55 protein-coding genes (2 of these 55 cut by a window edge) are annotated in these 57,671 nt (G+C 38.9%); 27 read left to right on the top strand and 28 right to left on the bottom strand.

From position 1 onward, the window contains the following. From chrA to CDW55_RS12000, 11 genes are all read left to right on the top strand, one after another. A protein-coding gene (gene chrA, locus CDW55_RS12055; RefSeq protein ID WP_088470017.1) for a chromate efflux transporter crosses the window boundary here: on the top strand, window positions 1–342 show its 3' portion. The gene continues 789 nt to the left of window position 1, outside the view; 342 of the gene's 1,131 nt are visible here — the last part of the coding sequence; its start codon lies beyond the left edge, outside the window; the stop codon is at window positions 340–342. Between the two features lie 198 nt (window positions 343–540). Further along, window positions 541–1,242, top strand: coding sequence for an SIMPL domain-containing protein (locus CDW55_RS12045; protein ID WP_088470015.1), 702 nt, complete (start codon window positions 541–543; stop codon window positions 1,240–1,242). Between the two features lie 223 nt (window positions 1,243–1,465). Then, complete coding sequence (locus tag CDW55_RS12040; protein ID WP_088470014.1) at window positions 1,466–2,380, top strand: glutaminase; 915 nt, start codon at window positions 1,466–1,468, stop codon at window positions 2,378–2,380. 305 nt (window positions 2,381–2,685) lie between these two features. Continuing rightward, a complete protein-coding gene (locus CDW55_RS12035) occupies window positions 2,686–2,943 on the top strand; it encodes a helix-turn-helix domain-containing protein (protein ID WP_228399653.1) in 258 nt (85 codons plus the stop codon). A 357-nt stretch (window positions 2,944–3,300) separates the two neighbouring features. Further along, window positions 3,301–3,579 carry an integrase core domain-containing protein gene (locus CDW55_RS12030; protein ID WP_088470013.1) on the top strand — a complete coding sequence of 93 codons (279 nt, stop codon included), beginning with the start codon at window positions 3,301–3,303 and terminating at the stop codon, window positions 3,577–3,579. A 131-nt stretch (window positions 3,580–3,710) separates the two neighbouring features. Continuing rightward, window positions 3,711–4,628: an NAD(P)-dependent alcohol dehydrogenase gene (locus CDW55_RS12025; RefSeq protein WP_088470033.1), complete on the top strand. Its 918-nt coding sequence runs from the start codon at window positions 3,711–3,713 to the stop codon at window positions 4,626–4,628. A gap of 196 nt (window positions 4,629–4,824) precedes the next feature. Next, a complete protein-coding gene (locus CDW55_RS12020) occupies window positions 4,825–5,643 on the top strand; it encodes an alpha/beta hydrolase (RefSeq protein WP_088470012.1) in 819 nt (272 codons plus the stop codon). 200 nt (window positions 5,644–5,843) lie between these two features. Next, window positions 5,844–7,202: an orotidine-5'-phosphate decarboxylase gene (gene pyrF / locus CDW55_RS12015; RefSeq protein ID WP_088470011.1), complete on the top strand. Its 1,359-nt coding sequence runs from the start codon at window positions 5,844–5,846 to the stop codon at window positions 7,200–7,202. 15 nt (window positions 7,203–7,217) lie between these two features. Beyond that, entirely contained in the window at window positions 7,218–8,132 is a 915-nt protein-coding gene (locus tag CDW55_RS12010) for an AEC family transporter (protein ID WP_088470010.1), read from the top strand. Between the two features lie 82 nt (window positions 8,133–8,214). Further along, on the top strand, window positions 8,215–8,919 hold the full coding sequence (locus CDW55_RS12005; protein ID WP_088470009.1) for a DsbA family protein: 705 nt from the start codon (window positions 8,215–8,217) through the stop codon (window positions 8,917–8,919). A gap of 77 nt (window positions 8,920–8,996) precedes the next feature. Continuing rightward, entirely contained in the window at window positions 8,997–9,569 is a 573-nt protein-coding gene (locus CDW55_RS12000; protein ID WP_088470008.1) for a YceI family protein, read from the top strand. 62 nt (window positions 9,570–9,631) lie between these two features. Here CDW55_RS12000 and CDW55_RS11995 read toward each other — a convergent pair whose 3' ends face one another. Beyond that, window positions 9,632–10,486: a DUF4846 domain-containing protein gene (locus tag CDW55_RS11995; RefSeq protein ID WP_228399652.1), complete on the bottom strand. Its 855-nt coding sequence runs from the start codon at window positions 10,484–10,486 to the stop codon at window positions 9,632–9,634. A gap of 96 nt (window positions 10,487–10,582) precedes the next feature. On the opposite strand from CDW55_RS11995, the gene CDW55_RS11990 reads away from it, so the two are divergent. Beyond that, entirely contained in the window at window positions 10,583–13,399 is a 2,817-nt protein-coding gene (locus CDW55_RS11990; RefSeq protein ID WP_088470006.1) for an aminopeptidase, read from the top strand. Between the two features lie 101 nt (window positions 13,400–13,500). Here the strand turns inward: CDW55_RS11990 and CDW55_RS11985 are convergent, their stop codons facing one another. Together CDW55_RS11985 and CDW55_RS11980 are read right to left on the bottom strand one after the other, a co-directional pair. Then, complete coding sequence (locus CDW55_RS11985) at window positions 13,501–14,232, bottom strand: T9SS type A sorting domain-containing protein (protein ID WP_179285948.1); 732 nt, start codon at window positions 14,230–14,232, stop codon at window positions 13,501–13,503. A 171-nt stretch (window positions 14,233–14,403) separates the two neighbouring features. Beyond that, on the bottom strand, window positions 14,404–15,153 hold the full coding sequence (locus CDW55_RS11980; RefSeq protein ID WP_143756234.1) for a T9SS type A sorting domain-containing protein: 750 nt from the start codon (window positions 15,151–15,153) through the stop codon (window positions 14,404–14,406). A 154-nt stretch (window positions 15,154–15,307) separates the two neighbouring features. Here CDW55_RS11980 and CDW55_RS11975 point away from each other — a divergent pair, with 154 nt between their 5' ends. After that, window positions 15,308–18,541 (top strand): hypothetical protein, encoded by a 3,234-nt coding sequence (locus CDW55_RS11975; protein WP_410492781.1) that lies wholly within the window; start codon window positions 15,308–15,310, stop codon window positions 18,539–18,541. A gap of 63 nt (window positions 18,542–18,604) precedes the next feature. Here CDW55_RS11975 and CDW55_RS11970 read toward each other — a convergent pair whose 3' ends face one another. Continuing rightward, the gene (locus CDW55_RS11970) at window positions 18,605–19,801 is read right to left on the bottom strand and encodes an exo-beta-N-acetylmuramidase NamZ domain-containing protein (protein WP_088470030.1); all 1,197 of its coding nucleotides are present in this window, start codon (window positions 19,799–19,801) and stop codon (window positions 18,605–18,607) included. 4 nt (window positions 19,802–19,805) lie between these two features. Here CDW55_RS11970 and CDW55_RS11965 point away from each other — a divergent pair, with 4 nt between their 5' ends. Both CDW55_RS11965 and CDW55_RS11960 read left to right on the top strand, forming a co-directional pair. After that, window positions 19,806–21,035, top strand: a complete 1,230-nt coding sequence (locus tag CDW55_RS11965; protein WP_088470004.1) for an ABC transporter permease — start codon at window positions 19,806–19,808, stop codon at window positions 21,033–21,035. 17 nt (window positions 21,036–21,052) lie between these two features. Beyond that, window positions 21,053–22,033 (top strand): PLP-dependent cysteine synthase family protein, encoded by a 981-nt coding sequence (locus CDW55_RS11960; protein WP_088470003.1) that lies wholly within the window; start codon window positions 21,053–21,055, stop codon window positions 22,031–22,033. 81 nt (window positions 22,034–22,114) lie between these two features. Here the strand turns inward: CDW55_RS11960 and CDW55_RS11955 are convergent, their stop codons facing one another. From CDW55_RS11955 to CDW55_RS11930, 6 genes are all read right to left on the bottom strand, one after another. Further along, window positions 22,115–23,401, bottom strand: coding sequence for a glycosyl transferase family 1 (locus CDW55_RS11955; RefSeq protein ID WP_179285947.1), 1,287 nt, complete (start codon window positions 23,399–23,401; stop codon window positions 22,115–22,117). A 91-nt stretch (window positions 23,402–23,492) separates the two neighbouring features. Then, window positions 23,493–23,900, bottom strand: a complete 408-nt coding sequence (locus tag CDW55_RS11950; RefSeq protein ID WP_088470002.1) for a GxxExxY protein — start codon at window positions 23,898–23,900, stop codon at window positions 23,493–23,495. A gap of 21 nt (window positions 23,901–23,921) precedes the next feature. After that, on the bottom strand, window positions 23,922–26,486 hold the full coding sequence (locus CDW55_RS11945) for a YfhO family protein (RefSeq protein ID WP_088470001.1): 2,565 nt from the start codon (window positions 26,484–26,486) through the stop codon (window positions 23,922–23,924). Window positions 26,487–26,542: 56 nt separating this feature from the next. After that, window positions 26,543–26,767, bottom strand: coding sequence for a hypothetical protein (locus CDW55_RS11940; RefSeq protein WP_088470000.1), 225 nt, complete (start codon window positions 26,765–26,767; stop codon window positions 26,543–26,545). A gap of 38 nt (window positions 26,768–26,805) precedes the next feature. After that, window positions 26,806–27,861, bottom strand: a complete 1,056-nt coding sequence (locus CDW55_RS11935) for a DUF6263 family protein (RefSeq protein ID WP_088469999.1) — start codon at window positions 27,859–27,861, stop codon at window positions 26,806–26,808. A gap of 193 nt (window positions 27,862–28,054) precedes the next feature. After that, a complete protein-coding gene (locus CDW55_RS11930; protein ID WP_088469998.1) occupies window positions 28,055–28,573 on the bottom strand; it encodes an SRPBCC family protein in 519 nt (172 codons plus the stop codon). Window positions 28,574–28,692: 119 nt separating this feature from the next. On the opposite strand from CDW55_RS11930, the gene CDW55_RS11925 reads away from it, so the two are divergent. Further along, window positions 28,693–30,711 carry a M3 family metallopeptidase gene (locus CDW55_RS11925; RefSeq protein WP_088469997.1) on the top strand — a complete coding sequence of 673 codons (2,019 nt, stop codon included), beginning with the start codon at window positions 28,693–28,695 and terminating at the stop codon, window positions 30,709–30,711. A 96-nt stretch (window positions 30,712–30,807) separates the two neighbouring features. On the opposite strand, the gene CDW55_RS11920 is transcribed toward CDW55_RS11925, so the two are convergent. From CDW55_RS11920 to panD, 3 genes are all read right to left on the bottom strand, one after another. Continuing rightward, complete coding sequence (locus CDW55_RS11920) at window positions 30,808–31,530, bottom strand: hypothetical protein (RefSeq protein WP_143756233.1); 723 nt, start codon at window positions 31,528–31,530, stop codon at window positions 30,808–30,810. 140 nt (window positions 31,531–31,670) lie between these two features. Next, window positions 31,671–32,630, bottom strand: coding sequence for a lysylphosphatidylglycerol synthase transmembrane domain-containing protein (locus tag CDW55_RS11915; protein WP_410492784.1), 960 nt, complete (start codon window positions 32,628–32,630; stop codon window positions 31,671–31,673). A 108-nt stretch (window positions 32,631–32,738) separates the two neighbouring features. Beyond that, entirely contained in the window at window positions 32,739–33,089 is a 351-nt protein-coding gene (gene panD, locus CDW55_RS11910; RefSeq protein ID WP_088469994.1) for an aspartate 1-decarboxylase, read from the bottom strand. Window positions 33,090–33,488: 399 nt separating this feature from the next. Here panD and CDW55_RS11905 point away from each other — a divergent pair, with 399 nt between their 5' ends. After that, a complete protein-coding gene (locus CDW55_RS11905) occupies window positions 33,489–33,779 on the top strand; it encodes an HU family DNA-binding protein (RefSeq protein WP_088469993.1) in 291 nt (96 codons plus the stop codon). Between the two features lie 70 nt (window positions 33,780–33,849). Here the strand turns inward: CDW55_RS11905 and pdxH are convergent, their stop codons facing one another. Next, a complete protein-coding gene (pdxH, locus tag CDW55_RS11900) occupies window positions 33,850–34,494 on the bottom strand; it encodes a pyridoxamine 5'-phosphate oxidase (protein ID WP_088469992.1) in 645 nt (214 codons plus the stop codon). Between the two features lie 52 nt (window positions 34,495–34,546). On the opposite strand from pdxH, the gene CDW55_RS11895 reads away from it, so the two are divergent. After that, window positions 34,547–35,095, top strand: coding sequence for a YqgE/AlgH family protein (locus CDW55_RS11895; RefSeq protein ID WP_088469991.1), 549 nt, complete (start codon window positions 34,547–34,549; stop codon window positions 35,093–35,095). A gap of 148 nt (window positions 35,096–35,243) precedes the next feature. Here the strand turns inward: CDW55_RS11895 and CDW55_RS11890 are convergent, their stop codons facing one another. The 9 genes from CDW55_RS11890 to CDW55_RS11850 all read right to left on the bottom strand — a co-directional run bounded on the left by CDW55_RS11890 (window position 35,244) and on the right by CDW55_RS11850 (window position 46,178). Beyond that, window positions 35,244–36,050 carry an aminotransferase class IV gene (locus CDW55_RS11890; RefSeq protein ID WP_228399651.1) on the bottom strand — a complete coding sequence of 269 codons (807 nt, stop codon included), beginning with the start codon at window positions 36,048–36,050 and terminating at the stop codon, window positions 35,244–35,246. 71 nt (window positions 36,051–36,121) lie between these two features. Next, complete coding sequence (locus tag CDW55_RS11885; RefSeq protein WP_088469990.1) at window positions 36,122–36,508, bottom strand: START-like domain-containing protein; 387 nt, start codon at window positions 36,506–36,508, stop codon at window positions 36,122–36,124. A 248-nt stretch (window positions 36,509–36,756) separates the two neighbouring features. Next, entirely contained in the window at window positions 36,757–37,932 is a 1,176-nt protein-coding gene (locus CDW55_RS11880) for an aspartate aminotransferase family protein (protein ID WP_088469989.1), read from the bottom strand. A 274-nt stretch (window positions 37,933–38,206) separates the two neighbouring features. Then, entirely contained in the window at window positions 38,207–39,943 is a 1,737-nt protein-coding gene (locus tag CDW55_RS11875) for an OstA-like protein (protein WP_088469988.1), read from the bottom strand. Then, window positions 39,943–40,416: a Fur family transcriptional regulator gene (locus CDW55_RS11870; protein WP_088469987.1), complete on the bottom strand. Its 474-nt coding sequence runs from the start codon at window positions 40,414–40,416 to the stop codon at window positions 39,943–39,945. The genes CDW55_RS11875 and CDW55_RS11870 overlap by 1 nt, the downstream gene beginning before the upstream one ends. Before the next feature lie 89 nt (window positions 40,417–40,505). After that, a complete protein-coding gene (locus CDW55_RS11865) occupies window positions 40,506–42,497 on the bottom strand; it encodes a KUP/HAK/KT family potassium transporter (protein ID WP_088469986.1) in 1,992 nt (663 codons plus the stop codon). Between the two features lie 110 nt (window positions 42,498–42,607). Further along, window positions 42,608–43,591 (bottom strand): pyruvate dehydrogenase complex E1 component subunit beta, encoded by a 984-nt coding sequence (locus CDW55_RS11860; RefSeq protein WP_088470027.1) that lies wholly within the window; start codon window positions 43,589–43,591, stop codon window positions 42,608–42,610. A 114-nt stretch (window positions 43,592–43,705) separates the two neighbouring features. Next, the gene (locus CDW55_RS11855; protein WP_088469985.1) at window positions 43,706–44,125 is read right to left on the bottom strand and encodes a DUF2147 domain-containing protein; all 420 of its coding nucleotides are present in this window, start codon (window positions 44,123–44,125) and stop codon (window positions 43,706–43,708) included. A gap of 130 nt (window positions 44,126–44,255) precedes the next feature. Then, window positions 44,256–46,178 (bottom strand): LTA synthase family protein, encoded by a 1,923-nt coding sequence (locus CDW55_RS11850; protein ID WP_088469984.1) that lies wholly within the window; start codon window positions 46,176–46,178, stop codon window positions 44,256–44,258. 114 nt (window positions 46,179–46,292) lie between these two features. Between CDW55_RS11850 and CDW55_RS11845 the strand changes: the two genes are divergently transcribed. The 4 genes from CDW55_RS11845 to CDW55_RS11830 are packed head-to-tail and all read left to right on the top strand — an operon-like array spanning window position 46,293 to window position 48,964. After that, window positions 46,293–47,006 (top strand): CDP-alcohol phosphatidyltransferase family protein, encoded by a 714-nt coding sequence (locus CDW55_RS11845; RefSeq protein ID WP_088469983.1) that lies wholly within the window; start codon window positions 46,293–46,295, stop codon window positions 47,004–47,006. Window positions 47,007–47,057: 51 nt separating this feature from the next. Next, window positions 47,058–47,822, top strand: coding sequence for a 3'-5' exonuclease (locus CDW55_RS11840; RefSeq protein WP_088469982.1), 765 nt, complete (start codon window positions 47,058–47,060; stop codon window positions 47,820–47,822). Between the two features lie 43 nt (window positions 47,823–47,865). Further along, window positions 47,866–48,474: a fumarylacetoacetate hydrolase family protein gene (locus tag CDW55_RS11835; protein WP_088469981.1), complete on the top strand. Its 609-nt coding sequence runs from the start codon at window positions 47,866–47,868 to the stop codon at window positions 48,472–48,474. Window positions 48,475–48,529: 55 nt separating this feature from the next. Beyond that, a complete protein-coding gene (locus tag CDW55_RS11830) occupies window positions 48,530–48,964 on the top strand; it encodes a universal stress protein (RefSeq protein WP_088469980.1) in 435 nt (144 codons plus the stop codon). A gap of 78 nt (window positions 48,965–49,042) precedes the next feature. Here the strand turns inward: CDW55_RS11830 and CDW55_RS11825 are convergent, their stop codons facing one another. After that, window positions 49,043–49,273, bottom strand: a complete 231-nt coding sequence (locus CDW55_RS11825; protein ID WP_088469979.1) for a hypothetical protein — start codon at window positions 49,271–49,273, stop codon at window positions 49,043–49,045. Between the two features lie 42 nt (window positions 49,274–49,315). Between CDW55_RS11825 and CDW55_RS11820 the strand changes: the two genes are divergently transcribed. From CDW55_RS11820 to CDW55_RS11810, 3 genes are read left to right on the top strand one after another with little or no spacing between them, the layout of a single operon-like run. Beyond that, window positions 49,316–50,224, top strand: coding sequence for a DUF6427 family protein (locus tag CDW55_RS11820; protein WP_088469978.1), 909 nt, complete (start codon window positions 49,316–49,318; stop codon window positions 50,222–50,224). Between the two features lie 5 nt (window positions 50,225–50,229). Further along, on the top strand, window positions 50,230–50,814 hold the full coding sequence (locus CDW55_RS11815; RefSeq protein WP_088469977.1) for a DUF3109 family protein: 585 nt from the start codon (window positions 50,230–50,232) through the stop codon (window positions 50,812–50,814). Window positions 50,815–50,838: 24 nt separating this feature from the next. Continuing rightward, window positions 50,839–51,483, top strand: a complete 645-nt coding sequence (locus CDW55_RS11810) for an MgtC/SapB family protein (RefSeq protein ID WP_088469976.1) — start codon at window positions 50,839–50,841, stop codon at window positions 51,481–51,483. 73 nt (window positions 51,484–51,556) lie between these two features. Here CDW55_RS11810 and CDW55_RS11805 read toward each other — a convergent pair whose 3' ends face one another. From CDW55_RS11805 to CDW55_RS11790, 4 genes are all read right to left on the bottom strand, one after another. Continuing rightward, window positions 51,557–52,891 (bottom strand): trigger factor, encoded by a 1,335-nt coding sequence (locus tag CDW55_RS11805; protein WP_088469975.1) that lies wholly within the window; start codon window positions 52,889–52,891, stop codon window positions 51,557–51,559. A gap of 85 nt (window positions 52,892–52,976) precedes the next feature. Further along, the gene (locus CDW55_RS11800) at window positions 52,977–53,534 is read right to left on the bottom strand and encodes a hypothetical protein (protein ID WP_088469974.1); all 558 of its coding nucleotides are present in this window, start codon (window positions 53,532–53,534) and stop codon (window positions 52,977–52,979) included. A gap of 10 nt (window positions 53,535–53,544) precedes the next feature. Further along, window positions 53,545–55,929 carry a TonB-dependent receptor gene (locus tag CDW55_RS11795; RefSeq protein WP_088469973.1) on the bottom strand — a complete coding sequence of 795 codons (2,385 nt, stop codon included), beginning with the start codon at window positions 55,927–55,929 and terminating at the stop codon, window positions 53,545–53,547. Between the two features lie 90 nt (window positions 55,930–56,019). Then, window positions 56,020–56,376 (bottom strand): hypothetical protein, encoded by a 357-nt coding sequence (locus tag CDW55_RS11790; RefSeq protein ID WP_088469972.1) that lies wholly within the window; start codon window positions 56,374–56,376, stop codon window positions 56,020–56,022. Window positions 56,377–56,535: 159 nt separating this feature from the next. Between CDW55_RS11790 and pfkA the strand changes: the two genes are divergently transcribed. Then, window positions 56,536–57,522 (top strand): 6-phosphofructokinase, encoded by a 987-nt coding sequence (gene pfkA / locus CDW55_RS11785; RefSeq protein WP_088469971.1) that lies wholly within the window; start codon window positions 56,536–56,538, stop codon window positions 57,520–57,522. Between the two features lie 56 nt (window positions 57,523–57,578). Next, window positions 57,579–57,671, top strand: partial view of a type I glyceraldehyde-3-phosphate dehydrogenase gene (gene gap / locus CDW55_RS11780; RefSeq protein WP_088469970.1) — the start only. Its footprint extends 912 nt past the window's final position; the window shows 93 of its 1,005 coding nt (coding positions 1–93); the start codon lies at window positions 57,579–57,581; the stop codon falls past the right edge of the window.

Here is a 57,671-nt window from a genome sequence, read left to right as displayed (position 1 = left end):
GTTACTTTTATTGGTTATCAAATCAACGGATTGACAGGTGCAATCGTTTCGACAATCGCTATATTTTTGCCATCGTTTGTTTTTGTTGCATTGCTCAACCCAATCGTGAAGAAGATGCGAAATTCAAAACTATTTTCAGCATTTTTAGACGCTGTAAATGTTGCATCAGTCGCAATAATTGTAGCCGTTTGTTTTGAAATGGGCAAGGACACCATTACCGATTGGCGGACAATTTTAATTGCAGTTTTAAGTATTTCAATCGCATTTGGATACAAGAAATTAAATAGTGCATTTGTAGTTTTAGGCGGTTCGTTAATCGGTTATTTATTAACACTTATATGACAATAAACACGACAGAAAAGAAGGGCGAACCCACAACAGCAGTTTGGCAAAATGGCGGGTTTAGTGCTAAATCAACGGTAGTTCTTCGATTGAACTTTTGTGCAAAACTGAACATTTGAGCTTCGATTTCCGCCACTTCGCCAAGCTGCAAACCGTTATGCGTAATGTTTTCAAAACTCACGTCAAAAGAAAAAAACTATGAAAAAAACACTATTTCTATTATTTTGTATTCTATCTGCAAATCATATTTTTGCTCAAAAAAATTTTATCGATCAACCTTTTATAGAAACTAGTGCTAAACTTGATTCTCTTGTTGTACCTGACAAAATTTATACTTCCATAAATCTGAATGAAGCTGATTCAAAAAATAAAAAATCGGTTGAAGAACAGGAAAGATTATTAGAATCAACATTAAAAAAGCTAAATATCAATACCGAAAAAGATCTGTCACTACTAGACTTTTCAAGTAATTTCAAGCAATATTTTATGAAAGGACAAAACGTAATTAAAGCTAAAATGTACTCACTTTTAGTAAGTGATGCTGTAACTGCTGGAAAAGTTTTAGCTGAACTTGAAAATGTAGGTATTTCTAATGTTAATATAGAACGAACAGAATATTCAAAAGCCGAAGAATTATTACTTGAATTAAAATCAAAAGCAGTTTTGAAATCTAAATTAACAGCAGAAAAATTAGCTAAACCTTTGAATCAAAAAATTGGTAAGGCAATCTATATTTCTGATGTTAATTCAATATCAAATGCTCTCCAAGGCCAAGCTCCTGGAGTTAAAATTCGTGGAATGTCAAGTATTTATGGATCAAAATCTGAAAGTCCAATTTATACTGAATTTCAAAAAGTAAAGTTCGAAGTAGAAGTTAATATAAAATATATATTAGAATAAGCAACACTACGCATAACATTGTATTGGCAAAATGCGGGGTGAAGTAAAAAATTGAACTACTCTACTTTTTTATCCGCCGCTGCTTTTCATATTGTTTTTTTCCTTAATTTAGACAATCCGAAAAAAGCATCGGCTACGTTTAGTCTAAATTGAACTTTTCGTCCAATTTAGCCCGCACTTCGCCAATACTTTTCCCGTTGTGTACAATTAAATTAAAAAAGAGGTGAATTTAGAAGAAATAGTTAGGGCAACCTATGAAGAGGTTAAAAATACAGATGACAAAGGACGATTGGCATCTTATATTCCTGAGTTGGTTAACGTTGATTCGGAAAGTTTTGGAGTATTTATATCAACAATTGACCACACTAATTTTGGTATTGGCAATTTTAACGAAAAATTTTCGATTCAGAGTATTGCAAAAGTACTTTCACTAAGCTTAGCATATAGTATTCTTGGCGAGAAAATTTGGACAAGACTTGGAGTAGAACCTTCAGGAACAGCATTTAATTCTCTAGTTCAACTTGAAGCAGATAAAGGCATACCTCGAAATCCTTTTATAAATGCTGGAGCAATTGTTATTTCAGATATTCTACTTAGCAATCTGAAAAACCCAAAAGAAGAATTTTTATCTTTTATTAGAAACATTTCCAATAATTCAGAATTAAACTATTCACGCAAAATAGCTGCTTCAGAAAAAAGTGTAGGATTTCGAAATGTGGCATTATGTAATTTCATTAAATCCTTTGGAAATATTGAAAATGAACCCTCAGATGTTCTTGACTTCTATTTTGATCTTTGCTCTCTTGAAATGAATTGCAAAGAGCTTTCAGAATTATTTTTGTTTTTAGCAAACAATGGCTGTAACACATTTGCTAACAATTCGATACTTACCAAAAGCCAATGCAAAAGAATAAATGCACTAATGCAAACTTGTGGCTTATATGACGAATCTGGAGAATTTGCCTTTAAAGTTGGACTTCCTGGAAAGAGTGGTGTTGGAGGAGGGATTGTTGCAATCCATCCAAATCATTATGCGATTGCAGTTTGGAGTCCGAAATTGAATGAAAAAGGAAATTCATATAAAGGGATAAAATTTCTTGAAGAGTTTACAACAAAATCTCAGTTATCGATATTTTGAGATGAAATAGCCATGATTGGAACAAATCACCAACCGAAGATGATATTATAACCAATCTGGCGTATTCCATGTGACCCATAAAAATAAATAATAACACATGAAAACTGTACACAACAGCCGCTTTGCAAAAGCGGGGGTTTTGTGCTTCTATGAAAGTGAAGTCCTAAATTCAAGCTTAGTGCATCTAATAACGTTCAGTGCTAAAAATCCCCACCTTCGCAAAACGGCAAAACGTTAGCTGCAATTATTCCAAATGCATATTCCTGAAATAGGGTGACAAAAAATTCATTAAATATTGTCAAACTATGGAACAACAAAAATTCATTAGGTGTCAAAAATATACCTATCAAAAATTACCTTTTCAGATTAAACTTCAAATTGTTCAAAAGGTAACCAACGGACAGATTTCTATCAATCATGCTGCTAAAACGTATGGAATATCCAGATCAACAATTGATTATTGGGTGAAAAAATTAGCTACCTTTAATCAAAAATCTATTGGCATGAGTCAAGATCAGGAAATTAAAAAACTAAAAGAGAAATCCAGGAACTGGAGTTTTTGAAAGACTTTCAGCAGGATCTTATCCTTGATTTTGAGGAAATCATAGTCAAGGAACTCTCAAAAAAGCATTTACCCAAAGACTTGATAAAAGAACTCGAGAAAAAGAAGAAAAACCGTGTAAAAAACGATGGCTAGCCGAAGTCTTTGGGATATCACGACAAGGCTATTATAAGCGGATGAAGCATCTGGAAACACAGGCTCATCAGTATGAATTAATTCTCTCCGAAGTTCGCAAAATACGCAAACTTAAGCCCAAATATGAAACATTAAAAGTCTTTAAAGAGCTTTCTTTTTTCTTTCATCAGCAAGGAATAAAAATAGGGAGAGACGCTTCTTTAAGCTGTTAAAATGGAATGGAATGCTTGTGAAAAAATCTAAGAATTTTATCACAACAACCAACTCTAAGCATAGTTCTTATGAAAATGCTGTTGCAGAGCGGATGAACAGAACTCTAAAGTACGAATACGGATTAAAAGAAACCCTACCCGATTTGAAAACTGCTCAGAAAATGACCCAGCAAGCTGTAAACCTCTACAACAACCATCGATTGCACTTTTCACTCAATTTTCAAACCCCTGCAAAAGTGCACCTCAAAGAAAATGTAAAATATAAATCCTACAAACGAAAAAAATGCTAATTTTAACAAACCAAAATAACTGAAAAAATGTGTCAACTATTTCAGGATAATACAGGACATCGTAAACGTGAGTAATAATTTCAAAACACAATATCACGAATGAAAAAATAAGATTTAGAATGACTGACAAAATGAAAGCAGTAATTTGCACAAGATACGGACCGCCTGAAGTTCTTCAAATTCAGGATGTTAATAAGCCGACAGCGAAAGAAAACGAATTACTTATCAAAATAATTGCTTCTGCAGTAAATTCAGGAGATGTTAGGGTAAGAAGTCTTGATGTCAAGGGGTTTATGAAAGTGATTATGCGATTAGTTTTAGGTGTTTCAAAGCCGAGAAAGCCTATTTTAGGGACTGTTTTTTCAGGTGTTGTTGAAAGTATTGGTGACAAAGTTTCCAAATTCAAAGTTGGGGACAGGGTATTCGGTATGACAGGCTTTAAATTTGGGACTTATGCAGAATACATTGCCGTCAATCAAAAAAGCAATGTAATTGAAATGCCCAACAATGCCACTTTCGAAGATGCGGCAACTATCATTTTTGGCGGACAAACAGCAATCCACTTTTTGGATAAAGCAAAGATAGCCCAACGACCAAACGCAAAAATTTTGATTATTGGGGCTACGGGTTCTGTAGGGGCAGCAGCAATCCAAATAGCAAAACATTACAAGGCTGACATAACCGCTGTTTGTAGTTCTGAAGGACAGAACCTTGTTCGTGAATTGGGAGTTACGAACATTGTCCAATACGACAAAGAAGACTTTACCAAACAAAAAGACAAATTTGATATAATCTTTGACGCTGTTGGTAAAACCACTAAAAAGGAATGTAGAAATCTCTTGAACGAAAGCGGTGTTTATAACAGTGTCAGTTCAGGATATGCCTCGGAAACCATACAACAACTTCAACTATTAAAAGAACTATTTGAAAAAGGAGAGTTAAATGCAGTAATTGACAAAACCTTTCATATGGACGAGATAATAGACGCACATAGATATGTTGACACAGGACGAAAAAAGGGTAATGTAGTGCTAAAAATTAACGAATGACAAGAACACCAGCCACCAACACGGGTTTTGCGTCAGGCGGGGTGACGTGCAAACTTGGAGCTTTGTGCTTCTATTTAAGTTAGTGCTGGTTGATAGTTTTGTGCTCCGAAACCCGCCCGAACGCAAAGCCCGAAAACGTTGTGCGTCAGCTTAAAACGACAGCCTACAAAATATTAACAGACAAAAAACAGAAAATATGAAATTCATTTATTACAACTTTCTTTTTATACTTGTAGCATTGACAAGTTGCTCAAACGCATCAAAACCGAACGACCCTATTCCAAAGCACGAAACTTTTAAAATTCAATCTAAACAAGTTGGAGAAAAAAGAGTAATCAACGTTTGGACACCTGAAAATTATAAAACAAGTAAAGGCTCTTTGCCAGTAATGTATATGGCAGATGGAGGAATAAAAGAAGACTTTCCTCACATTGCAAACACTTTGGCTAAACTGATTAAAGAAAATAAAATAAAACCTTTGATACTTGTCGGAATTGAAAATACTCAACGAAGAAGAGATTTGACGGGCTTTACAGAAGTAGCAAAAGACAAAGAAATTGCACCAGTTGTTGGTGGTTCAGACAAGTTTAGAGCCTTTATCAAAGACGAACTTTTCCCTGAAATTAACAAACGATACAGAACAACGACTGAAAAAAGTATCATTGGAGAATCTGCATCAGGACTTTTTGTAATGGAAACATTTTTCCTGACACCCGAAATGTTTGACAATTATATCGCTTTTGACCCTTCACTTTGGTGGAACAATCATTATTTAGTAAGGACAGCAAAAGAACATTTAGCAAATTTCCCCATAACAGAAAAACGGATTTGGTTTGCAGGTTCAAATGCAGAAGACATTTCGCCTTACACAAAAGAATTAGCTAAAATCTTGAAAACTGAAAATCGAAATAATATAAAATGGAAATTTTCTGACGAACCAAAAGAGAAGCACACAACAATTTTTAGAGCAACAAAAGAAAAAGCAATTATTTGGACACTAAACAAAACTGAATAAAAAAACCGAACGCATCCTGGGATCTGTTGCTCTGGTTATTATGACTGCCGCGGCGGGCACTTTAATCTACCTTCAATTTACAGACCGCTGAGGAATTGCGGCAGTGCGTGGAAAAACAAAAGTCTTTTAAGATATTTTAACCTTTTATCCTTCCGTGAAATTTCCCTGAAAACCCTAACTTTGTGGAAAGTAAAAAATAAATGGAAAGTAAGAAACAGTTTTTTCTCGAATGCTATGAGTTAGGAATTATTAAATTCGGCCGTTTTACCCTTAAAAGCGGAATCGAAAGTCCGTTTTATGTGGATTTAAGACCATTGGCGTCGGACCCAAAAATTTTGAAACGGCTGGCGAACTATCTGCTCGATATGCTTCCACTCGATAATTTCGATCTCATCTGTGGGGTTCCTTACGCTGCACTTCCTATGGCAACTGCAATGTCGCTGGAAAGCTATCTTCCTCTCATCATTAAAAGAAAGGAGGCCAAAGATTACGGCACCAAAAAAATGATTGAAGGCATTTATACGAAAGGACAAAACTGTCTTCTTGTCGAAGATGTAATCACCAGCGGAAAATCTCTTCTGGAAACGATTCCCGAGATTGAGGACGAAGGTATTACGGTTTCTGATATTGTAGTGGTTCTTGACCGTGAACAGGGCGGAAAAGAAATGCTTGAAGGTAAAGGCTACCGAGTACATACCCTGTTCACCATTTCGGAAGTCTGCAAAATGCTTAAAGAAGAAGGCCATTTAACAGACGACGAAGTTTTAAGAATCGACGATTTTCTTAAAGGAAACATAGTGAAATTTGAAGAGAAAAAACGCGCATCTTACGAAACAAAACTCGCAAACGCTGAACATTCTGTTGCGAAAAAGCTTCTGGAAATTTCGCTTGAAAAAAAATCAAACCTCATCGTTTCTGCCGACGTTATTACCACGCAAGAATTGCTGGACCTTGCTGAAAAAGTCGGTCCACACATCGTGGCTCTTAAAACACATATCGATATTATTACCGATTTCGATCCGGATACCACGATTCTTCCGCTGAAAGATCTGGCGACCAAATATAATTTCATGCTGATGGAAGACCGCAAATTTGCAGATATCGGCAATACCCAGGAACTGCAGTTTTCGTATGGAATCTACAAGATTTCGAACTGGGCAGATTTTGTGACTTCCCATGTGATCGGAGGTTACGAAGCGCTGGACTGTTTCCTGAATGTAGGCGTTGTAGCGATTGTGGGTATGTCTTCCAAAGGAACTTTAACCAATAAAAATTATCAGGAAGAAGCTTTAAAAATCGCACAGTCGCACCCGAACGTTATTGGCGGTGTTTCCCAAAAACAGCTTCCTGATGAACTTCTTCTTTTCACGCCGGGTGTGAATATGGGCGACTCAGGCGACGGTAAAGGCCAGCAATACCAAACGCCTGAATATGTTTTCAAAAACCTGCAGACTGATTTTATGATTGTAGGCCGTGGCATCTATAAAGCTGAAGATACTGAAAAAGCTGCACTCAATTACAAAATTGCCGGCTGGAACGCCTATCTGGAGAGTCTGTAAAAGGTAAAGCATTAAATGGCTAATATAATTCTGCTCTTTCTTTGTCTCTTCCTCGGTGTTTTTCTGAGGAAGACCAAACTCTTTCCGGAAGACGGGCATCTGGCACTGAATTCTTTTGTGATCAATATTTCGCTTTCGGCGCTGTCGCTCTATTATATTCCGAAACTACTCTTAAGTTTTGAGGTTATTTTTCCCGTGGCAATCGCCTGGCTCAATATCTTTCTGTCACTGGTATTCTTCAGTATTCTTTCTAAAAAGTTCAAATGGTCTAAATCCCTCACCGGTGCGCTGATTATGTGCGCCGGTTTCGGAAATACTTCTTTTGTGGGGATTCCGGTTATTCAGTCGCTTTTCGGGGAAAACGGCCTGAAAACGGTGATGCTCGTCGATCAGCCGGGTTCTTTCGTGGCGCTTTCCACCGTAGGAATCGCTGTGGCTAATTATTATTCGGGCACGAGGAATTCTGTTGCTGAAATCATTAACAAAATCATCAGATTCCCACCATTTATTGCCTTTTCAGTGGCCCTTATTCTGAATCTTTTCAGCATTACAGTTCCGTCAGATTTAGATGAAGTTTTCGGAAAACTTGGCGCTACAACGGTTCCCTTAGCTTTGGTTTCTGTTGGAAGTCAGCTGAAATGGCAACATCCCGGTCAATATTCGAAGCCTTTATTGTGGGGACTTCTATTTAAGTTAATTCTGTTTCCGGCGTTTATTTTCGTGCTGTATTTTATGATATTGAACCAGCGTGGTGAAACGGTGGAAATTGCTTTTCTGGAAGCCGCCATGGCGCCGATGATCACTGCTGCCATTATCGCATCAACCCATAAACTGGAGCCCAAACTTTGTAATCTGATGGTAGGTGTGGGCATTCCGCTTTCTTTTATAACACTGGCAGTATGGTATTTGGTGCTGCAGTATTATTTGTAATTTTAAACAGCCGTTTCTTACCTTAGATCAATTGGTCGCTGGTTTTCAGGCTGTATCTTTGTAAATCTTAAATCTAAAACAAATGAAAGTAAATATCTGGAGCGACATCCGCTGTCCGTTCTGTTATGTAGGAAAAAAGAAATTTGAAAAAGCTTTATCACTGTTTCCACATGCTGATAAGATTGAAGTTACGTGGCACAGTTTCCAGCTGGATCCCAGTTTAGAGACTCAGCCCGAGGTGAATCCTTACGATTATTTCTCGAAAATAAAAGGCATCCCTGTAAGCCAGGCAAAAGCAATGCACGAACATGCAAAAAACGCCGGAAAAGAAGCAGGCATCGATTTTAATTTTGATCATTCGAAGGTCGCCAATTCTTTCAGAGGACATCTTTTGATTCAGTTGGCAAAGAAGAAAAATTTGGCTGACGCTATGGAAGAAGCCCTTTTCGAAGCACAGTTTATTTCAGGAAAAAACATCGATGATGAAGCTGTACTTCTTGAAACTGGAAAATCTGTAGATCTTACTGAAGAAGAAGTTAAAAACGCTTTAGTATCCGATGAAATGGCACATGCTGTAGCACAGGATGGGTTAATGGCCAGACAGTTGGGCATCAACGCGGTGCCGTTTTTTGTCTTCAATGATAAATATGGTATCTCTGGAGCTCAGCAGCCTGAACATTTTCTGGAAGTGCTCACCAAATCTTTTGAAGAGTTTTCTGCCGGTGACAAAGGCTTGCAAATCATCAGCCAGGGAGAAAGCTGCGATACCGACGGAAACTGCGATTAAGTATTTCTTATCTTAGATCAATGCCCAACAATCTTATCAATGTTATTTTTGCACTATAATTAAAACAAAAAAGTATTATGAAAAAGTTACTCTCTATCCTTACGGTATTTATGTTCACCGTATCGACATTTGCTCAGTTGAATCTGAAAAGCGATGCAGCCCACTCCAGAATCCAGTTTACTGTGACTCACCTTGGGATTAACGACATTACAGGAAACTTCGATAAGGCAAATTTAACCATTAAAGCAGACGAAAAGAATTTCGTGAATTCTAAACTTACCTTCTCTGCAGATGTAAACTCCATCAACACGCACATTGAAGCCAGAGACAATCACCTGAAAAGTGCAGATTTCTTTGATGCAGCAAAATTCCCAACAATGGATTTTACCAGTACGTCCTTAACCAAAACAAAAAAGGATCAGTACACGCTTAAAGGCAACCTGACCATGCACGGCGTTACAAAACCGGTTACCTTAACTTTGATTTACAAAGGTTCTACGGTTAACGCAATGAACAAAAAGACAACCTACGGCTACCAGGTTCTGGGAACACTCAACAGATCTGAGTTCAACGTAGGTCCTAATTTCCCTGCACCCATGATCAGCGATTCGGTAAGCATTAAAGGAGATTTTGAACTAACAGCTGAATAATTTTAGTTTGTGTTTTTAGTAGTTGGAAACGGAAGTTTGGGAAACCAGATTTCCGTTTTTTTTTATTTGAGAGCCCGGAATCTTTTGATGGAAGTTGGGCTGAAAGTATATTTTGCCGTTACAGTTTTGGGGGCATTTACATCCAATTCATACCAAGGTGAAAGTTCCGGATGGGCAGTATTTTTAAGAATGTGAATATCCTGCGCCGGCATGAAACTTTCCGCCAGAAGATAAAGCCTTTTTCCGGCTTTGTTGGCGGCAATTCCCATAATCACTACCGCATGTCCGGGACTTCCGGGCCGGATGATGAAATCGCCTGTTTTAATATCTGCATTGTCCGTAACAGAAACTGATTCCCTGTCGAGTGAAATAGTCCCTGCATACCGGAAAATGATGTTGAGATAATCCCGGAAAGCCGGATAAGATTCATCAGCAACACCCGAATCGTAAAAACTTACTTTTCTCTTAAATTCTCTTGTGCGGATTCCCTTTTTATAATCTTTCCAAGCAAAAAACTGCCCGCTGGTAAATTCGAAACCAATTTCATCAAAGCGTTTCTGAGACCACAGATATTCAGCATACAGCCTCATCCACGCGTCTGCACACTGCTGCAGGTCTTTGTCGCCAACATCAATTTTCAGAAGCGCCACATGCCGGTCCTGCGTTTTCACCGGAACCATTCTGTAATCGCGCACCGGAAAACCGGGAGGATGCAGCGGAAAATTCACCAGATATTCACCGAAACTTCGGGGTTGCTCTTTCATCCAGAAATATCCTTTGGGAGGAGTGAATCGCGTGATGATTTTAGATTTTTTAAGATCGACAAGCAAAGGCTCGGTCGTTTCCGTCACCTGAGAGAACACAGGCTGAACACACATAATTCCCAGAAGAAACGTAATATGGTATAATTTTCGCAAATGCTGAACTTTAATCAAAATTAATTATTATTTGTAAATAAATTATAATTAAATCGGTTTACAAAAAACATCATTATATTTGAGGGTTACATTAAAATGAATAGAATTTTCTGCGGCTTTTTACTGATTTTGAATTATGTTGCGGTTTCGGCGCAGCAGGACAGCATTTACATCGAAGCTGAAATTAAAGCAAACCAAAGACAAATAACTGTAAATCAGGATATTGTTTATACTAATATTTCGTCTACTGATGCAGATACCATCAAACTCCTCAATTGGACTGCCGCCTACAAAACCTTTACTACTCCACTCGCCAAAAGAAAACTGGAAGACCGCAAAAGTGATCTTTACTTTGCCAAAAGTCATGAATTAGGAAGCGTACAAGATCTGGAAATCAAAATTGAAGATAAAACTGTGGCAAGCCCTTCCACAGATGACGAAAACATTTTTATTCCGCTTTCTAAAAGTCTGAAACCTGGCGAACAGGTTAAGATATCCCTTCAATATTTTATAAACCTGCCTTTACAGAAATTTACAGGTTACGGAAGCGACGGTAAAAAATGGATGCTGAAATATTTCTTCATTGTTCCGGACCGATTTGCTGATGATTCGTCGCAGGAAAGATATTATATCGATATTGAAGAAAACCAAAGTCCGGGCATTTACTGGAAGGTAAATCTGAACATTCCGCCCAATTATTATTCCCAGAGTAACCTCAAAGAAATTCAGCCCAATTATTTTGAAGGAAGCCTGAACCGCGATCCTGAATTTCTGATTTCTGAAAACAATTTTTCAAAGATTATTACCAGGATTGATGGTGAAAAAACAGAAATTGATTTCGGTTACCATCTGGATGAAGCCGAAAAACAAAATCTGGAATTTTACCTGCCGCTACAGCTTAATTTCATTAAAAATAAAACCGGATTTCTGCCGGAAAAAATTTTCATTTCAGAAAAATTTCGGGACAGTGAAGATTTCACCGGAATTGATGACCTTAAATTCTGGAAATTCAAATACCAGCTTTTCAGTGATGCTGAAAAAACTGATTTGAATTATTTCAGCATTCTCTCCAAAAAAATTGTCGAGCAGGCCACAATTTTCGATAAAAGAAAAGACCACTGGCTTGCTAACGGTTTGAAAACTTATCTCGAAATACAGTATATCGACCGCTATTATCCAGAGAAAAAACTGCTGGGAGAACTGCCGGAAAATCTAAAAGTTTTCGGTCTGAAACCACTGAAACTTTTGTATGCATCCGACCTGAAACTTAAGGAACGTTATGGGCTCACGTATCAGTACATCATGACGCAAAATCTGGATCAGCCGATCGGAGAATCTTTCGAAAAGTTGAGTAATTTCAACGCCAACGCCATCAGTCATTTCGAAACAGGAAGCTTGTTTTCTTTTATTGCTGAGAAAATGGGTACTGAAAAATTCGATGATTTTACCAGTGAATATTTATCAAAAAATTCGCGCAGCCACGCCGACCAGAAAGATTTCATGGATCAATTGAGCCTGGCATCCGGTTATTCCTCGGATTTCTTCAATCCCTTTATCCAAAAGAAAAACCGGGTAAACTTTAACATGAAAAGATATACCAAGTCGGGTGATGAATTTCAGGTAAAGATTGCGAAAAACACCGAACTTCCTATTCCTTTCAAAATCGAAACGCAAACTGCCGGCGGAGAGGTGAAAGAATTCTGGTTTGATACAGACGATTCCAAGGCCAAAAAAATTTATAATATCCCACAATCTGATGCTGAAAAAATCGTGGTGAACAGTGAATATATTTTTCCGGAAAACAATTTCCGCGACAATTATCTTTATACCAAAGGACTTTTTGCCAATACCAAGAAAATAAGATTCAAGTTTTTTAAAGACATTCCCAATCCGGAATATAATGAGATTTACCTGAATCCTAGATTAAACTTCAATGCTTATGATAAAGTGCTGGTTGGGCTTAATTTCAGGAACACTTCATTTTTTGAGCGTAAATTCACGTATTCATTCACTCCATTTTACAGTTCAGGGACAGGGAAACTTACCGGTTCAGGCGGTGTAGCCTACTCTTTTCAACCTGCCAACAGTTTCTACAGAAATCTCGATTTGGGTGTTTCAGCTTCACACTTTCATTATGATTATGATTTAACGTACCGAAAAGTTTCTGCTTTTGCGAGTTTTAATTTCACTAAAAACCCGCGAACTGATATTGGCAGAAGTTTAGGATTATCTTATAATTTTTTCGAAAAGGAGCTGAATCCGCTTATGGAAGACACCGAATATGCCAAATACAACCTCTGGAATCTGGGTTATGGCTATGCAGACCGAAGCATTATTCATGAAAAATCCTTCAGTACCAACCTGCAGTGGATGGAAGATTTCCAGAAGATTTCCGCAGAAGCATTTTACCGCTGGGAATATGCGCAGGATAAAAAGGTAAGTTTCAGATTTTTTGGCGGCTATTTCATCACCAATAAAACAAAGAACAATCTTTTTGATTACGGGATTTCAAGGGTTTCAAATTATGCATTTTCGTATGGGCTCTTAGGACAAAGTGCGACTTCAGGATTGTTTTCGCAACAATTTATTTTGGCTGAAGGCGGTTTCAAGTCTCATGTTGCGAAATCGGCTAACCAATGGATTACCTCGGTTAATATCGATTCTCATGTGTGGAAATGGTTTAACGTATATGCTGATGCCGGTGTGTATAAAAATCGGTTGATGAATCCACAGTTCATCTGGGATTCAGGTGTTAAAGTGAAGGTAATTCCTGATTTTCTGGAGGTTTACTTCCCAATCCAGAGTTCACTGGGATTTGAGCCTTCTTTTAAAGATTACGGAAGCAGAATCCGTTTTACACTGGTATTGAATTTCAACGCGATCACGAATTACTTCAGGAGAGGATGGTTTTGATGGTGATGGATGTTGGGTGATGAGAGTGCGAGGTTGGGAGGTCAATAATAAAAAATAAAAAAGCCGCTGAACAGCGGCTTTCCATATTTAAAGAAGTAATATTAGTTTTTGATTACTTTTCTGCTCACTTTAGCAGAACCGTTATCAACAGTAACAATATAATTTCCTTTTGCCATTGAAGAGGTATTTATTGCCTGTCCGTTATCTACTCTGTTAGAGCTTACCAAACGTCCGTCTGCTGAATAAATGTTCACCGTAGCTTTTCCTGGAAGGATTAAACGAAGTTCGTTACCAACTACTGTGTTCATTTTAACTGACTTGTCGAATGCAGAAACATCTGTAACTGCAAGAAGTCCCTGTACCAATTGTACATCATCAACGTAAGAAGAACCACCACCATAAGATCTGAAAGCTACATCTATACTTGCAGCTGAAGGATGAGAAGTAAATACTACTGTATGCTGAGTCCATGCAGTTGGAGCGATTGGTAAATATCCGTTGTTTGATCTTAATGGGTCATCATTAGCCGTTGCAGAATTATAAACCGGAGTTCCAGTTGTATCTTTCATAACACTCCACAATCTGAAAATATTATTTTGAGTAGTACCTTCTGGTCTAGCAGTAGACGCTTTGTACCAAAATGTAAGTGTATACTGAGTACTTCCCGCAATTGCAACATTTTGATAAAAACCTGTAGTAGCAGAAGGAAGTTCGTAAGCCGCTAATTTTAAACCGCTATGTGGATTAGTAGTTAAAATTGCAGGAGCAGTATAACCACTTCCGGTACCAGCTGCCCAGGAAGTTAAGTCGCTTTCAAAACCAGGGTTTTGCACTAAATTCGTTTGGGCAAACATGATTGTTGTAGCCGAAACTAAACCTAAAATTGTAAAGATTTTTTTCATTGTAATTGATTTTAATTATATTCTTTTTAAAGGACTGTAAATTTACAAAAAAAATACTTCTCAGAAGAGAAGTATTCAATGTTTAACAATTATTTAAAACTGTTATTTTTTGATGATTTTCTGAGAAACCGCTTGTCCGTTTACAGTTCCGGTTACTATATACATTCCTTTTGCCAAAGAAGCTACATCTAAAGCAGTATTTTCGTTTACAGAAGCAGATTTTACCACCTGTCCGTTCATAGACACAATCTGTACATCGGCCTTTGCTGCAAATAGAATATTGTTAGAAACAACAGTGTTTTTAACCAGGTTAGCTTTGGTTGCGTTTACATCACCAACAGCCATAGTAACAAGGTCATATTTTACGGTGAATGTTGGAATTCTTAACTGTGTATTAGAAGATCCTCCTGTATGAGCATTTTTAATCGCTAAAGTAGTTGCCGCTTCGATTCCAGTAATCGTTAAAGTAGTTCCACTCCATGTAGCGGGAACAAATGCGCCACCGTCAACACTATAAGTAACAGCTGGTGCGTAAGCTGCTGAAAAAGCATTCACAACAAGCTCGGTGATTTTCGCACCATTTTTTGGTGTAATAGTCATGATATTACCTTCTCCTGTTGCTCTAACAGAATACATTCTGATACCATCTGCAGGATAAAAAGCGGTATTATTAGCTCCATTTGCTGCAAATGAATAGTCCAAATTGGCATCTATCGGATATACAGTTTCTGTAATATCACTCACTGTACTTGTTCCAAACTGCTCAGCTGCAACTTCTGTAACTGAAAATGTTTGTGCATTTACCGTTGCAGCAAAAACAACTGCCGCAACTAAAGAATAAAATTTCTTCATTTTTTAAAAAATTTAATAATTAATAATTTAGACTGCGAAACTACGACCTTTTTTGCACATATCATAACAACTGAGTTAAATTAATGTTAATTATGCAACTGCAATTTTAGAGACTGTTTTTCGTTATTTTTACAAAAACTTTTTAAGACAAGCTTTGGCTAAAAAATTATTTCTTTCCATTTTGGTTTTTGCTGCATTACAGATTACTGATGCTCAGATTTTCACGTGGAAAAACCCCAATCTTCCAAAAGATTCTACCAAAAAAGATTCGGTAATTGCCGCAAAAATTGACAGAGATTTTTTTACCAAAGACACTTTAGATTTCATTCGAACTCAGAATAAAATTATTATTGACGAGGGAGTATTGGTTAAAAACACCCGTTCGCAAATTTTGGGAGACCTGAACTCGAAAGGCTCCATCATCCGGGGAATTACTTTTGGTAACAATCAGGGACAGAGCGTTCAAAGCTCCATGGATCTCCAGATTTCCGGCAAACTGTCGAAAGATGTTTCTGTTCTGGCTTCTATTTCCGATCATAATCTTCCCATTCAGGCCGACGGTTACACGCAGACTTTGGAAGAATTCGACAAAATCTATATGCAGCTCAATATTAAGGACCGCTCTATTCTCCGCGCCGGGCATCTGGATTTGCTGGATGAAGCGACTTATTTCGGTCGTTTCCAGCGGCGCAGTATGGGATTGCAGTTTGAAACCGGTTTCGGAAACGAAAATAAAACCTTTGTAGATGTTTCGGCAGGCGTTGCCCGAAGTGAATTCCACCGCATCCGTTTTCAGGGTGTGGAAGGAAATCAGGGACCTTACCGGTTGACAGGCAAAAACGGTGAGCAGTTCATTACCATCATTTCAGGTTCGGAGCAGGTTTACATCGACGGGATTTTAATGAAACGCGGCGAAAATCAGGATTACGTCATAAATTACAACACCGGAGAAATTACGTTCACTAGTTTCAGACCCATTTTTAAACAGAATTTTATTACCATTTCCTACAATTATACGAACAGAAATTACACCAGATTTCTGGTGACTGGCGGCATCCAACATGAAAGGGAAAAATCAAAGTTCGGTTTCAACTGGTTTATGGAAAACGACAATAAAAATGCGCCACTTTCCCTGAACTTAAGTAAAGAAGACGAACAGATCCTGGCCAATGCGGGCAACAATACGGATTTGATGTATGCGCCGTCGGGAACGGTTTCGGAGTATGATGTTAACAAAATTCTGTACCAGCTCATTCAAAGTCCGAACGGGAATTATTACGAATTTTCAACTGATCAAAATCAAACGTTATATCAGGTTGCCTTTACTTATTTCGGACAAAACCTGGGTGATTACCGAATTAAACAAACAACCAACAACGGACGCGTTTTCGAATATGTAGGAGCGAATATGGGCGAATACCGGGCCGTAAGAAAACTTCCGTCGCCACAGAAAACCCAGGTTTTTTCTGCCAATTCTGAGTTTTTACTGAACAATGGTAAGATTGGGGCTGATGTTTCGATGAGTAATTTCGATGTGAATCTGTTTTCCTCGAAAGATTCCGATCAAAATATCGGGTATGCAGGACGAATTTTCGGGAACAAAACATTTACAAAAAACAACTGGAAAGGAACGCCAAGTTTCGAGTACCAACATATCAATTCGCAATTCCATATTCTGGACCGAATCAATGACGTGGAGTTTTCGCGTGATTTTAATCTGGCGCAGGAATTCAACCAGATAACGCAGAACCGTTTTATTTTTAACTTTTTAAATGAATGGAAAAACACCTCTTTCCTGAATTATAAACTTAATTATCTGGACGAAAAAAATTCTTATACAGGAATTAAAAATGATGTGGATTTCGGCTGGATTAAAGGAAAATTCAACACCAAAGGCAATTTCTCCTATCTCGATACGAAAGCCACTTTTCAGGACACTAAATTCGTAAGAAGCGGAGTGATTTCTGAATATTCCACTAAAAAAGGCAGCTGGGCTATGGGCGGAAGTATGGAACATAACGTGAAAAACTTCAACGAAACCAATCAGCTGGATGTAACGAGTTTCAGCTGGAAGGAAATTTTCATTCAGAAAAAAATCAGTGATTCTTCACGAACGAAATTACTTACGCGGATGTATTTCCGAGATAATGATTCGGTGCGAAACAATTCCCTCGAAAATATGAACCATATTTTGGGAATCATGGCAGAAAGTCAAATTATTAAAACGGAAAAAACCAGTTTGAATGCGTTGATTCATTACCGAAAATTTTACTATCAGAATCAGGATGTTGCAGCAAATCTTAATCAGGATTTTGTAGTAGGAAATATTCTTTACAACCAGCAGCTATTCCGTAACGGAATGCGTTTGCAGGCTTTTTATGAACTCGGAAACGGGCAGGAAGCGCAGCGGGAATTTCAATACATAAAGGTGACCGACGGGCAGGGCGTTTACAAATGGACCGATTATAACGCTGACGGAATTCAGCAGCTTGACGAATTTGAAATCGCCGAATATGCCGATCTGGCGCAGTATATCAGGGTTTATACCAATACGGTAAATTATATGCCGTCGAATAAAAACAAAATGCAGCTGGCGTTATTTGTGAATCCTTCCGTGGTTTTCAATTCTGAAAATCAGTTTCTTAAACGCTGGAACTTCAATATTTCACTCAATTCCCAAAACTCATTTTATAAAAGAGAAAAAGTACTGGTTCTGAATCCTTTTGAAAAAAACGCAGACCAAATCCTTAAAAACCAGAATTTCCTGGCCTCAGCGCAATTCAATCCGACCGAAAAATCCGGCTGGAACGGGAATTACCGATTCGTTGCGAATGATAATTTGGTAAATGCCAATTTCAGCAATGAGGAACGCAGCCAGGATTCGCATTTTTTAAATATTGGCTATTGGTTCAGCAAAGATTTCCGTGTTGATTGGGAAAACTCGGCGCATCATATTGAAAACGCGTCACAATTGTTCAATTCCAGAGATTATATTCTAAATAATTTCGAAACAAAACCGAAAGCGACTTATAAATTCACGGAAGCAGTTCAGGCAGAACTTTCTTCAGCTTTACGACAGAAAAAAAGAATGGATGGCGAAGAGTTTTTAAAAACGTTTGATCTCACCGGAAGTCTGCAGTGGGAACGCAGAAAAACTTCGGTGCGCGGCAGTTTTTCATTCATTAGTAACGACTTTTCCGGAAACAATTTTTCGATTGTCGGCAACCAAATGCTCGATGGTTTGAAGCCTGGGAAAAATCAGGTTTGGTCGGTATTTTTACAGCAATCCATCAATTCATTCATCCAACTGAATATGAACTACGAAGGCAGAAATTCGGGAGAAAGAACGATACATATAGGATCGGTGCAGGTGAAGGCAAGTTTTTAAAGATGATGGATGTTTTAAAAAATTGTGCATTGGATGATCAACCCGATCTTCTATTCCTGCTATTTAATCTTCATACATCACATATTTCGTTCTGATTTTCCGAAAATCTTCGAGTCCTTTTTTCCATGAATCTTTGATTTCTACGGCAGATTTCCCGGCAACGATTTGCTTTCGAAGTTCGTCGGTTCCGGCCAATTTATCGAAGAAAAGGTTTTTCAGGAAGAAATCCTGCGCAGGATTTTTGTAATTACTGTAAGCTTTCAAAAGCCAGTCAATATTCAGTGCGCGAAAATCTTCAGGATAATCGGAAAGGTTTTCACCAAAGCATAATTTACCGTTTAGGAAAGGATCTTTAGCGCCAAAATTAGGGCGTGGCATAAACTGATAAGGCAAATTTTTGGTCCAGGGACTTCCGTAAATCTGAAACGGCAAACCGGTTCCGCGACCTACGGAAACCTGTGTTCCTTCGAAGAAACATAAACTTGGATACAGGTTTATTGCCTTGTCATTCGGCAGATTTGGTGAGGGTTTGTCCAGAACTCCGTAGCGCTGCTTTTTATGATAATTCAGCATCGGAATTAAAGTATATTTTGCCTGAACACCATTTTTTAGCCATTTTTCACCGTTTACCATTTTTCCATATTCACCGATCGTAAGTCCATATACAACCGGGACATTATGCATACCTACAAAACTTTTCCATTGGTCTTTCAGAACTGGACCGTCGATATAACCATCGTGCGGATTGGGTCGGTCAAGTACAATTACTTCTACTCCATTTTCAGCGCCTGCCTCCATAACGTATGTTAGAGTTGAAATATAGGTGTAAAATCTTACGCCCACATCCTGAATATCAAAAAGAACAATATTGATTCCTTTCAGCTGCTCCGGTTTTGGTTTTTTATTGTCGCCATACAAAGAAATTATTGGGATTCCTGTTTTTGTATCCACTCCGTTTTTAACATGTTCACCAGCATCGGCATCCCCGCGGAACCCATGTTCAGGTGCAAAAATCGTTTTGATACTGATGCCGTTTTTCACTAAAAAATCGACTAAAAAGGTGCGGTCTTTCAACAATCCTGTCTGGTTCGTAACGATTGCCACAGTTTTATTCTGAAGGAGCGGCAGGTAAAGTTCCGGCCGGTCGGCACCAGTTTTAAAACAGTTTTGATCGGTATTCTGCGCAAAATTCATCTGGCAGAAACCAAAATAAATTAGCACAATCAGAAGTAAATCTTTAATTTTGGCGCTTAAACTCATCGGCTTGAAATTTCCATTATATTTTTCTAAAAAAATTGCTTTTTCCAAAGATAACAAAAATAATCTCTCACGGATTATTGTGTTTATCGGCAGGCTTTCCGTAGCATTGGGAGTTATCGTTTCGCTGATCACGGTGTCTACCGGAATTGGTTCCAAAACAGCCATAAAAGAAAGAATGGCCGATTTCTCCGGACATATTTCGATAAAGTCTAAGCAATCCAACAATTCTTATAACTCTTCGATACTGAGCACTGAAGGGCTTCAGATCGATAAAATAAAACAACTTGAAGATGTGGCGAGCACCCAGAAATATGTTTCTGTGAGCGGCATTTTGCGTAACGAACATAATTTTGCGGGAATTATTTTCAAAGGCGTCGGTAAAGATTTTGATGCCGAAAGGTTCAGGAAATTTATTATTGCCGGTACAACTCCAGACATTACGGAAAAAGGTTTTAACAGCGGCATATGCATTTCACAGAAAATCGCCAATGACCTGCATCTTAAAGTAAAAGACAGTATTGTGGCCGTTTTTTCGAAGGAAAACCAGAGTCCGCTTTACCGGAAATTTGAAGTGGTAGGCATTTATAAAACCGACATTAAGATGATTGATGACCTCTTTATCATCGGCGGAATCAACCATGCCCGCAAGATTCAGGGAATGGAAAAGAATGAAGTCGGCGGTATCGATGTTTTTCTGAAAAACATCAATTACATCGACGAAGACGCACCTAAAATCGACAAGCTCGCAGGCTATAAAAACTACATTGTAAAAGCTACTGATGAATACCCGCAGATTATGGATTTCATTGCGATTTTTGATACCAATATCGCGCTGATCATCATTATTATGCTGGTGGTCGTTATCATTAATATTGTAATGGTCCTTTTAATTCTGATTATTGAAAGAACCAACTCCATCGGAATGCTGAAAACCCTGGGCGCGACCAACGCACAAATCCAGACCATTTTTATTAATTACACCCTCATGATTATGATTCCGGGACTGGTGATCGGGAATATTATAGGAATAGGATTTCTCTTGATTCAGAAGTATTTCGGTGTGATCAAACTTAATCCTGAGAATTATTATTTGAGCACGGTTCCCGTAGATCTTAATATTCTTCATATCCTGGCAATATCGGTAGGAATTCTTCTGGTATCGGCAATCTCGCTTATTTTACCGAGTTATCTCATCAGCAAGATTTCGCCGGTAAAATCTTTAAAATACAGTTAATTATAATTTAAACAGATATGAAATATTCAAAAAACATTCTCGAAACCATCGGAAATACGCCGCTTGTAAAACTGAACAAAGTTTTGGGCGAAGATTTTCCGGCATTGGTTTTGGCGAAAGTTGAAACATTTAACCCCGGAAACTCGGTGAAGGACCGAATGGCGGTAAAAATGATTGAAGATGCTGAAAAAGACGGCAGACTGAAACCGGGCGGAACCATCATCGAAGGAACTTCCGGCAACACCGGAATGGGACTTGCCCTTGCAGCCATTGTGAAAGGTTATAAATGCATTTTCGTTACCAATTCGAAACAGTCTAAAGAAAAATGTGATATCCTGAGAGCCGTGGGTGCTGAAGTAATTGTTTGTCCTACTGACGTAAAACCGACGGATCCCCGCTCCTATTATTCCGTTTCCAAAAGACTGGCTACGGAAACCGAAAACGGCTGGTATGTAAACCAATATGATAATCTATCGAACCGCCAGGCGCATTACGAACAAACCGCTCCGGAAATCTGGGAACAGACTGAAGGAAAGCTCACACACTTTGTTGCAGGGGCCGGAACGGGAGGCACAGTAACGGGCTGTGGGACATTCTTTAAAGAGAAAAATGCAGACATCAAAGTGATCGGCGTAGATACTTACGGGTCTATTTTGAAAGAGTTTCACGAAACCGGAGAAATTCATTACGACCATGCCTACACTTATGTAACTGAAGGAATTGGCGAAGATATTATCCCCGAAAACTACGACATGACCGTGATTGATCATTTCGAGAAAGTAACCGATAAAGACGGTGCAATCTATGCGAGAAAACTTGCAAAAGAAGAAGGTATTTTCTGCGGATACTCTGCCGGAAGTGCGATCGCTGCTCTGGTTCAGATGAAAGATCAATTCACAAAAGATGATGTTATTGTGGTTCTTTTACACGACCACGGTTCGCGTTATGTTGGGAAAATCTACAATGACGAGTGGATGCAGGAAATGGGCTGGTTATAAAACTACAGCACAAGTACAAAAAGAGCAAACAGTGTTTTGCTCTTTTTTTTTGTGATCAATTGCTATTCTTTTTTCGGAAGATTACTTTTCTAAAATTTGGCTCAGTTTTTCGGTAAGATTTTTTCGTGAAAATTTTTCGATGTTTTTTATGTGTGATGAACTGCTTCCAGATTTCCAGTTTTGGTATTGGTTCAAAATAAATTCTTTTAAAGAAGCTGCATCCTGATACGAAAAATGTTTACCGGCGTGGGTTTCAAAAAGAATTCTCTTTACATCGCTGTCTTGCGGACCAAAAGAGAGAATTGGTTTTCCGGTGGCTAAATACTCAAAAATCTTTCCGGGGATAATTCCTTTCGAACTGTCATCCGGGAAATTGGTAATCAGAAGCAAATCCGAATCCTGCATTTCCGCATTTGCTTTGGAATGAGAAAGATAACCCAAATTACTGAGTGAGTTTTTCAGTGCAGAATTTTCGATTTCAGATAAAATTTTATCATCTACTCTTCCTACAAATTTCAGTTCGAAATCGTTTTCAAAATCAGGATTTTCAGCAATGATATCATTTAAAACTTTCCATAGAACTTCGGGATTCCGGAGCTGTTCAAGAACGCCGATGTAACTTATTGTAAATTTTTTTGACTCAATTTTTGCCTCAATTTTTGCTTCTCTGTCAAATCCGTTCGTAATACAAACTGCATTCGCACCTTTTTTTCTGAAATTTTCAGCATCGGTATAACTTGTAGCTAAAGTAATATCCGCAGTTTTGAAAACCTGTTCCTCAAGGTCGCGGTGCTTTTTGTCTGAAGATCTTGTGAGTTTTAAATGTTTGTAATAGGAAATTTCGGTCCAGGGATCACGGAAATCTGCAATCCATTTCAGATGCGGGAATTCCTTCTTCAGTTCCAAGCCAATGAGATGGACAGAATGTGGCGGACCTGTGGTTACAAATGCATCGAAATGATTCTCTTTCAAATATTTCCTCAGATAATTTGCTGAAGGTTTTACCCAAAAAACGCGTGCATCGGGAATAAAAAAATTTCCGCGCACCCATATCGAGAGTTTCGATTTCCAAGATTGGTTTTTGCCAACATCAAACTGGCCGGCTTTGAATTTTTTGTTGTCTTTCCCGAAAATTTCTGCGAGCTGATAAGGTTCCCAGATTTTGGTTCTGATGATTTCCAGATCTTTTGACACCTCTTTTGCCAAAGTTTCATCTATGATGGGATAACTTGGATTTTCCGGAATAAAAACAGTGGGTTTCCAGCCGAAATCGGGCAAATATTTTACGAATTTCAACCACCGCTGAACGCCAGGTCCGCCCGCCGGCGGCCAGTAATAGGTGATGATTAAGAGTTTTTTGTTATTCATTATATATTGCCGCAAAAGAGGCAAAAGTTTTAATGCGATTCAGCTGTTCAGAAGACAGCAAAATCTGATATTTTTTGTTATGAATTAATAGTTAGTCCAGCTGATCAAAATATTTATTAATGAAAGTTTCCTGGCCAAGGTGGTACAAATTCTTAACATTAAAATTAACCAAAATTCCTTTTGGGACTTTTAATAAATTCATATAATTAAGAACCTGAGATTTATGAATATCTAAAATTTGCTTTACGGATTTAATTTCTAAGACAATTAAATCTTCCATTAAAAAGTCACATTTAAAATCACAATTCAAGTTTTCATCATTATAAATTACCGGAATTAAAAACTCAGATTCAAACTGAATATTTCTTAATTGAAACTCTTTTTCTAAAGCTTTGTGATATACAATTTCAGCCAATCCCGAACCCAAAATTTTGTGAACTTCAATACAGGCGCCGCTGATTCTGTACGTAAGATCTGTAATGTACTTCTGGGTAATCATAAAACTTTTTTAAGCTTTGTATTACTGAGGACTGCGCAATTTACTTTTGCCTCTTTTGCGGTAAAGCATATATATTCCCGCTAAACTCAGGATTAAGAAAAGTCCGAATGTGATCATCGAAATTACTTTTCCGGTTTGAATAACCGCAGGTTCAAAGATCATTTTAACGGTATGATTTCCGGCTGGAACATGAACAGCTCTCAATAAATAATTCGCCTTGATGTAAGGAACTTCCTGATCATCAATGAACATTTTCCAGCCTTTTGGATAGTAGATTTCTGAGAATACGGCTAACTGTGGTGTTTTCGACTGTGTTTTGAATTCCAGTTCATTGGGCTGATATTTTGTAAGATTCAGAACCGCTGCAGCATCTGGCTGCACTGGTTTCCCGTCAAAATATCTTCTATCTTCATTCGAAATCACGGCAATTTTCCTGGTATCAACTTCACCAATCTGTTTTATTTCCTCGTTCGGAGAATTTACAAATTTGAGGTCTGAAACAAACCATGCATTGCCGTTTGCCTGAGGATTTACCACAGCTTCAGGATTATCAGGATTTCCGAAGATCATGTATTTGGTGTTCAGCATATTGAGAATTCTCGGAACCCGGGCTGTATCGGTACGGCTGAAATATTCGTTGATCAAATCATCGTAACGGCGAAGTTTCACGGCATGATAACCACCGACAGAGGATTTAAAATAAGAAGTATTGGTCTCGCTGAAAGTCCCCAAAACCTGGTTGTAAATGCGGTAATGCGTTTTGTCTTTTTCAGAAATCAGTTCTAAAGTTTTATTTACGCTGGCGTTGGCAAGCAGAGTCTGCAGATTCCGGTTTTCACCTACTTTCTGCATCAGTAACTCTGAGTTTTCAGTCTGAAAAGGATTTTCGGTAAACGTTTTATCGATGAAGTTATCGTTGTTCAGATATCTTTTATTTACACTCCACAAATCAAAAAGACTTACCAAACCAATAATAACAATAGCGATATTCTGGCTGAGTTTTTTCTTCAGGCCCAAATATAAAACTGCTGTGGTAATACCCACATACAAAATAGCTTTAATGGCATCAATCCTGAACATTTTGAAACGTTCATCAACCAAGAAATCAAGCAGGAATGGCGGAAGATAGGCTTTTTCATTATCGGTATGAAAACCTAGAAGTGATTTACCGAAAATCAAGAGTATAACAGTAATTCCGAGAACGGCAGCACTTACGTAAGTCAGAATTTTCTTTTTGTACTCTTCACTAAGTATATTCTCTGAACTGGTTTCAGTATCAACATTAGAATTGAAAAATCTGTAGAGTCCGACAATCGCAATTAAAGGAAAGAGCAATTCGACCACGACCAAAATAGAACTTGGTGCCCTGAACTTATTATAGAAAGGAACGAAATCAATAAACAGATCGGATACCATCATGAAATTGCTTCCCCACGCTAAGAAAACGGTGAGGATTGAAGCTCCCAAAATCCAGTACCGGTATTTCTTCCAGGCAAAGAAGAAACCGAGAATCGCAAGAAAAACGACTATGGCTCCCTGATAGGCCGGCCCGGAAGTTCCGGGTTGCTCACCCCAATAAGTCAGCGAACCGAAACCTCTCGAAATACGGTCCATTTCTTCCTGCGAAGACACGTTTTCCTGAACCAACTCCTGAACACGGTTCATCATTCTTTCGGAACCTTCTTCTGTGCTGGAACCGCCCATTAATCGTGGAATAAAGAGGTTCAGGGTTTCGAGTTTGCCGTAGCTCCACATCAGCATGCTCTCTTTGTCCATCCCCGATTTTCCGGAAGCGTGTAAATCGTTGTCTAAAATCTGCTTCCCACGAACAGTTTCGGTGACGTATTCGGAATTAGCCATTAACCGCTGAGAGTTCATTCCAACACCAAGCAAAAAAGCGAACGCTAAAATCGAGGAAGCGATCCCGAAATGCTTCCATTCGGTTTTCCCCTGAATCGCACGCACGAGTTCTGAAATAAACAGAAATCCAAGCGCAATAAAAAGGTAGTAGGTCATCTGCGGGTGATTTGCAGCAATCTGAAGCCCCATAAACAAAGCGGTTACAATGAAACCGACAATGTATTTTTTACGGATGTAAACCAGAAGAATCCCTGCAAGCAGCGGCGCAAAATACGCTACGGTATGTATTTTTCCGTTGTGTCCGGCTGCAAGTGCAATGTAAAAATAAGTTGAAAGTCCGAAAAAAGTTGCTCCTAAAAATGCGTACTTCCAGTTTCTTACAGCAACCATTCCAAGGAGGAAAAATCCTGAAAAGAGCAGAAAGATATAGTTAGCAGGTTTAGGCAGAAAGTTAAGTAAATCATCAACTTTTTTAATGATATCGCCCCGGAACTGTGCTCCCATCTGGTACGTGGGCATCCCACCGAACATGGAGTCGCTCCAATAGGTTTCTTCCCCGTTTTGGGCGCGGTAATCCAATAGTTCCTTGGCGCCGCCTTTGTACTGTACAATATCGTGTTGAAAAAGCTGTTTGCCCGTGAGAACAGGGTTTGCATAAACCAAAGCCAGGATGATAAAAACAATAATGCTTCCTGCGATGAATATGAGTTTTCTGTTTTTTGCCATAGTGAATATCATCAATAAAAACCCTTTCAAAACTACTAATTTCAAAAGGGCTGCGTTTATTTTTCTTTGTCTTTATTTTCTTTTACTTCTTCGTAATCAACCGTTTCTGCATCCCAGTTAATTTTGGAGTCCAAATTTTTCTTGGTTTTTCGGGACTGTGTTTCGTTTCTGTTTTCTGGTCTTGGGAATTTATAAAAATTGCTGAAAAACATTCTTTTTAAAATATTCCAAAGGAAAAAAATGATGATGGTTGCGAGAATTAATTCTAAAATATACTTCATTGTTTATCGCGATTAAGAAATGAACAATTTGCCGCCGATTACTTCGCCGGATTTACCTCTACCGTCGAATTAGAAACGCTTTTCATGGTTTGCGACTGTTTGCCATCGGAAAGTGTTTCAGACTGCGTCGTTTTCACAGAAATTGTTTGGTTTTTTATCCAGCCGGTATTCTGATCAAGTGTAATGATTCCGTTCTGAGAAAGTTCAGAACTCATGCTTCGGGTAATTCCTTCCTGGGTTTTCTTATCAGATTTTTTGGGAATTCCGCCTCCTACGGCAATTACGGCTACTCCATCGCCCACACTTTTCAGCATGTACGTGGTGGTGAGTTTAATTTTCCCGTCGGGTGTTGCATTTTCACTTTGGGACCATTTGTCGCCGATTTTTACGCCTTTTGCCGGAAGCAAAAGCAGGTTTTTGGTAAACTGTTCTTTCAGGACTTTTTCGTTAAAACTTTCTTTAAAACTGTTTACAAAAGCCGTTTTCTGCTTAGCATCTTTAATCGCAGCTCCTGCGGAAGCAGCAATTTTACTATAAACCGGATCGAAACCTGTAATCGAAATCACTTTACCGTCTTCACCCATCTTCATATTAAGTTTGTTTCCAACAAGGGCTTTATTCACTTTCCACATCATTTTCAGCTGTTCATCTGCCGGTTCCGCAAGTTTGGTATCAACAGCCACGGTTTTTCCGTTTGCCGACTGGGCATTTCTTTTACCGATTAGGTTGATGGTGATATCGTAAATTCCGTTTTCGAACTTATTTACCGTAAATGACATTTCATCGGTACTTTCGCTGGTTCCGCTTTGGGTTTTACCATCCGGCGCGGTCATGGTCTGCACATCTTTCTGATAGGTTTTCAGTGGATAGGTTTTGCCAATTTCCAGCTTAAAAGACTGTGTGTACAGTCCCATAGAATCTTTAATTGCCGCAGCTGCTGCTGCCGTTTTTTCAATCTTTACTGAGTCCTCTACAGGAACTTCAACCGTAACAGTTTTACCGGTTTCGGGATCGACTTTGGTAATGGTTTTGGTTTCTTTTTTACAGGAAACAAGGGCTATAGAAAGAAGCGCAAGGGCTGTAATTTTCTTCATTAAATATTTTTATAAGGTTTTGAATTCCGGAAAAACAGTTTTTCACGTATTGAAGGCAAATTTAAGGTAATTATTTTTGATGATTTCAATCCTTCCTCATATTTTTCTGAATTACCTCCGGCTTATGAATAACCAAAACGTGCAGGAAGAAAGAAGTCGGACTAATGCCCGACTTACAAGTTTTCAGCCCGAATTATTCTTCTGAGATTAATTTAAGTTTCTTCAGACCCGAACCGTAGGATTTGTCCATCTGTGAGTCCATAAAAAGCTTCATCAGGTTCATCGGGTAATCGAGTTCACAATCCATTGACCAAGTGACTTTTGTAGAATTTCCTTCCGGACTCAAAACCAAATCTGAGGTCGCTTCGCTTTCAAAAGGTTTTTCGAAAAGCATTTTGGTAGACTGTTTCTGATTCGGGACCAAAGCGGTAACGATGTGGCAGCCTTTTCCCGCATCATCATTACCTTCCCAGCAATACTGGTCGCCAACTTCACCGGAATTTCCGGAGTAAGTCACTTTTACATTCGGGTCCAGGTCCATAAACGGATTCCACTGGTTGAAAGCCTTCATCGAACTCATGTTTTGCCATACTTTATCGGCCGGTGCATTGATGACGGCAGAAGTTTCGAAATGGTACTTCTTACCCATCAGCAGCATGATAACGATAAGTGCAGCAACTACGCCCACCAGGATTTTTAAAAAAGTTTTCATGACGGTTTATTTTAGTTTTAATGTTTAAACAAATATAAAATATAAATTTCAGTAAATTTACACCTTCGTATGACATTGCTTTGACCTTACTTTAAGTTTCCGTTCACAAATCTTACACTATGCAAAATCCATTATTAGAAAATTTCAATACCAAACACCGTTCAGCACCTTTCAACGAAATAAAGGAAGAGCATTTTCTGCCCGCTTTTCAGGAGCTGATTAAAATTTCCGAAAAAGAGATCGATGATATTGTTGAAAATAAGGAAGAACCAAGTTTTGAAAATGTTATCGAAGCGTTGGCCTACTCGGGCGAAAAACTTGATGTGGTTTCCAGCATCTTCTTTAATCTGAATTCAGCTGAAACGAATTACGAAATACAGAAAATCGCGCAGGAAGTTTCGCCACTTTTAACAGAATTTTCAGCAAAAATCTCGCAAAACGAAAAACTCTTCAGCAAGATTAAAAAAGTTTACGAAGAACAGCAAAAATATCAACTGAACGAAGAACAACAGATGCTTCTAAGCGAAACTTACAAAGGTTTTGTGCGAAGCGGCGCTCTGCTGAATGAAACCGATAAAGAAAAATTTAAGGAAATCAGCATCGAGCTATCTAAAAAATCGCTTCAGTTTGGGCAGAATGTACTGGCTGAAACCAATAATTATTTTAAACATATCACCGACGAAAAAGACCTGGCCGGAATTCCGGAAGCGATCCTTCAGCAATACCAGGAAGATGCGAAAGAGCGCAATCTGGAAGGTTTTGTGGTGACGCTGCAGTACCCGAGTTATATTCCCTTTATGACGTATGCGGAAAACCGCGAACTGAGAAAAGAACTGGCATTGGCGAACGGAAAAAAATCATTCAGCAATAATGAGTTTGATAACCAGAATCTCATTAAAGAGATCATCACCCTCAAGCAGGAAAAAGCGCAGTTACTGGGCTATAAAAACTATGCGGAATACGTTCTGGAAGAAAGAATGGCAAAATCTCCGGATCAGGTAACTTCTTTTTTAAATGAACTTCTGGAGAAAGCCAAACCTTACGCAGAAAAAGAAATCGAAGAACTTAAAACACTTGCAAAAGCAGACGGAATTGAAGAAATGCAGAGTTACGATCATGCTTTTTATGCAGAAAAACTCCGCAAACAGAAATTTGATATCGATGATGAAGAATTGAAACCTTATTTCCATCTCGAAAAAGTTCAGGAAGCCGTTTTCGGTTTGGCTAAAAAACTTTTCGGACTTGATTTTGTGGAATCCACCGAGATCCAGAAATACCACGAAGAAGTAAAAACGTACGAAATTTTTGAAAACGGCGTATTTAAAGCACTTCTATATGTGGATTATTTCCCAAGAAAAGGCAAACGTGCCGGCGCGTGGATGACGAGTTTTAAAAATCAGTTCCGGAAAAACGGAGAAAATTCCAGACCGCATATTTCTGTAGTCTGCAATTTCTCGAAACCCACTTCAGACACGCCAAGCCTGCTCACTTTTCAGGAAGTAACCACGCTTTTCCACGAATTTGGTCACGCGCTTCATGGGGTTCTGGCAGATACCACGTATCCAAACCTTTCAGGAACTTCGGTAAAATGGGATTTTGTAGAGCTTCCGTCGCAGTTTCTGGAGAATTTCTGTTATGAACCGGAATTCCTCAAAACTTTCGCCAAACATTATAAAACCGGTGAAGTTTTGCCGGATGAGAAAATCCAGAAAATTTCGGATTCCAAAAATTTCATGGAAGGTTACCAGACTTTAAGGCAGCTTGGTTTCGGGCTTCTGGATATGGCTTACCACAGCAATGCCGACAAGGTTGGCGACATTAAAACCTTTGAAACCGAAGAAACAAAGGCCACTAACCTTTATCCATCAAATCCGGAAACGGCAATGAGCACAAGCTTTTCGCATATTTTCCAGGGCGGATATTCTGCGGGTTACTATTCCTATAAATGGGCCGAAGTCTTGGATGCGGATGCTTTTCAATATTTCAAAGAAAACGGAATTTTCAATCCGGAAATCGCCGCAAAGTATAAAGTCTTGCTATCCTCAGGAGGCACAAAAGATCCGATGGAACTTTATAAAAACTTCCGAGGAAGCGAACCAAAAGTTGAAAGCCTACTGAAAAGAGCTTTTGGATCATAAGAACAAATAGATTTGTAAAAAAACACGTGAAATTTTCACGTGTTTTTTGGTCTTTGCAGAAGCATCTTAAAGTTTTTTGATTAACTCATTATTTCACTAATCTGCAACTTTAAAAAGTTTTAAAGAAGTATAGGAAACAGGCAGAACGCCTAAATTTACCGGAAGAACACCGCCTGTGTTGAGGGCGAACGTAAGTGTATCACCAGCATCTAACTGAACAAGAGAATGGAGGCTCGTGGACGTTACCGGTACTGTAGCAACCGGAAAAGGACCCACTTCTACCCTCACGCCATTGAACGGTTTAGTTTGCCAAACGGCGGTATTTTTATATAAAACTAAACTTTTACCGGAAAGAACGGTAAGATCAACCCCACTTAACTGAACTTCAAAATTCACATCGTATATTCCGGATATAGGAGCAGTATACACTCCATCGGTAAACAATGCCGAATCTCCAATCCTAGTGTCATTTCCAGAAAGACTGATAGGATAAGTGCTGCCACCAAGGTTAATATTAAGCAATGACCAGCTGCCATTGCGGTGCGCAGAATACGCAGAAGAACCTGCACCGGTGGAACCCAGCAAATTACTTACCGCAATTTCCTTTAAAACAAAATCTCCGGATGCAGATTTGTCTATTAACAATACGGCTTGGTCATTGGATGCAGAAGTAACTGTTTCAACTGTTCTAACCTTTAGATTGCCATTCACATCTAAAGTAGCCTGCGGATTTGTTGTATTGATTCCAACATTACCTGACTGTGCGTAAATAATTGATGATACACACAACATTAAAATAGGGCATAGTAATTTGTTCATACTTGTGTATTTTATGTTAATCAATAAAAAACACATCAAATACCATTCCTATCGACACACAAAAGGCTGATTTTTTATTAAATAATCAATAAAAATCAATTATGATTAACTACGCACGCAGCACACAAGAAAAAGAAATTCTATTTTGAAAGCAAACGACCACGTTCCCTTGCAAGTACCGGAATCGATATAACCCCCATCACAATCATGATGACGAGCTGCATGGTGTGGGAGATAAATGCATAAGACAGCCCTACTTCGCCACCTTCTTCTGGGTTTTTACCCATTGAAAGAAAGAGTGCCATAATCCCCAGTTTCAGCGCGAAGTGAAAAGCACCGATTCCGCCGGATGCCGGAACCATCATTCCTAAAGTCCCTACAACAATGATAAAAAAGCCATCTGCAAAAGTAAAATCCGAAGTTTCCGGAAGCGCAAAACATACGAGATATGCTGCCAGGTAGTAAGAAATCCAGATGGCAAGGGATAAAAGAATGAATTTCCCTTTCTGCTGCATTTTAAAAATCGACATCAAACCTTGAAAAATTCCGGTGGCAAAGTTTAAAATTTTCTGATACAGCAAAAATTTCTCAAGTCTTTTTCTTAGGCTGAAAAATAAAATACAGGCAAGAATCACCAGCCCTAAAAAGATATAAAGTCCGTTTCCAGATTCCGGTTCCGCAGTTTTGCTTTTTTCCTGAGTGACATACCGGTAAAAGGAAAGAATTGCATCATATTTAAAAATCAGGGTCAGCAGCAGAAATCCTCCCATACATACAAGATCCACTACCCGTTCGAGAATAATGGTACCGAAAGATTTGTCTACAGGAACTTTTTCAACTCCGAAAAGGGCGGTAGAACGGGCAAGCTCTCCGCTTCTGGGAATGGTAAGGTTCATCAAATATCCGAAAGAAATCGTCCACAATGCGTTAGAATTCGAAATTTTATAACCCATCGGTTCCAAAAGCAGATTCCAACGGACCGCCCGAAACCAATAAGCCAGAAGCCCGAAGAATGCCGCGGCTAAAACCCAGAAGTAATTAGCTTTTGCAAAGTAACCTGCAATTTTTTTGAATTCCATTCCTTTCAGTGCGAACCACATAAAAAGTCCTGCAATAGCAAGAGAAACAGAAACTGTAATGAGTGTTTTTAGAGGATTTGGGGTTTTATTTTCTTCCAAAGGGGGGAAATTTAAGTGCGGATTCAGAAATTAAGTAAGGAGATTGGTCTTTTCATCAGGGAAAATAATCTTGGGCTGGAAAGTCTGCGCTTCTTCTGGCGTCATTTGGGCATAAGAAATAATAATGATGATATCATCTTTCTGTACGCGCCTAGCTGCCGGACCATTGAGGCATATTTCGCCGGATTTTCTTTTTCCTTTTATGGCATAGGTATCGAAACGTTCACCATTGTTTACATTTACGATATACACCCTTTCCCCCACCACAATTCCGGAGGCCTCCAGGAGGTCTTCATCAATCGTGATGCTGCCGATATAATTAAGGTCTGATTCGGTAACCCGGACTCTGTGGATTTTAGATTTAAATACTTCAATTAACATGGCGCAAATTTAATTATTTTAATCAAAACGAGTGAGAATTTTAATCTTTTAATTCTAATATTCTCTAGGTAAAACCCACTTCAGAAGCCTGGGAATATCATCACTATCAATAATTTAACACTTACAGAGCATCTGTTGCACCAAAAAATCCAATGCAAATTCAATAATTCATAATTATGAATAATAAAAAACTGAAATCAGAAAACGTAGGATTCTAAAGGTTTTGGCATGATTTTATAAGCTGCAAATGCTTATTAATTGAAAAAATCCTGATTTATAAGTTTATGTTAAATTATACTCTTTTCTCAAGTTTTGATTAATTATATATAAAAAATTTGCACAATTTGAAAATTGTTTTATATTTGCTTTAACAATAAAACTAACCTTAATAATATTATTATGAACAAGTCTGAATTAATCGACGCAATCGCAAAAGATGCGAACATTACAAAAGTTGCTGCAAAAGCTGCTTTAGAATCTTTCATTTCTAACGTAACTTCTACTTTGAAGAAAAAAGACGGTAAAGTTTCTTTAGTTGGTTTCGGTACGTTCTCTGTAGCTGAAAGAGCTGCAAGACAAGGTATTAACCCTGCGACCAAAAAACCAATTAAAATTGCTGCTAAAAAAGTTGCTAAATTTAAAGCTGGTGCAGATTTAGCAGGAGCTGTAATGGGCGCTAAGAAAAAATAATTACTTAGCTGACAGTAAAAATTAAACCCCATCTTTCGGTGGGGTTTTTTGGTGCATAGCCAATAAATTTTCAGGGAGCAAGGCGACTGATCTTCCAATCGAAATCTTCCTGAAGCTCGTAAATTATCCTGTCGTGAAGACGGTTTGGCCTACCCTGCCAAAATTCAATCTCGTAAGGTTTAGCAAGATAACCTCCCCAGTTTGCCGGGCGCGGAACTTCCTTATCTTCATACGCCGTCTCCAGATCCTTCAGTTTCTCTTCCAGAAAATTACGGTCGGGAATAATCTGGCTCTGCGGCGAAACCACAGCACCTAACTGACTGCCTTTCGGGCGGGACTGGAAGTAACCGTCGCTTAAATTCTCCGCCAGCCTTTGCAAATTTGCTTTGATAATAATCTGTCTTTCCAGATGCGGCCAGAAGAAGTGAAGACAGGCCTGGTGACGCTGCTCTATCGCTCTGCCTTTTCTGCTTTCGTAATTGGTATAAAACACAAAACCTTCCCATGTATACGATTTCAGCAACACCATTCTGGTGCGTGGGCAGCCGTCATTTTCTACCGTAGAAACCGACATCGCATTGGCCTCAGAAACATCCGGATGCTCCTGTGCCTCAAGGTACCAGTCTCGGAACTGCTCCATAGGATTTCCTTTAATTTGATTTTCAAGAAGTTGAGATTTTTCGTAAACTTTTCTTTTGTCGTGAAGATTTTCCATTAAATTTTTTATTACATTTGATAAGAGGTTTTTGTAGAACCACCAATTTCAGATGAATTACTCGTACAAAGGTAAAATATTAATTTCCACTCCGGATATTTCCGGCGATATCTTTTCGCGCTCGGTTGTACTTATTGTAGATCATAATGAAGAAGGCGCTTTTGGATTAATTCTCAATAAAAAAAATAAAAATATGAGTGAACGTCTGCATACGATTTTTGGTTTTGCAGTAGATGTTTACGAAGGCGGACCCGTAGAAAATGACAAAATTTTCTTCATCTGCAAAGGAAAAAAGGTAACTGAGAATTTTTCGGAAATCAGTGAGGAGTTTTACCTGACCGAAGACATCGAAAATATCGTTACCGGAATTGTTGAAGATGAAATTTCCGTAGATGAAATCAAAGTATTCTCCGGTTATTCCGGTTGGGCGTCGCAACAGCTGGAAAGTGAGGTAAGGCGTAAAATGTGGACAGTGGTAGAAGTTTACAATTTAGACTATACGCTGCCTAACGACGAAAGTTTATGGAAAAACATCATGCAGAACCTGGGTGGCGAGTTTCTGATATGGGCCAATGCTCCGGAGGATGTTTCAATGAATTAAGCCGGCTTGTCTTTCAACAAAAAACTTTAACAAAACTTTAGCGCAGACCCAAATAATTTCCGTATTTTTATTACGTTATTGCTTTAACATAAAAACTAAAACCCGGTCAATGACTTTCTTTCAAGGTTGTTTATCGGGTTTGTCAATTTCAGGCGAAATCGCTTTTCCACTTGCTGATTATTTCGGCAAATCTCATGTTTCCGAAAGTTTTGTTTCTGATTTTTGAGACGCTGAAAATTCCTTTTTCATCGGAAATCATTAAAATTTCCTCTGCCTTCTGAGATTCAAACGCGATCATTTCCGATTCCTGAATCTCTGCCAAACGGTGTTTGTGTACAAAGGTTACAAAATTCTCCATTAAAGGTGAAATATAGGCACCTTCGGTCTGTTTCGGGATGCGGATGATGTTGTCATTCAGGAAAAGCAAATTCCCGGAAATGCTTCTGGCGATCCGTTTGTTGGGATTCAGCAGGATAACCTCATCCAGATCATTTTCCTTTGCGTAAATCTCAGCATAAATATTTTCAGGGCAGTGAACCCGGATGTTGCTCAGAAGATTGGTATTTACATTAATCTCTTTAATCAGATCCAGTTCTATTCCGCTCTGCAACGCCAACACATCTTCGACTTTTTTAACTTCGAAATAGAAGGAAACTTCGGCTTTCCCGAGCGACTGTTCGGTTCGGTTGCGGTACATCAAGAGCATTATTATTGCCTCGCTTACGCCTTTATCGATAACATTTTCTTTAAAAAGGTTCTGGAAAAACTCCAGAGTATAAGTAAGCGGGATATTCATGCGCATTTTACGCATAGAAGCCATGAGGAAAAAATAACACTCTTCGGCCATGATCAGCTTCGAGCTTCGCACAAAAAAGGAAACCTTTACTGCATCACCGTAAAGAAATGCACGGTTTTGAGGCTGAAAATTATCGGAACTAAAGACAGTTTCTAACAAAATAAGGGTAGATTTTTATTAAAAAAATAATGAACGAAAATTCGTCCATCAAGTTTATCGGTTCAAAAAAATTAAGATGCGCCCAATTTTATTTTTAGATTTTCGAGGAGATTTTCCCAGTAGAGCTTGTTTTCGTCCTCGTCTCCCGGATCACAAAAATCTGTGATATTAAGCGAAAGATCTTCCGTAATATCATCAATTACAATACTCATTTCGAAGAAATTTTTGGTTCCTTCGTCTTCTTCCCAACGAAAACGCACAAAACTTTCAGGTTTGTAGCGGATAAGCGTAGCTTTTTCTGCCGGCCCACTGTTCCAGCTGAAGAAAAAGTCGTCGCCTTTTTCCACAACCTCATCAGCAAACCACTCGGAAAGCCCCTCTGCACTTGCCAAATATTCATATAAAATCTCCGACTGACAGTGCATTGGAAATTCGTATTGCACTTTCGTTTTCGCCATATCGTTCCCTATTTTTTATTGTGCCGCAATATATAAATTAATTTCTTAAGTATGCAAAATATTTAGTCGAATATGCGAAATATCATGAGCCCGAAATGCCGGATTTTCTTCCATCGGAATTCCCGCTTTCACTACTCGCTTTTTCTACCTTGTTACGACGGCTTTAATGCACAACAAGGTAGAAAAGAGCTCATACAAAACTGTTCAATCGAGGCTGAAATTTCAGAGCGTTTCTATTTCGGGGATTTTCATTCTTCATCAAGAACCTGAAGAATAATTTCGCAGCCTTCCTTTATTTCCTCCAGCGATAGGGTAAGCGGCGGCGAAATGCGTAGATATTCGTTTCGGTAAAGCTGCCAGAAAACGACCAAACCTTTTTCCATGCAGCGTTTTGCAACATTCAAAGTATATTCCGGTGAGCCAAGATTTACGGCGAGCATTAATCCGCGGCCGTTGATATTTTTAATTTTAGGATGAACCAATAATTTACGGAAAAGTTTTTCTTTTTCGTCCACTTCATTCATCAGTCCGCTGTCGAGAACTTCTTTCAGCGTGGCAAAGCTTGATGCCGCAATGAGTGGATTACCGCCAAATGTGGTGATATGCCCAAGTTTTGGCGAATGCGATAAAGTTTCCATGATTTCTCTGGAACTCATAAAAGCGCCAACAGGAACGCCGCCGCCCATTCCTTTGCCCATTACCAGAATATCGGGAACGATCCCGTAATGTTCGAAAGCGAAAAGTTTCCCGGTTCTTCCGAATCCTGGCTGAATTTCATCCAGAATCAGCAAAGCGCCCACTTCTTCGCAACGGGCTTTGAGTTTTTTCAGATAATCATTTTCCGGAACCAGAAATCCTGCCGCTCCCTGAATGGTTTCCATAATCACGCAGGCTGTTTTTTCGGTTATTCTTTCGAGGTCTTTTTCGTCATTAAATCCGATGAAAGTCACCATCGGAAGCAACGGACGGAATTCACGTTTATGATATTCGTTTCCCGAAACCGACAAAGCGCCGTGGGTATTTCCGTGGTAAGAATTTTTGAAAGAGACGATTTCTTCTCTTCCGGTGTATCTTTTCGCAAGTTTCAGGCTGCCGTCGATGGCTTCGGCACCTGAATTGACGAGATAAGTAACTTCCAAAGGATTGGGAGTGGCTTCTGCAAGCAGCTGGCAAAGTTTTACAGGCATTTCCTGGGCATATTCGCCATAAACCATCACGTGCAGGTATTTTTCTGCCTGCGCTTTAATGGCTTCTACGATTTTTGGGTGAGAATGTCCTAAAGTATTGGCGGAAACTCCTGCGACAAAATCGAGGTATTTTCTGCCTTCTTTGCCGTAAATGTAACTTCCTTCGGCTTTTTCCACTTCAAATCCTGCTGCGAATTGTGTGGTTTGTGCCTGATATTTAAAGAAATCTGATTGCATATTGTATCGGTTTTATATTTTAAAAACATAGCGTTCCTACGGAACGCACCGCTGTTATGTAATTTCATCTCTACACACATCGCGTTCCTACGGAACGCCTCCTATTCATATAAATTTTTCAACACTCATCGCTTTCCTTCAGAACGATGCAAACTATTTCACGCTTATCTTCGCCCGCAATATGCGCCCCGGCCTGAGTGGAGCTCTTTTTGTGAGGAGGAACGACGAACAAAAAAGCGGGAACGGAGGACGGATCAAGGCGCCCAAATAAAAACTATTTCCTTACACGTTTAGGTTTCTTCGCCTCCTCTTTTGCCTTGGCATCATCAATGGCTTTCTGTGCCTGGTTATAGAGGGTATCGGCTGGCTCGTACTTTATTTCTTCGTACTCTGGTGTATCAAGGAAAATGTCTTGCCATTTGCGGAGACGGTCTTTGGTATTCCAGTTAAAGTCCGGGAAAAACCGTTTTTCCCTCGCAATTTTACTCATCGGATAGACATCGGTATTTGCTCCGACATTACAGGAAATAATCTGCACTTTGTTTTCCTCAAACTCCGCTTCTATTGTGCCACAGGTAGAAAGCGCAACTCCTATCCTTTCGGTTTCTTTGGTTTTTTCGTTAGTATCATCGGCATAGGTAATGGCCTGTGCATTACCGATGACTTTTGCGAGACTGATTTGGTTTTCTTTGTAATAAACGGTCATCAGCTTGCCTTTGATCTGGTTGAATTCATCCTTCAAGTTTAATGAATCTGCTTTGCTGATGGCGAACGCATTGCCTACCACTTTCAAAGAATCGATGTATTCGTTTTCGGTGTCGAAATAGGCTTCAATTTTATCGCCAGTGACCTGCTTTTCACCACTCCACGCAATCGGTTTTCCGAAGACATGCATAATTCCGTCGGTTTCGTTGAAACTTAAAGAATCTGCTCTAACCTGAATGTTTGACTTGTACATTCTGGCTTTCCGGTAGGCCCTGAGGAAGCTTTTTTTCTTCAAAGGATCGTTTGCGTCCAGCTTTTGGTAAGCCAGGATCCGCTGCGCAGAAAAATACATGGAATCTTTTTCCAGAATTTTCACGGCATAAGGCCTGTCGGTCATCATCGCCGAATCCTTTTTTTCGTAGATCTCGCCGTAACCGCCTTTCATATAACGGTTTTCGGCCGGATCGCGAAGTGTTACGTTTCCTTTGGCTGTTCCGAATCCTGTGATTTGGTTAAAATACATATCGTCGCCGGTAAGCACTTTGCCATTATAATGAATCCTGGAGTTTTTCTTCAGATAAACTTCCTTTGAATTCATGTTATAGGAACCTTTTTCAGTATAAATGAGGTTTGATGGATTGTTTTTGTTGGTAATCGTCGTGGGACCGAAAAAATCTGCTGTGTTGGTCACCTGATTTTGTTTGATGTTGGTTCCTTCAACGGTATAATCCGGATTGTTGATCTTTACATTTCCTGTAAAATCAATCATTTTGGTAGCCAGATCGTAGGTTGCAGACTTAGTGTACATCACATTGGTTGCATCCGAAATGGTTCCGCCGGTATTGAAATACGCTTTGTTCGAAATCCTGTCGTAGTACAAAGTCTCTGTTTTGATCGTTTGTCTTGGGTCTGTAAGGACAACATTCTTTCTGGCGATTCCTTTCTGGGAATTTCCGTCGTACTCCATTTCTCCTGCGGTAATTACAGATCCGTCAGCATTTTGAAGCTTTACGTTTCCGGTAGCTTTGATGAAATTCTGTTCCTCATAAAAAATCACTTCATCTGCAGTGAGCAGCGAGCCCTGATGCTCAAACTGCACATTGCCTGAAAAATAAGGATTACCGTTGTACCTGCCGGGATTTTTCTGAAAAAAATCTGAATGGATGAGGCGCACTTTATCTCCCGGAGTTGCATTTTGAGCGGTCCCAAAATATGGATCTTTCACCAAAGGTTCCTGAGGTCTGGTGACAATCTGTGCAGAAAACTGAACACAGATCAAAAGAAATAAAACGAAAAGGTTTTTCATTAATTTTTTTTGGTACCGTAAAAATAGAGCGAATGAGAATCAATATTTACACCAAATGCGTTTTCAATTGCTTCTTTAATCCCCTGAATTCTAGGGTCGCAGAACTCGATAATCTCTTCGATTTCTTTGTCTGAATCTTTTTTATAAATAACCAGGTGATCGTGCTGTTTATCGAAATAAGATTTTTCGTAAGAAGATGACGTGAGGGTTTTCTCGCCAAACTGGTGTTTGCGGATCAGGCCTGCATCCAAAAAAATTTCGATGGTATTGTAAATGGTTGCTTTTGATACATGGTATTTCTTCTGCATCATCAGAAGATAAAGGTCATCTACATTGAAATGATGCTCCATGGAGTAAATTTCCTCTAAAATGGTGTAGCGTTCCGGGGTATTACGGAAACCTTTTTCAAGAAGATACTGTCTTAGCACTTCTTTTATGGTTGTTATATTAAGATCTTTCTGTTTCGGGTCCATCAAAAAAAATTATGTACAAATTTAGCGATTTCATTCTAAATGAAAGCGGAGGGTTTTCCGGAAATAAATCCTGTAGGAATATTAAATCTTTAAGAATTATAGTGTCTAAATTCCACCTGCTGCAGTTTCTTTGTCACCACTTTCTGGTCAAGAAGCGGCGCAGATTCTACCACCACATTATGCGCGGAAACACCCCACGCCTTGAAATCGTCGCTGCCGATGTATTTTACAAAATTGTAAATATTGAGCGTCATTTTTTCTTTTACCGTAAGTAATGTATCATTGATATAGGTATTATCGATGATGATATACTTAAGATCCGGCGGAATATTATATGCCCGCAGAGAAGGATGGCTGCTTCTTGAAGGAATACTTCCTTCTTCCATCATGTCTGCTAAAACCTGATCAAAGTAATCGTTAATCCGTCTGTCAATTTTAAAGCCGAGGAGGAAATTGATTCGGTAAATGGTTCCGGGCATAATTTCGTCGATGGTATATTTAAAAGTAAACGGATCCTCTTGGTTTACAATATTCAGAATAAAATAATGATCGGCTCTTTTCGGCTGTTTCCGGAGGATCGAATAAATAATCTTAGACTCAATTTCATCATCTTTTTTTGCACGACTCAAAAACGCAAGATTGGTGGCGTATTTGGGGATGGTTTCATCCAGTTTCAGGTCTTTAATTATCGGTACATATTGATCCAGTTTCACAAATTTGATAAATTTGGCTTTGATGAGTCTTCCATTGTACCATGCATACATGCATACAGCGATAAAACCGCCCAAAACGATGGTAAGCCAACCGCCATCAAAGAATTTAATTACGTTGGCATAGAAAAATCCTAATTCTATAAAAAGATACAGTACCAGAAAACCGAAAGCAAAAAACTTATTCACCCTGCTTCTGCTGAGCCAGTAAAAAAGCAGTGTTGTGGTCATGAGCATGGTGACGGTGATGGTTAAACCGTAGGCTGCTTCCATCAGTTCTGAATGCTGAAAATAAATCACAACGATAAAACAGAGCACCATTAAACCCCAGTTGATTCGTGGAATATACATCTGTCCTTTGATTCCTGAAGGATAATCGATTTGCTGATTAGGCCAGAAAGAGATCGACATGGCTTCTGAAAACATGGTGAAAGATCCTGTGATCACCGATTGACTCGCAATAATTGCTGCAGCTGTTGCCAGAATAACCCCCGGCAGAATTGCCCACACCGGCATTATTCCGAACATTGGGTTGATGCCCTGTGCGACCAAATGATGATTATCGAGAAGCCAGGCGCCCTGTCCGAGATAATTTAAAATCAGCATTATTTTAACGAAGACCCAACTGACCCGGATATTCTGTTTTCCGCAATGTCCCAGATCCGAATACAGTGCTTCTGCGCCTGTTGTACAAAGAAAAACTGCACCCATGATCACAATCGCGCTGGGCGAATGGGTGATTAAATTATAAGCATAGTAAGGACTGAAAGATTTTAAAATTTCAACATGATCAAAGATATGCAGCGAGCCGAAAACACCGAGCGTTAGAAACCAAACCACCATCACCGGCCCGAAAAATTTACCTATGGAGGAGGTTCCGAACTGCTGAATAAAAAATACAATGGCCAAAATAATCAGCGTGATCGCTACTACGGGAGTTTCGGGATTGAAAATCTGCAATCCTTCAACAGCGGACATTACCGTGAGCGATGGGGTGATAACACTGTCTGCAACCAGCGTTGCGCCCCCTACAATCGCTACAAGATAGAGCCATTTTTTCTTGAGTCTTTTTACAAGAGAATAAAGGGAAAGGATTCCACCTTCGCCTTTGTTGTCCGCGCGCAGGGCGATGATTACGTACTTCAATGTAGTCTGCAGGGTGAGTGTCCAGATGATACATGAAAGCGCGCCTTCAATATATTCATCAAACGGCAGGTTACCACCCTCTTTTCTTGCGTTCACAATCGCCTTCATTACGTATAGAGGGGAAGTTCCTATATCTCCGAAAACAATTCCGAGGGAAACCAGCACCCCCATTGCGGTAAGTTTTTTCGTATCGAAATGATGCCCACCGATTACTACGTCTGACATTTTAATAAATATTTAATGCGCAAATTTAGATTAAAAACCTATTCGGAAATTATTTTTTAACGAATATCTGAAGTACAGCACAAAAAAAACTCCCTTTCGGGAGTATAAATTTATGCTTTGATGTACATTGCATTTTTAATTTCTTCTTTCACTTTCTCAAGTTTCGGGAACCATTCAGCAAACAGGGCTGCAGAATAAGGTGCCGGTGCATCCGGAGTAGTAATTCTTTTGATTGGAGCATCCAGATAATCAAACGCTTTCTGCTGAATCATGTAAGTGATTTCTGAAGATACAGAACCAAATGGCCAGGCTTCTTCTAAGATAACCAATCGGTTTGTCTTTTTTACTGAAGCGATAATGGTATCGAAATCCAGCGGACGAACCGTTCTAAGGTCGATTACTTCAACAGAAATCCCTTCTTTTTCCAAATCTTCAGCGGCCTGCATGGCAAGTTTCATAATTTTACCGAAAGAAACCAAAGTCACATCTTTTCCTTCTTTCTTGATATCGGCTTTACCGATTGGGAGGTAATATTCTTCTTCAGGAATTTCCATTTTGTCGCCATACATCTGCTCAGATTCCATGAAAATCACAGGATCATTATCCTGAATTGCACTTTTCAGCAATCCTTTTGCATCGTAAGGATTAGAAGGAACAATTACTTTAAGTCCCGGTATATTGGCAAACCAGCTTTCAAGCGCCTGCGAGTGTGTTGCACCCAACTGACCTGCGGATGCTGTAGGACCGCGGAAAACGATTGGGCAATTCCACTGTCCGCCGCTCATCTGGCGAATCTTTGCTGCGTTGTTGATGATCTGGTCGATTCCTACGAGGGAAAAATTGAAAGTCATGTATTCCACAATCGGTCTGTTGCCATTCATTGCAGAACCTACTGCAATCCCTGTAAAACCAAGCTCTGCAATGGGTGTATCAATTACCCGTTTCGGACCGAATTCATCGAGCATGCCTTTCGATGCTTTATAAGCACCGTTGTATTCTGCAACTTCTTCACCCATTAAATAGATTGATTCGTCCTTACGCATTTCTTCGCTCATTGCCTGTGCAATCACTTCACGAAAAGTATATTCCTTCATATTCATTGAAAAATTAGATTACAAAAGTAAAGATTTTTTCCCAAACCTTCAGATGATAAACGACATAAAAAAAGCAATCCTTACGAATTGCTTTTTTAAATTATTTTGAAATTGTTATTTCAGTTTATGCCAGGTTTGGTTTCTTCCTATTAAAGAAAAACCGATGTAACCTCTTACGTTCAGTTTATCGCCGCTTCTTGTAATGGTACACTTGTAAGTTTTGCCAGTTTTAGGATCTGTAATGGTTCCGCCGGTAAATTCGTTTCCTTCTTTTTTAAGACCGCGCACCACTTCCATTCCTAAAATAGGTTTGTTTTTTCTGTCATCTTTACAGTCTACACAATTTGCGTTAGCAGGTTTTATTAAGAGCTGGGTTACTTTCCCGTAATATTTACCGTCGGATTTTTTGAAGATTTCTACGATTGATTTCTCCTGTCCTGTTTCATCATCAATGGTTTTCCATTTGCCTTCGATTTGGGCATAAGAGAGTGTTGCGAAAAACAGTGCAACAAAAGCGAACATTATTTTTTTCATTTTATAAAATATTTAAATTTTTAGTTTGATAAATGTAATTAAAAAAAGTTAAACACCAAATCTTTAATTATTCGGAACATACTATTATAAGTAAAAACAGAAATTATTAAAACTAAACAAATGTTTAATATTAATTGAGTTTACGGTTGATCACCCTGTTCATATAATCCTGATACCAGGCTTTGGCTTTCAGTTCGCCCAACTTAATTTCAGGTGTATTTATTTTTCCCAGAAGATTGTTTTCGTAACCCAAATCATTAAGCTTATAAATTCCGGTAAAGTTTTTACCATCGAAAAGGTAGATGAAATCTCCAATAATGAACTGCTCCACTCCACTCGAGTTAACAATCAAGTGATCTTCTTTTTTATCGGAAACCAAGCTTCTGCCCCAACTTCTTATTTTCTTATTATAGCCCATTAAATCGGCTAAAGTTGGGTAAATATCCATCTGCTGGGTGGGCGTTGAGATTTCGCCTTTCAGATTATATTTCGGGTTCGGTGAGTAAAAAAGAATCGGAACAGCAAAACGGTTCATCGCTTTTTCATATTCAGGATATGCAATCTGGTTGGTATGATCGGCCACCATCACAAAAATCGTATTCTGATACCAGGGCATTTTTTTGGCAGTTTCGAAAAACTGTTTCAGCGCATAATCGGTGTAACCTACAGGTTCATGAATTTCAAGCGGGCCTTTTTTGAATTTTCCGGCGTATTTTTCCGGAACCTTGAAAGGGTGATGAGATGATACCGAAAACATCGTCGCCATAAAAGGTGATTTCTTTGTATTTAGTGTCTTCGCGAAATACTGGAAAAACGGTTCGTCCCATATTCCCCATATCCCATCGAAATCTGCATCATTATTATACTCAGTTTTGCCGTAATAGTGTTTGAAACCTAAAATATTCCCAAATCCCATAAAGCCCATCGACCCATTCGGTGCGCCGTGAAAAAAAGAAGTATCGTAACCCATATCATTCGCTACCGAAACGACAGACTGTATCTTTTGGTTAGAATAAGGCGAACTGGTAAATGCATCTTTCAAAGTTGGAATTCCCGCTAAAATCGAGCTCATTCCATGGATAGACTGCCTTCCGTTGGCGAAAGCATTGGTCGCAATTAAACTCTGCGTAGCAAGACTGTCGAAAAACGGCGTATAAGAAACAAAATCTTTAATCTTCGTATTTTTATTAAACGCGCCGGAATATTCTTTACTGAAACTTTCGAGAATAAAAATCACAACATTGGGTTTCGGCTCAACACCTTCTCTTTTGTATAATTTGTAGGGCTGTATGTTTTGTGCGATAAATTTTTCATCCACAAAATGCACTTCACGGAAGTTGTTGGTGTTCATGGTTCTGAAAAAGGAGAACACACTGTTCAGCACCACATTGGCCTGAAGCGGATTTTTCACGTGGCGGTTCGCATCCACAAGATTAATCGGCCGCGTTGAATGTTTGAAATCTCCTCGGATTCCACCCACCACAAGGGCTGCCACCACACCTAAACTTACGACTGAGGAAACAAAATAAACCCCTTTTTTTTCAGGCTTACTTTCTGAAATTTTTACTTTTTTATAGAGAAAAATCCAGAGTATCATTAAAATGATAAACCATAAAATCACAAACGGATGCTCAACCACAGAAACCAAAAACACCTTGGCAATATTCTTTTCATTCTGAGCCACGTGCATGGCGGCCATTGTAAGTCTTGCCTGAGAGAATTTATAGTACACAAAATCACCGAAATTCATTCCATACGCAATTCCGTTGGTCACGAAATACAGGTAAAACTGAAATTTCTGGTAATATTTTTTGGTATTGATGACCAAAGGCAGCAAACTCAGCAGAATAAAAAGCGAATTCACATAAAGAATTGCTGTGGTATCAAACGCGGTTCCGTGATAAGCGATTGTGAAATAATCTGAAGCCGAATCGATGCGGATTAAATTTTTATTAAAGAACCAAAACAATAACCTTGCAACCTGATAAAAAACAAAAGCCAGAAAAATCCTGTAAAAAAGCACGCCGATTTCCTGCAATCTAAATTCCTTCATTCTAATTTTAAAAAACAATGCTGCAAATTTACATTAAATTCATATTTCGTTAGGATTAAGTTTATTTGGCTCGCCGGGCGGCAAAATTTTAATAAAAACCTTACTTTTGCTCTTATGAATTTTATCAAAAACAATTTGGCAAATGCATTTACGCTGGCGAATTTATTTTCGGGCAGTATTGGCGTCATCCATTTGCTGGCGGGCAATTACCAGATTACTGCCTTCTGCATCATTCTTTCTCTGGTTCTGGATTTCTTCGATGGATTTATTGCCCGCGCCCTGAAATCGAACTCCAATCTCGGCGCACAACTCGATTCGCTTGCCGATATGGTGAGTTTTGGCCTGCTTCCCGGACTTATCATCTATAAAGCTTTAGAGCCTTTCGGAAACCAGTTTTTGGGAACCAATTTACCGTTTGAAATAAAATATCTTGCCCTTTTCATCACTTTATTTTCATGTTTAAGGCTGGCAATTTTTAATCTTGATGACGAACAGACGTATTATTTTAAAGGTTTAAACACACCATCAAATACAATTCTGATTTTCGGATTATACTTTGCTTTTTTAGAGTCCGGAAATTTTTCATTTCTGTTCGAAAATTCACTCCTTCTGATTCTTTTCACGGTGGTTTCTTCATGGCTTCTTGTTTCGCCCATTAAAATGATCGCGATGAAGTTCAAATCCATGAAACTGGAAGATAATTACCCAAAAATTGCTCTGTTAATCGGCTCGGTTCTGATTCTTATTATTTTTAAAACAGTCGGAATTCCTTTGGTCATCCTCTATTATATGTTGATTTCGCTGGTTTTTCAGAAACAACTGCGTTAAACTCAGAAGAACGAAATCTTCTGCCCACCTTATCTTATTTAAAATAATATCATGAATTTAAAACTTTATAAACCGCTTTGTGTCTTCGATCTGGAAACGACGGGAACCAACGTTGCAAAAGACCGCATTGTTGAAATCAGTATCCTGAAAGTAAATCCTGACGCTTCCCGCGAAAGCAGAACCTGGCTTGTAAATCCGGAAATGTATATCCCGAAAGAATCTACAGCGGTACACGGAATCAGCGACGAAGACGTGAAAAACTCACCCAAATTCAGTGAAATTGCGCCAAAAGTAATGGAAATGATTTCCGGAACCGATTTAGGCGGCTTCAACTCGAACCGGTTTGATGTTCCGCTTCTGGCAGAAGAACTTTTAAGAGCGGGTATCGATTTCGATTTGAATAAATTCAAACTTGTTGATGCACAGACCATTTTCCACAAAATGGAACCCCGAAATTTAACTGCAGCATACAAATTCTACTGTAAAAAAGACCTCGAAAACGCGCATTCTGCGGAAGCTGATGTGTTGGCGACATTTGAAGTTCTCGACGCGCAAGTGGGTTATTACGAAGATTTACCGAACGAAATCGCGGCATTAAGTGAATTTTCCTCGCATCATAAATTTGCAGATTTGGCCGGATTTATTGCTTTCGATGAAGATGGAAAAGAAGTTTTCAGTTTCGGGAAATATAAAGGACAAAGGGTGAAAGATGTATTCCAAAAAGATCTGGGCTATTACGGCTGGATTCAGAATGCGGATTTTCCTCTGTATACAAAAAAAGTCCTAACGGGAATTCAGCTTCGTTCTAAATTCTAAACATGATTAGAGACTTTAAATTCATCAATAAAAATTAAAGCGAATGAAAATCATCTGCATCGGCCGCAATTATGCCGAACACGCCAAAGAACTCGGAAATGAAATCCCTGAAAATCCTGTAATCTTCATGAAACCCGACACGGCAATCCTAAAGAAAGGTTCGGATTTTTATATTCCCGAATTTTCTGATGATGTGCATTATGAACTGGAAGTCGTGCTGAAAATCTCGAAAGGCGGAAAATACATCCAGGAACACAAAGCTTCGAATTATTTCGAAGAAATAGGGTTGGGAATTGATTTCACGGCGCGGGATTTACAAAGCCAGCTGAAAGCAAAAGGACTTCCCTGGGAACTTGCCAAAGGTTTCGACGGAAGCGCTGTAGTTTCAGAATTTTATAAAAAGAGCAGTTTCGATATGAAGAACCTGAATTTTTCTTTACTTAAAAACAAAGATAAGGTTCAGGACGGCAACACTTCATTGATGATTTTCTCTCCGGAAAAAATTATCGCTTTCGTATCACAATACTTCACTCTAAAAACCGGAGATCTTATTTTTACCGGTACGCCGCAGGGAGTTGGAAAAGTGGCAGAAAACGACATTCTGCAGGCTTTTCTTGAAGAACAGAAAGTATTAGATCTTAGAATTCAGTAAATTACTTGACCGTTTGCAGAAACTTTTGTAACTTTAAGGAACAAAAATTAAGATCATGATTAACATCGTATTACCTGTAGATTTTTCAGACGCAACCGACAGACTTATTGATGGTGCCGTAAAATTCGCTAAAGAAACAAAAGGAAAAATCTGTCTTATTCATGTAGCGCCGGCGGATATTGGTTTCGCTATAGGCGACATGGGCTTCCAGTATTTCCCTGAGGTGGAGCAAAATGAAATTAAAGATGAGTTGTTGCGGCTGAATGTAATTGAACAGCGCATTATCGCACAGGATGTGGATTGCGAACATCTTTTGAAACAAGGTGTGGCCGGAGATATTATTCTGGAATATGCCAAATCAAAAAACGCTGATTACATTGTAATGGGTTCGCACGGAAGAAGCGGAATTTATGATGTATTTGTGGGCAGTTTAACCAAGGAACTTACAAGACGCTCGACGATTCCAGTGCTTGTAATTCCGATCCATTAATAATTGAAAGTAACGAAATTATAAATCCCGAAATTATAAAATTTCGGGATTTTATTATGAAGATAAGTATCAATTATTTTAGTCTTTTTTGTGGATCTTCGGATCGTAATAAGGATGATGCCCTTCAGTTGGTGAAAAATATTCTTTGTCTTTGTCGCCACCTAAAGTTACCAGCAGTACATAACACCAATAGGTAAATAAAGCTGATGCTACCAGAAACAGAATCCAGTTAAGAACATTACCTGCTGCATCAAACAAACCGAAAGACCACTTGAATACATCGCTTAAGAAGAGAAAGAAAGACGTCATTATTTTCCTTTTTTAAATTAACTTTGCACAAAATTAATAAAAATGTTTCGATTACTTTCAAAAGAAAGCAATATTTTTTCAATACCATTTTACATCGGCGTACTACTTTTAATTGTAATCGGCTTCAACTTTCTCGACCTCAATACTTTAGATTTTTTTTCCGCGGTAATTACTTTTGCAGGCGTAGCCATGGGCTATTTCTGTTTTAACACGATTGCCCTGAATTACCAGACGCATTTGCCCTTATTTTTATATACCGCATTTATTTTTGCACTGTATCCCGGTGATCTCGATATAGGAATCGCGGTTTCTCTTTTTACCAATTCTATCATTCTGATTCTGCTGACTAATGTGGACATGAGCGTCCGCAAAAATTCTTATCCCCTCGTAGGGGCAATATTGGCGCTGAATTTCATTTTTCTGCCGACCACCTGGCCGATGTCGATCTTTCTGATTTTGCATATTATAGGAACTTCAGACCGTATTGGTTTGCATATTTTCAGGCTTTTTTATGGCATTTTTCTGGTGGGAATCTCTTATCTTGGGATTGCCTATTTTCTGGGAATGAATTCCTGGAATCCGGCTTATTTTCCGTTCGGAGATTTCAAACCTTCCGAAAATATCGAAGGTTTGCTGTGGCTGCTTCCTGTAGTTTTGATGTTGCTTCATGCGGTGATGGATCATTTCAGGAACTTTAACAAGAAAAGCCCGACAAGCAAATTCAAATATACATTTCTGCTGATTTTTTCGCTGTCGCAGTTGATTACAATTATGCTGTATATGGGGAAACATTACGAGTACCTGCTCTTGCTTGCTTTTCCGGCATCCATTATTTTAAGCAGAATGCTGAAATTTTTACCCAAATACTGGATGCAGGAAACCGGATTGTGGCTGATTATTTTCAGTCTCATCCTTTTCAAACTCCAGGGTTATTATAACTTTAATATTTAATTACAATGATTCAAATTGACGATAAATTAATTTCTGAGGATATTTTTTCTGAAGAATTTGTATGTAATCTCAGCAAATGCAAAGGCGCATGCTGTGTTGCAGGAGATGTAGGCGCTCCTCTGGAGAAATACGAAACCGAGATTCTCGACAGGATTTTTCCGCAGGTAAAACCTTATTTAAGGCCTGAAGGGATAAAAGCTTTGGAAGAACAGGGAACCTGGACCATCGATCCGAACGATGGCGATTTTGTAACTCCCATGGTAAACGGCGAAGAATGTGCATATGTAATTTTCGACGAAAAAGGAATTACCAAATGCGGAATCGAAAAAGCTTATGAAGACGGTGCTGTAGATTGGCATAAACCCATTTCATGTCACCTCTACCCGATACGTGTGACCGAATATTCTACTTTTACGGCCATGAACTATCATGAATGGGAAATCTGTAACCCTGCCTGCGAACTGGGAAAAGAACTGAAAGTTCCGGTGTATAAATTCCTGAAAACACCACTGATCAGAAAATACGGCGAAGAATTTTACGACACGCTTTGCGATGCGGCCGAAGAGTGGAACCGCGAGTTCAATTCATAGAAAAATTATATCTTTAAATAAAAAATGTCGGAGCATTTTGAACTTTTAGATGTTTATAAAGCCATTATTTCGATCGTTGCCGGGCTGATTCTGGGTTTCGAACGGGAAATGAAAGACAAATCCGCGGGGTTGAAAACCATCACCGTCATTTGTCTGGGTTCTACTCTTTTCTCGATTATTTCCTATAAACTTGCCGGCGATGGCGACCCCACGAGAATCGCCTCTTATATTGTGAGCGGAATTGGCTTTCTGGGTGCCGGAGTCATTTTTAAAGAAGGCTTCACGATTTACGGACTCACTACCGCCGGTGTAATTTGGATTGCAGCTGCCATTGGAATGTCGATTGGCTTTGGTGAGGTTTATATTGCATTTACTTTTCTTATTTCCGCCATTATTATCATTAATTCTGCAGAATATATCACCAGGTATTTTTTGCCGCAGCATCACAGCAAACTCCTGAGACTGCAGCTTTCTGCTGAAAACTTCTCACATAAGGAAGGAATTCTCAGGGAAATTAAAAACATCACCAAAGATGTTTCAGAAATTTCGCTCGAGAAAAAAAACAACAGCATTCTTATTACACTCGATATTCACATCAAAAATAAAGATATCCAGAAGCTGGAAACTTATCTTCTCAGCAACAGTGATCTGGAATATTTCAGCTACTGATTTTGAATAAGAATTCCACAAAAAAAATCCGTTCTGCATTTACAGAACGGATTTTCTATTTATTGAAGTGAAATTACTTTTTCAGTTCTTCTAAAAACTCATCGTGAGAGATTTTAGTGGCTTTTTTAGTTGCTTTCTCCAGGATTACATCTTTCAGTTTAGCCATTCCAACTTCTGCGGAAATCTGACGAACCTGCTCTTGATCTTTCAGCATTTCAACAGCATATTTCTGAATTTCTTCATCAGATAAATGGTGGATTCCGTAGATTGCCAACTGGTTTTTCACCAACTGCTCCGCTTGAGAAAGGATATCAGCATACTCCAGTTTAATCTCGTTATCGTTCATCAGTTTACCTTCAAGAATCTGGTATTTTAACTGATTTCTTTCCGCTTCTAGAACTTCTTTTGCATGCTCTTCAGACTTGATATTTTCGTTGCTGAACATTAAGAATTTGATAAGGAAATTTTCAGGAAGTTTTACTTCTTCTTTTTCGTTGATCTGCTCCAGAACTTTGTTCACGAAATGTACATCTGCATTTTGCTGGAAATACTCATCCAACTCGCTCTTTACTTTTGCTTTAAGCTCCTCTTCAGATTTAATGTTTCCTTCACCATATACTTTATCGAATAAATCCTGATCAAGTTTTGCCAAATTCAAACCATAGAAATCTTTAACTTTCACCTCTAACTGATAGTGGTGAAGGTGCTCAACTTCTGCTTTACTGAAACCTAATTCTGTAGCCAAAGTTTCGTTGTTCAGTAAATCTTCTTTAGAAACTTTTACGGTTTCATCCATTTTCAAAGCTTTAACAAGGTTGAAAGCTTCTTTTTTCTCTGCATTAATTACAACAGATTTTGGAGCGTGGTTATGCTCTCCTTCTGCATTTTCTTCAACAACCTGGTTAATTTCCAGCGCTACGTGAGAATCATCAGCAATTGCATCCTGTGGAACCTGAGTTGCGAAACGCTTCTGCATGTTTTCGATGCTTTGCCCGATTTCTTTATCAGAAGCTTCTACCTGATAGTGTGGCGCTTCATATTTACTTAAGTCGATGGTGAAATCTGGCTCGTAACCAACTTCAAAAGCAACAGAAAGCTGCTCTGCATTAAGGTTAAGGTCATCTACAGGCTGTGGTACAGGCTGGCCAACCAATCTAAGTTTGTTCTCGTTTACATAGTTATTCAGTGCATCAGAAACCTGCTTGTTGATTTCTTCAAAAGCGATACCAGCTTCATACTGCTTTCTTACCATGCTCAATGGCACTTTTCCTTTTCTGAATCCAGGAACCTGTGCGTTTTTAGCATAATTGATCAGTTGTTTTTCAACTTTATCTTTGTAGTCTGATTTATCTATCGTAACTGTAAGTAACGCGCTTACTTCATCGTGGTTTGTCGCTGTAACGTTCATTGTTATGTTTTGAAAATTTAGGTTGCAAAAATAGTAATAATTTTTTAGATTTTAACATTCATATAATACTAAAGAACGTTAAAAATCAATTACTCATGCCAAAAACAGCAACCGCGTCTGTTTCACCGCCTTCCGCTGTTCCGAATGCAGAGCCGGATTGCTCTTCGCTTACCGAAAGTGCATCGTGAATTAACTGGAGTTCGAGTTTGGGATTTGGCGCGTTTAGCGTCTTTATCACATTCCATTTTGTAAGGAGTCCGAGTTTATTTCCGTCGGTTCTTGTGGAGGATTCGTCGTCTTCCCGTGTTAACTCAATCTGCGAACCCTGAAAATCGAATATCAGGAAATGTTCGTCTTTAGCAGATTTTATGCTTTCGGTTTCATCTTCGTTACCGTTTTTAAAAATGGCTTCAACAGTATAGGTTTTTCCGTCTTCCAACTTTATGACAGGATTTGTTGCAGCATTTACCGTATAATTATAGGTTTTTACGATTCCTGTAACATCATCCTTAACGTTTAGAATGATATTCGAAATATCTTCCTGCGAAAGTACATCTTCATCTTCATCGGCTCTGCTGCAGGCGATGGAAACCAAAGAAAAGAAAACGATGAGTAAATATTTTATATTTTTTAATGTTTGCATGCTGTAATTTTTAGAAGTTGTATTTTACATTGAAAATGATGTTTCTGCCCATTTCATAAGAGAAAAAACGCATCCTGTTCAGGTAATCCCTGTAGTTTTTATCGAAAAGATTCGTCACATTCAAACCGGCAGAAAAATGCTTATTTAATCTGAAGCCAGTCTGTATGCTCCACAAAGCATAAGCTGGCGGCGGTGTAGATAAATCGAGGGTTTTCTCTACTTCTTCCCCATTTTCATATACGTTTATGGTAGGATTAAAAAGCGGATATTCCTTTTGCTGCAGGAAGGTTTGGTGTTCGATTTTGAAATTGAAGTTTTTCCATTCCGGTTTTGAAAACTCAATACTGTTTGCAAAGTTCGGCGGCAGCATGAGGATTAATGGCTGATTATTTGTTTGATCTTTACCGTTTACGTACGCAAATCTTCCTCTATAGGTGAAATCATTATTGATTTTCAGCTGCGCATCGAAATCAACTCCGAACATTCTCGCATCAATCTGTTCATAACTCCAAACCGGAAAAACGCCGCGGATGGTGTTCTGAATTCCCGTCGGAATTTGGTTGATAAAGTTTTTGGTAAGAAACAAATAAGGATTCACTGAAAGCTGCAGACCTCCCAAAACATTAAATTTAGAATCGATGTTAAGATTGAACTGGTTGCCTTCTTCATTTTTCAGGCGCATGTTCCCAAGTTCGAGAACCGCGGCAGAATGATGGAGTCCGTCCGCAAAAAGTTCAGCAATATTGGGTGTTCTTGCCACTTTCGCGTAGTTGAATTTGAGACTGAAATTTTCTGAGGGATTTAAATCTATACCCGCGTTAAAAGACAGATTTCTGTACGTTAAAACCGGCTTTGTAAAAACCCTGTTTCCATCGTTTTCTACATAAAATTCTGCAAAATCTCCAGCGTAAAGGTTATTCCAGTCATTTTCATCGTACCATTTTTTTACCTTATACTTTGTGTGGTCATAACGCAAACCGCCTTCAACATTCAGTTTTGGATTAATTCTGTATTTGAGGACAGAATACATTCCACCCGAATATTTCGAATAATTTGGAACCAGTCTTCTGGCCATTGTTTGTGGCGTGGAGTAATTGTACTGGTAACTCACATCGATTCCAGTTTCCAGATTCCAGTTTTTTCTTTCAATTAAGTTGGTAATATTCAGATTATTGGTGAAAAGTTCCAGATCGAGCGACGGAATTTCTGAAAGTTCGCCTCTTCTTAAATCATACTCTTTGCGGTGATTGTACTGAAAACTGTAATCAACAGAAAATTTCCCCAAATCTTTAAATCTTTTGTAAGCCGAAATTTTAGCCAAATGATGCTGGATCTGCTGTTTCGGATTGTCGATCGAGTAAGAAAAATCCCTCGTGTAAATGGGAAGGTCAGAATTTAATACCTTATAAAAATCCTCAAGATTACCAATATGGGAACCTCGGAAAATACCGATTTCCTGACCCGTCATGCTGTAATCCGCCGATATTCCCTGAAGGAAACTGTTGTTTTGCACCGTAAAACCAAAAGAATTAAAATTCATCCCCGTGTTCATCAACAGATAATTGGGAGTTTCCAGGTCGCCAAGTTTTTTGTAGCCTCCGTTAGCTTTCACGGCCCAACCATTTTCCCAGGTTTTTACCACATTCAGGTCAACACCGATTCGGCGTCCGTTGGAAATCCCGGAGACATTCGCAGACCCTTTCAGCGTATCAATTTTTTTGAAGATTTCAGGAACCAGCAAAACAACACCGCCGATTGCATCACTGCCATATTTCAGCGCAGATGCACCTTTTATGACATCGATATGTTCGAAATGGGTAATGTCCACATTCGGTGCATGCTCGACGCCCCATTCCTGTTCGGCCATCTTCACCCCGTTATTGATGATTGAAATCCGGCTTCCGTAAAGTCCATGAATAATAGGTTTTGCGATATTATTTCCGGTTTTCAGAGCGCTGACTCCAGAAATTCCCGATAAAACATTCCCCAGATTTTCGGTGGAATTTCTTTCGATTTCTTTTTTATCTAATGTCCTGATAATTAAAGGAGTCGACTTTTTATGCGCGGCGTGAATGGCCACCGTTTCGATATCTGATATATGATGTTCAAGATTAAGGGTGATTTCCAGATTATCATTTACAGTGATCTGATCAGTATAGGCCTCACAATCGGGATGGGTTGCGGTAATGGCATACTTCCCTTTTTTCACGGAACTGAAACTGAAAAACCCGTTATGGTCCGAAGTTTCGGTATAATTTCCTATTTTGATAACGGCGTTTTTGAGCGGAACTTTATCATGAAAATCGATAATTTTGCCCTGAATTTTAAATGTTTGCTGTGCGCTGATGAAGGTTAATCCAAAAAAGATCAACAGGATATTGAAAGTAAATTTCATTTAAATGTAAATTTCAAATTAATCAAATACGAAAACTTTAAAGATTTAGTCAAAAACCTTTAACAATACATTTCACTGGAAATGTGTAATTTAAATGAAATTTGATGGAGGACCGCGAAGTTGGAAGTAACGGTTTTCAAGTTTAGAAAACCGCTGTGCATAGGCGAAAATTTCTTTCTGAAAATCATCGGGCTGCACAAATTTGAACTGAAAATCCTCCGGAACCAGAGAATGACCGTCGTGAAGCAGATGACAGGACAAGCAGTCGGTAAATTCCTGTGACAAATGACCTTGCGAATAAGTTTTTTCTGTTTTCTTAAAATTAAATTCCTTGAAAACTTCACCACTGCTGTGATTGTGAATATTCTGTGAGAACAAAGCCACGAAAAGATAAACCGCTGTAAAAATTACGGCTGCCAATCGCTGATATGTTTTATTTCTCAACATTCCGCAAAATTAATCAATATTTGCAGATTAAAAAATTAAACCTGAGGTTCACCGCCCATTTGGGTGATGATATTAATTTTAAATGATATTCCAAAGCTGTTAAATGTTAGGCCAATATTTGAGAGAGATTTTGTAAATTTGTGCTGAAAATTTTAATATATGGAAGAAAGTGCAGTAAAAAAGATAGCGGTTTTCACCTCAGGTGGTGATGCCCCGGGGATGAACGCCGCATTGAGAGCGGTAGTACGAACTGCAAGTCATTTTAAAATAGAATGTTATGGTGTAAGAGAAGGCTACAATGGTCTTATTAATGATGATTTTACTAAAATGGGACCACGGTCGGTGAAAAACATCATCGGAGCCGGAGGCACCATTCTGAGATCTGCAAGATCGTTGGAATTCAAAACCAAAGAAGGGCGGAAAAAAGCTTACGATAACTTGGTAAAACGCGGAATCGACGGTTTAGTATGCATCGGCGGTGACGGTACTTTTACCGGCGCAAAAATTTTCAACGAAGAATTCGGAGTCAAGGTTATCGGTATTCCGGGAACCATCGACAACGATATTTTCGGAACGGACAATACCATTGGCTACGATACCGCTCTGAATACCGCGATGGAAGCCATCGACAAAATCCGGGATACAGCAACCTCCCACAACCGGGTATTTTTTGTAGAAGTAATGGGACGCGACGCGGGATTTATTGCTTTGAACAGCGGGATTGCTACCGGAGCAGTTGATATTCTGATTCCTGAACGAAAAGACAGCATCGATGATCTTTTCGAAACATTTGAAAAAGCAGAAAAAGCCGGAAAAACTTCAAGTATTGTAGTCGTTGCCGAAGGTGAAAAACTGGGCAGCATCTACGATCTGGCAAAAGCTACAAAAGCAGGATTCCCGGATTATGATATCCGTGTAGCAATTCTGGGGCATATCCAGAGAGGTGGCTCACCAAGCTGTGCCGACCGGGTTTTAGCAAGCCGCCTGGGATATGGCGCGGTAATAGGTTTAATGGCAGGAAAAACCAACAAGATGGCAGGAATGCAGTCCAATAACCTGGTGTATACCCCTTTTGAAGAAGCCATTAAAAAACATAACGAGATTGATCAAAATTTACTGAAGCTTTCAGAAATACTGGCGATTTAGAGGGAAAACCTTTCTTTAAAATAATAAACGTTAAATAAATTTATAAACAAAATATTATGTCAACAATCAAAGTAGGAATCAACGGATTCGGCAGAATTGGGCGTCTTGTGTTCCGAGCAATGACCGAAAGAGAAAACATCGAAGTTGTA

Origin of the sequence: Chryseobacterium sp. VAUSW3 (genome assembly GCF_002205795.1) — a bacterium.
In the GTDB taxonomy this organism is placed as follows: domain Bacteria; phylum Bacteroidota; class Bacteroidia; order Flavobacteriales; family Weeksellaceae; genus Kaistella; species Kaistella yananensis.
Note: the sequence above shows the minus strand (reverse complement) of the source record. Positions and strands in the feature narration are given on the sequence as shown.

What these genes read in the sequence shown, in the direction of transcription:
- CDW55_RS12045 (WP_088470015.1), top strand. Translation starts at nt 541, where the DNA reads ATGAAAAAAACACTATTTCTATTATTTTGTATTCTATCTGCAAATCAT.
- CDW55_RS12035 (WP_228399653.1), top strand. Translation starts at nt 2,686, where the DNA reads ATGGAACAACAAAAATTCATTAGGTGTCAAAAATATACCTATCAAAAA.
- CDW55_RS12030 (WP_088470013.1), top strand. Translation starts at nt 3,301, where the DNA reads ATGCTTGTGAAAAAATCTAAGAATTTTATCACAACAACCAACTCTAAG.
- CDW55_RS12025 (WP_088470033.1), top strand. Translation starts at nt 3,711, where the DNA reads ATGAAAGCAGTAATTTGCACAAGATACGGACCGCCTGAAGTTCTTCAA.
- CDW55_RS12020 (WP_088470012.1), top strand. Translation starts at nt 4,825, where the DNA reads ATGAAATTCATTTATTACAACTTTCTTTTTATACTTGTAGCATTGACA.
- pyrF (WP_088470011.1), top strand. Translation starts at nt 5,844, where the DNA reads ATGGAAAGTAAGAAACAGTTTTTTCTCGAATGCTATGAGTTAGGAATT.
- CDW55_RS12010 (WP_088470010.1), top strand. Translation starts at nt 7,218, where the DNA reads ATGGCTAATATAATTCTGCTCTTTCTTTGTCTCTTCCTCGGTGTTTTT.
- CDW55_RS12005 (WP_088470009.1), top strand. Translation starts at nt 8,215, where the DNA reads ATGAAAGTAAATATCTGGAGCGACATCCGCTGTCCGTTCTGTTATGTA.
- CDW55_RS12000 (WP_088470008.1), top strand. Translation starts at nt 8,997, where the DNA reads ATGAAAAAGTTACTCTCTATCCTTACGGTATTTATGTTCACCGTATCG.
- CDW55_RS11990 (WP_088470006.1), top strand. Translation starts at nt 10,583, where the DNA reads ATGAATAGAATTTTCTGCGGCTTTTTACTGATTTTGAATTATGTTGCG.
- CDW55_RS11980 (WP_143756234.1), bottom strand. Translation starts at nt 15,153, where the DNA reads ATGAAGAAATTTTATTCTTTAGTTGCGGCAGTTGTTTTTGCTGCAACG.
- CDW55_RS11970 (WP_088470030.1), bottom strand. Translation starts at nt 19,801, where the DNA reads ATGAGTTTAAGCGCCAAAATTAAAGATTTACTTCTGATTGTGCTAATT.
- CDW55_RS11960 (WP_088470003.1), top strand. Translation starts at nt 21,053, where the DNA reads ATGAAATATTCAAAAAACATTCTCGAAACCATCGGAAATACGCCGCTT.
- CDW55_RS11955 (WP_179285947.1), bottom strand. Translation starts at nt 23,401, where the DNA reads ATGAATAACAAAAAACTCTTAATCATCACCTATTACTGGCCGCCGGCG.
- CDW55_RS11950 (WP_088470002.1), bottom strand. Translation starts at nt 23,900, where the DNA reads ATGATTACCCAGAAGTACATTACAGATCTTACGTACAGAATCAGCGGC.
- CDW55_RS11945 (WP_088470001.1), bottom strand. Translation starts at nt 26,486, where the DNA reads ATGGCAAAAAACAGAAAACTCATATTCATCGCAGGAAGCATTATTGTT.
- CDW55_RS11940 (WP_088470000.1), bottom strand. Translation starts at nt 26,767, where the DNA reads ATGAAGTATATTTTAGAATTAATTCTCGCAACCATCATCATTTTTTTC.
- CDW55_RS11935 (WP_088469999.1), bottom strand. Translation starts at nt 27,861, where the DNA reads ATGAAGAAAATTACAGCCCTTGCGCTTCTTTCTATAGCCCTTGTTTCC.
- CDW55_RS11930 (WP_088469998.1), bottom strand. Translation starts at nt 28,573, where the DNA reads ATGAAAACTTTTTTAAAAATCCTGGTGGGCGTAGTTGCTGCACTTATC.
- CDW55_RS11925 (WP_088469997.1), top strand. Translation starts at nt 28,693, where the DNA reads ATGCAAAATCCATTATTAGAAAATTTCAATACCAAACACCGTTCAGCA.
- CDW55_RS11920 (WP_143756233.1), bottom strand. Translation starts at nt 31,530, where the DNA reads ATGAACAAATTACTATGCCCTATTTTAATGTTGTGTGTATCATCAATT.
- CDW55_RS11915 (WP_410492784.1), bottom strand. Translation starts at nt 32,630, where the DNA reads ATGTGGTTCGCACTGAAAGGAATGGAATTCAAAAAAATTGCAGGTTAC.
- panD (WP_088469994.1), bottom strand. Translation starts at nt 33,089, where the DNA reads ATGTTAATTGAAGTATTTAAATCTAAAATCCACAGAGTCCGGGTTACC.
- CDW55_RS11905 (WP_088469993.1), top strand. Translation starts at nt 33,489, where the DNA reads ATGAACAAGTCTGAATTAATCGACGCAATCGCAAAAGATGCGAACATT.
- pdxH (WP_088469992.1), bottom strand. Translation starts at nt 34,494, where the DNA reads ATGGAAAATCTTCACGACAAAAGAAAAGTTTACGAAAAATCTCAACTT.
- CDW55_RS11895 (WP_088469991.1), top strand. Translation starts at nt 34,547, where the DNA reads ATGAATTACTCGTACAAAGGTAAAATATTAATTTCCACTCCGGATATT.
- CDW55_RS11885 (WP_088469990.1), bottom strand. Translation starts at nt 36,508, where the DNA reads ATGGCGAAAACGAAAGTGCAATACGAATTTCCAATGCACTGTCAGTCG.
- CDW55_RS11880 (WP_088469989.1), bottom strand. Translation starts at nt 37,932, where the DNA reads ATGCAATCAGATTTCTTTAAATATCAGGCACAAACCACACAATTCGCA.
- CDW55_RS11875 (WP_088469988.1), bottom strand. Translation starts at nt 39,943, where the DNA reads ATGAAAAACCTTTTCGTTTTATTTCTTTTGATCTGTGTTCAGTTTTCT.
- CDW55_RS11870 (WP_088469987.1), bottom strand. Translation starts at nt 40,416, where the DNA reads ATGGACCCGAAACAGAAAGATCTTAATATAACAACCATAAAAGAAGTG.
- CDW55_RS11865 (WP_088469986.1), bottom strand. Translation starts at nt 42,497, where the DNA reads ATGTCAGACGTAGTAATCGGTGGGCATCATTTCGATACGAAAAAACTT.
- CDW55_RS11860 (WP_088470027.1), bottom strand. Translation starts at nt 43,591, where the DNA reads ATGAAGGAATATACTTTTCGTGAAGTGATTGCACAGGCAATGAGCGAA.
- CDW55_RS11855 (WP_088469985.1), bottom strand. Translation starts at nt 44,125, where the DNA reads ATGAAAAAAATAATGTTCGCTTTTGTTGCACTGTTTTTCGCAACACTC.
- CDW55_RS11850 (WP_088469984.1), bottom strand. Translation starts at nt 46,178, where the DNA reads ATGAAGGAATTTAGATTGCAGGAAATCGGCGTGCTTTTTTACAGGATT.
- CDW55_RS11845 (WP_088469983.1), top strand. Translation starts at nt 46,293, where the DNA reads ATGAATTTTATCAAAAACAATTTGGCAAATGCATTTACGCTGGCGAAT.
- CDW55_RS11840 (WP_088469982.1), top strand. Translation starts at nt 47,058, where the DNA reads ATGAATTTAAAACTTTATAAACCGCTTTGTGTCTTCGATCTGGAAACG.
- CDW55_RS11835 (WP_088469981.1), top strand. Translation starts at nt 47,866, where the DNA reads ATGAAAATCATCTGCATCGGCCGCAATTATGCCGAACACGCCAAAGAA.
- CDW55_RS11830 (WP_088469980.1), top strand. Translation starts at nt 48,530, where the DNA reads ATGATTAACATCGTATTACCTGTAGATTTTTCAGACGCAACCGACAGA.
- CDW55_RS11825 (WP_088469979.1), bottom strand. Translation starts at nt 49,273, where the DNA reads ATGACGTCTTTCTTTCTCTTCTTAAGCGATGTATTCAAGTGGTCTTTC.
- CDW55_RS11820 (WP_088469978.1), top strand. Translation starts at nt 49,316, where the DNA reads ATGTTTCGATTACTTTCAAAAGAAAGCAATATTTTTTCAATACCATTT.
- CDW55_RS11815 (WP_088469977.1), top strand. Translation starts at nt 50,230, where the DNA reads ATGATTCAAATTGACGATAAATTAATTTCTGAGGATATTTTTTCTGAA.
- CDW55_RS11810 (WP_088469976.1), top strand. Translation starts at nt 50,839, where the DNA reads ATGTCGGAGCATTTTGAACTTTTAGATGTTTATAAAGCCATTATTTCG.
- CDW55_RS11805 (WP_088469975.1), bottom strand. Translation starts at nt 52,891, where the DNA reads ATGAACGTTACAGCGACAAACCACGATGAAGTAAGCGCGTTACTTACA.
- CDW55_RS11800 (WP_088469974.1), bottom strand. Translation starts at nt 53,534, where the DNA reads ATGCAAACATTAAAAAATATAAAATATTTACTCATCGTTTTCTTTTCT.
- CDW55_RS11795 (WP_088469973.1), bottom strand. Translation starts at nt 55,929, where the DNA reads ATGAAATTTACTTTCAATATCCTGTTGATCTTTTTTGGATTAACCTTC.
- CDW55_RS11790 (WP_088469972.1), bottom strand. Translation starts at nt 56,376, where the DNA reads ATGTTGAGAAATAAAACATATCAGCGATTGGCAGCCGTAATTTTTACA.
- pfkA (WP_088469971.1), top strand. Translation starts at nt 56,536, where the DNA reads ATGGAAGAAAGTGCAGTAAAAAAGATAGCGGTTTTCACCTCAGGTGGT.